We start from the raw sequence: 56,991 nt of genomic DNA on the forward strand, positions 1-56,991 counted from the left end.
TTAAAGTCTCAATTAGTGTTTTGATACCATCTTGGTCATCAGGCAATCTAACCAACGTTGCCTCCTGCACGGGTAGTTGATCTAAAATTTGCCCGAGTCGCCCACCTAGCGATTGCAGCACGCTACCAGCCCGTACCTGCTGTCTCAAATCGATTAAACGCTCCCGTACTTCATTAACTTCTTTTAATTCATCAGCCATCGGTTGCTCCTTTCTCACAAGCTTACAGTCACGATCATCTTACCGACCATTCGACTAAGAAGCAACTTTTATCCCGTGCGACTTAATCAACCAAAAACATCTTACCATTTCATTTTCGTCATCGTCGTAAATTAGTATCGGTCTGTTAATCCAACGATTGGAAAAATGCTTATTTTTAAACGGCCCAAAAATAAATACACAACAAATTCAAGACGAATGTTGTAAGCCTTTTTGACATCTCATTTTAATTCACGAGTTATACTAGAATCATCCTCTTTTAAGAAAGCGAGTTTAGTTATGCAACCTATTATTGGCATCGGCTCAAACCATCTAATCCGTACCAGCCAACATTTTGAAAACAACTACGTGGATTATACGCAAAAGAACTATGTTGCCTCCTTATCCAATGCGGGAGCGCTACCGTTAATTTTACCAATCGGTGCACCTGACCTCGCCAAAGACTATCTGAGTAGAATTGATGCACTAGTCTTAACTGGCGGCCAAGACGTGTCGCCTCAGCTTTACCACGAGGACCCAATTCCCCAAAACGGACTTAACGATTGGGATCGAGATGTTTTCGAGCAAGCACTTATTTTAGCAGCAATCGACGCCCATAAGCCAATCTTAGGGATTTGCCGTGGCATTCAAATCATCAACGCAACATTGGGTGGCACCAACTATCAAGATTTAACGACTCAACTTCCCAATGTGCTAGGCCACAACCAGTATCCTACCGCCTGGTCCACACCTACTCAACAGATTTCAACCGCCGCAGACAGCTTTATTGGCGGCGTCTGGGGTGCAACTGGCCTGGTCAACTCTTTCCACCATCAAGCAGTTAAAACAGTCGCTACTGGCCTCAGAATCACTGCTACCGCGGCTGATGGCGTTGTCGAAGCAGCCGAGGACCAGCAGCGACACATTATTGGCGTTCAATTCCACCCTGAGATGATGGCCGACTCAAACCCAAAAGCTGCGCATTTGTTTGAAAAATTTGTTGCTCAAATCTAGCCATGCGTCAATGCCTGACGCCACGTCATTAAAAGGACAAGTACCAACAAACGACCTTACCTACCGAAGTACAGTCTCGGTAGGTAAGGTCGTTTGTTGGTTGTTATAACGCTCATGAATGCCAGTCCTAAACAATTAGGAAACCAGGTATCGTTATTTTTGGCTCAAGGTTAATAGCCAGGCGTCGTCCCAATCACCGTTTAAGGCATCCGGACCATCTTTTAACGCTGGATTAACTGTCACCACTTTGCCACTTACTGGACTCGGCATATCCGAAACTGCTTTTTCAGCTTCCATGCTAGCAAATGTCTCACCGGCTTGAACCTGACTACCTGGTTTAGGTAAATCAATATAGGTAATGTTGCCTAACTCGTCTTGGGCATCTTTAGTGAGTCCGAGACGAACAACATCGCCATCAGGTTTAGTCCAAAAGTACTTTTCTGCTTCGTTCATCACTAGATCCTCCTCTAACCGTTACTTGAAACTGGCATTGTTACTAAACATATAGCTCGTGTAGTGGTATCGCATTGACATGATCAAACCAACACCGATCAAATTACCAATCAGCGCAGAACCGCCTTGACTAACAAAGGGCAACGGAATCCCGGTTAGTGGCAGCAAACCAATGTTCATACCAATATTTTCAAAGACATGAAATAAAATCATCATCACAACACCAGTCGCAATGTACGCATAGAACTCATTCTTAGTGTCAAATGTGACGCGAACCATCTGCCAAATCAAGTAAAAATACAACATTATTAGCAATAAGCCACCAATGAAACCAAAATTTTCACCAATTACGGAAAAAATCATATCTGATTCACGCACTGGAACATAGACGTGTGACACATTAAACCCGGTGCCAAACAATCCGCCTGAGCCGATCGCTTTCATACTTTGCCATAACTGATAGCCTTGATTCGACGTGTCGGCTGATGGATGTAACCACGTATCGACCCGCGCAAATTGGTAAGCTTGAAACCCAAGATGCCCCAAAAGCGTTCGTCCCCAAGTCGTGACCACGAGCGTCATCGCGGTGCCACCAATCACGGTCACGGTTGCAAACGCCGGTATCAGAATTCGCCAGGTCACACCCGAAACCAAGATGAGCCCTGCTAAAATCGCCGCAAAGACTAAGTTAGTCCCAAAGTCATTTTGCAATTTCATCAACACAAAAATGGGCAACGTCCAGGCAAACAGCTTACCAATCAGCAACCAGTCCCCCCGTGTTGTGTGGGTCGGGCGATCATTATTATGTGTTGTAATGACCCGCGCCATCATTAAGATATAAGCTGGTTTCATAACCTCTGAGGGCTGGAATGTTAGTGGACCAATGGCAAACCAACTGCGAGCACCGGTCTGGACGTAATAAGCCCGGCTGTAAAAAACAAGGACTGCCACTAATAGAAAAATGCCCACGCCATAAGCTAAAGGTGCTAATTTCCATAGTTGTTCAGAATCAAATTGCATTAAAATAACCACTGCAATCGTTCCGATGACATACCAGACAACTTGAGTAGCGACTTGTTTGACCACGCTCACTGTTTTAGCATCATGCGTCGCCGCCACATAGATTGAAGCGATTCCGATCAATGCCAACATGAGGACACAGAAAATAATTCCCCAATCAATCCGTGAATCTAAATTTTTGTTACTCCGACTGACGGAAGCACGTTCTTGTTGCACTTGGAGCCTCCCTAAAGCTAATTCGTATTCCTACAAAAGTGCTCAACCATGTAAGTTGTATTCAGCAAGAATCTCTTGAAGTGCGCCTTCTTGCGTCTTCGCGTTAAATCGCTGACCACCATTCATGGTTGCAACAAATTTTTTGCCGTCTGGCTTAATCTGACCAATGATTTGCTTATTCACGATTACTTGGGCAATAGTTTCGCCGGCAATCGTCGTTTCGTCAATTGAAACGGGTATTGTCTTATCTTTTTTTGTCATGATGTTCTCCATAAAAGACGGCTGCCACAATCGGATCCATATCACGGGGATGGGGATTGCGATGAACAGTGAAGTAGTCAGGAACCGGATCAAAGCCGCCCCGTACAAAGGGGTTGCATCTCAAAATCCGCGCAATTCCCATAACGAATCCAGCGACAGCGCCGTGTTTTTTAACCGCAGTCAACATATAGTTGGAACAGGACGGGTAATAGCGACAACTCGGCGGAAACAGTGGTGAAATGAACCGCTGATAGCCGACAATCAATTTAGTTAGTAACCATTTCATCAGCCATTCACCTTCTTATCGGATCACTTAAGCTTTTCTTCCACTCATTCGCTCCAATAATTGCCCGGCACCCTTGGCCACATTGTCCAAGGGCTGTTCTGAAATCATCACTGGTACTTGTAATTCCCGAGAAATCAACTGGTCAATCCCATGTAACAGTGAACCGCCACCAGTTAAAATAATGCCTCGGTCAATGATGTCAGCTGCTAATTCTGGTTGAATTCGTTCCAATACGCCATGCGCAGCGTCAATAATCTGCTGCAAAGTATCATGTAAAGCGGCTTCAACCTCATTCGCATTAATTTCCACAGAATGGGGCATGCCATTGACCGAATCACGTCCACGTACATCCATCGTTTCTGGATGTTCCATCTGAATAGCGGTCCCAATTTTTATTTTAATATTTTCGGCCGAATGTTCGCCAATCGTCAGACCATGTTCTCGCTTCACATAAGCAGCAATGTCGGCGTTCATGCGATCCCCGGCCATCCGCAATGAGGTACTAGCCACGATGTCTCCTAGTGACAAGACAGCAATGTCCGAGGTGCCTCCACCAATATCGATGACCATGTTTCCAGTTGCTTGATATACATCTAGCCCAGCACCGATGGCCGCTACTTTTGGCTCATATTCCAAGTAGACCTTTGCCCCGCCAGATTTTTCAGCAGCTTGAATAATCGCTTTACGCTCGATCTCGGTAATATTAGTCGGCGCACAAATCATAATATTTGGACGCGACATAAACCCTTTAACGTTTAGTTTATTAATGAAATACGACAACATCTCTTCAGTCACGTCAAAATCCGAGATAACGCCATCTTTCAACGGACGGATTGCTCGAATATTGCTGGGGGTCCGTCCCACCATTCGGTACGCCTCGGAACCAACGGCGAGTACACGTTCTGTTTTGGTATCGATCGCGACAACAGAAGGTTCGTCAAGCACGATTCCCTTTCCAACGACATAGATCAACACGTTGGCTGTGCCTAAATCGATTCCAATATCTTTGGCCATGTTGAGCTCCTTTCAATTACACAATTTCAATGCACAATTATAGCATAACCGCTTATCGACCGTCAGCCTTTGCCGAACCTTTAACAATGACTTAGACTTCTAAATTACGATTCGTCACTAAAAAAGGCTCCCACAACTGCACAACATTAAGTCGGGCAATTAAAGAACCTTTGCTTTGGATGCAATTAAATGTCAATTTAAGTTTGAAGAGACCCGATTTTGTCGCTTGGCAATGATTTGGCGAACATCCGCGTCGATATCAACTCGCTCAATCTCTGCGCCTAAAGCGGCCAACTTATCGTGAAAATCACAATAGCCTCGATCTAAATACTGTAAGTTAGTTACCGTTGTATAACCATTAGCTACCAGCCCAGCTAAAACGAGGGCCGCGGCTGCTCTTAGATCCGTTGCCGCCACTTCAGCACCATTGAATGCCGTTGGTCCTTGTAAAGCAACACTACGACCTTCGATCGTGAAGCGAGCATTCATCCGCCGTAACTCATCGAGATGGTTAAAACGATTCTCGAAAACCGTTTCTGTCAACGTACTTGTTCCGTTTGCCATCAGTTGCAGCACTGACATCTGCGGTTGCATATCTGTTGGAAAACCTGGATGTGGTGAAGTCTTGACCGTTACCGGCTTTAATCGATTTGTCCCGATCACGCGCACGCCATCGGCTTCGTCATGAACTTGAACACCCATTTCTAACAGCTTAGAAATCAATGGTTTATTATGCTCACTAATCGCATCTTTAATCAAAACATTGCCGCCTGTGACCGCAGCTGCAACCATAAATGTCCCCGCCTCAATGCGATCTTGAACAACACTATGTTCACAACCATGCAACGCGGTGACTCCTTCAACACGGATCGTCTCAGTCCCAGCGCCAAAGACGCGGGCCCCCATTTTATTCAATACATTCGCCAGATCGACAATTTCGGGTTCCCGTGCAACATTTTCAATTAACGTCGTCCCTTTAGCTAAGGTGGCCGCCATCATAATATTTTCGGTTGCCCCGACACTGGGAAAATCTAAGTAAATATTGGCCCCAACCAATTGGTCTGCACTCGCCTCAATGTAACCATCATGTTGTTCAATCGTGGCGCCTAGTGCTTCAAAGCCCTTGAGATGTAAGTCAATGGGCCGGCTACCAATTGCACAACCACCGGGCATCGCAACTCGCGCCCGTCCAACTCTGGCCAATAATGGTCCCATCACGACCATTGAAGCACGCATCTTCGACACATATTCAAACGGCGCTTCCGAACTCAGGTGTCGCGATGCATCAAATGTGACGGCCTTCTTGTCACGATTGAAAGCCACATCCACATTCAAGAAACTGAGAACCTTGTTCATTAAGAAGACATCTGATAACGCGGGCACATTTGTTAATGCCAATTTACCAGATGAAGCCAGAATCGATGCCGCCTGGATTGGCAAAACGGCATTTTTTGCGCCCTCAATCTCAACCGTTCCCTTCAGAGCCGGGCCACCATGAACAATAATCTTTTCCATAATATTTCGAGCCTCCAACACTTGGCACTCACTACTTGTCAATAGCAACTAAATTGTTTCAGGGTCTAAAACCAATAATTGACTGAAATAAGTCAATGAAAAAAGAGCTGCAAGCATATCCAATGACGATTGCCAATAACACAAGTAACATCTGTGCCTGGCGAGGATATTGCGGCATGATTTTGACAAGTGGTAGCGGTCGAAGTGCCCACAAGGCAAACCAAATGAAGGCCAATTGAAACACTATTTTTATCACTACCGAAACGCCATAAATCGCCATTTTGCACCTCTTTGCTTTATTCAATTCAGTCTATCATATTATCTATAATTACGTCGTAAATATCATCCAAAAAAAAGAAACTTACTAAATTAATAGTAAGCTTCTTGATCACACAACGCTTTTGACCGTGGCGTGACTAACGATTTTGAGTATGTGAGGCGACGTTGATTCGATTAATTGCACGACGCAATGCGACTTCTGCTCGACGCAGTTCATCAGCATCGTGTGCCTGTTGAGCATGTTCAATCGCTTGTTGAGCACGAGTCCGTGCACTTTGCGCTCGCCCAACATCAATATCAGCTTGTGTCTCAGCCGAATCAGCCACAATCGTCGCAACATTATCAGAGAATTCAACAAAACCACCATTAACAGCGATTTCATCTTCCGCGTTTTGATCATGTTTGACACGAACTTCATCAATTTCCAACGCTGCAATTAGTGGAACGTGGTTTGGCATAATGCCGATTTCACCGTTGGTCGTTTTCGCCACGAACATAGTCGCTTCATGGTTGTCGTAACTCGTTCCATCCGGGGTCACAATCGTAACCGTCAGTTGAGGTTCAGCCATTGGTTACGCCCCCTTAGTTACTACCCTGTAGTTGTTTTGCCTTGGCCACAGCTTGGTCAATCGTGCCGACCAATCGAAAGGCCTCTTCAGGTAGATCATCATATTGTCCATCCAGAATGGCCTTAAAGTCTTTAACCGTATCTTCAACTGAAACATACTGTCCATCAATTCCTGTAAATTGGGAAGCAACAGAGAACGGTTGACTTAGGAAATTCTGAATCCGACGAGCACGCGCGACGACTGTTTGCTCTTCATCAGACAATTCATCCATCCCTAAAATAGAGATAATGTCTTGTAACTCATGATACCGTTGGAGAATCTGCTGAACTTGCGTGGCAACTTCATAGTGGTCTTGTCCCACAATTTCTGGAGTCAACGCTGAAGAAGTTGATTCCAGCGGATCCACGGCCGGATAAATCCCTTGTTGCGTTAAGTAACGCTCCAAGTTAGTTGTCGCATCCAAATGGGCGAAAGTCGTTGCCGGCGCCGGATCAGTATAGTCATCGGCAGGCACATAAACCGCCTGAATGGAGGTAATTGAGCCCTTTTGCGTCGAAGTGATTCGCTCTTGCAACTGACCCATTTCTGTCGCCAAGGTTGGTTGATAACCAACGGCTGATGGAATTCGACCAAGTAAGGCAGAAACTTCCGAACCAGCTTGGGTAAACCGGAAAATATTGTCGATAAACAACAAAACGTCTTGGCCTTTGACATCACGGAAATATTCCGCAATTGTCAAACCGGTCAGGGCAACCCGCATCCGAGCACCCGGTGGTTCGTTCATCTGTCCATACACCATGGCGGTCTGCTTTAAAACACCAGACCCTTTCATTTCAAAGTACATATCGTTACCTTCACGGGTTCGTTCACCGACACCGGTAAACACTGAAATCCCGTTATGGCCTTGAGCAATGTTGTGAATCAGTTCTTGAATCAGAACGGTCTTCCCAACACCGGCCCCACCAAAGAGGCCGACCTTACCACCACGTACATAAGGGGCAAGTAAATCAATGACTTTAATTCCTGTTTCAAGAATTTCAGTACTTGTTGCGAGTTGGTCATAATCAGGTGCTTCCCGATGAATTGGGTTGCGTTGCGCATCCGGACCAAACTCTGCTCCGCCGTCGATTGGTTCTCCGAGGACGTTAAATACCCGGCCCAATGTATCTTCACCAACGGGCACTGAAATTGAGCCACCTGTGTCCTCAACTTCCATGCCACGTTGCAGGCCATCCGTTCCATCCATCGCAATTGTCCGCACGACACCGTCCCCTAGTTCCAAGGTGACTTCAACCGTGAGATCCTTTTGATTGGGACGTTTAACCAGTAACGCATTGTTAATGGCAGGTAATGAACCATCTAATGGAAATTCAACGTCAACAACGGGGCCGATAACTTGAACAACTTTACCAGAACTCATTCGCGTATCTTCCTTCCGTCTTAATAATTAACCTCGATTAAGCAATTTCTCAATCAGGTGCAAGCGTTTACTCTAACGCCGCCTGTCCACCGGTAATTTCAGTAATTTCAGTTGTAATGGCACTTTGACGCGCACGATTGTACTGAAGACTGAGACTGCCAATTAAGTCATGGGCGTTATCTGAAGCTGTCTGCATAGCTGTAGCACTAGAGGCATGTTCTGAAGTTTTTCCGTCTAAAATAGCACCATAGACCAAACTTTCAGCGTACTGCGGTAGAACAACCTGCAAAATTTCTTCAGCAGATGGTTCAAGTTCATACTCCGGCGTAATCGTAATTCCAGTCGCTACTGTCTTAGCGGAATTGCTTTCATCACCATCCGGTTTCGTTTCTGCCACGGTCTCACCGGTGATCGGTAACATCCGGGTTGACCGAAAGCGTGACGTTAATCGATTGACGAAATGACTATAGCAAACATATAGCTCATCAAAAACTTCGTTGTTGTACATCGCGACAACGGTCTTGACAATTTCACGCACCTCGATAAACGTTGGCACATCACTTACACCGCGGTACTCATACGCCACATTCATGCCACGTTTCTTGAAGAAATCAGCACCGGTACCGCCCACCGCTAGAACCACAAAATCATCTTGGTGTCCACCATGAGCTTGAATAAAGTCATTTGTGGACTTGATGATATTGCTGTTATAACTACCGACAAGCCCCCGATCAGAAGTCACCACCAGCAACCCGGTCTTTTTAACAGGCCGCTGGGTCAGTAAACCACTGACAGGAACATCATCATTGGCGTTAGCTTTCGAGCTAGTCGCATCAACCACCGATGTTTCTAGCAGGTGAGATGCAGCAAGGTGAGTGACCACACTTTCAACCTTAGCTGCATAAACTTGGTAACCACTTGTATGGCGCTGAATCTGGCTCAATTTTGACGTTGAAACCATCTGCATTGCCGTCGTGATCTGAGCCGTTTTTTGAGTTGAACTAATTCGGCGCTTGACTTCGTTTAATGCTGCGGGCATTTGCTCACCTTCCCTTCCGTCTATTTAGTGGCTTCTGTCGCCGCTTTAGTTGGTTGGAAAGAATCAACAAATGCGGAAATTGCCGCTTTCATATCGTCATCATCAGGCAAATTTCCAGTTGAACGAATTGTCTCTAATAAATCAGCATGTTTAGCATCAAAATTATCGAATAACTCGTTTTGGAAGCGAGCAATGTCATCAACCGCGATCTTATCAATATATCCGTGGGTTAATGCATAGAGAATTACCACTTGCTTTTCCACTGGTAGTGGTTCATGTAGTGGTTGCTTCAATACTTCAATTGTCCGCTGACCACGGTTCAAACGATCTTGAGTCGCTTGATCCAAGTCAGAACCAAATTGAGCAAACGAGGCTAACTCAGCATACGACGACAGGTCAAGCCGCAAAGTCCCCGAAACCTTCTTCATGGCCTTAACTTGGGCGTCCCCGCCGACCCGTGACACAGATGTCCCGGCATCAATGGCCGGACGCACACCTGAATAGAATGAATCAGAGTTTAAGAAAATCTGTCCATCAGTGATTGAAATAACGTTTGTTGGAATATAAGCGGACACATCACCCGCTTGCGTTTCAATGATTGGCAAAGCCGTCATCGAACCGCCGCCCATTTCGTCACTCAGTTTAGCGGCCCGTTCAAGCAACCGAGAATGAGTATAGAAAATATCCCCTGGATAAGCTTCACGACCTGGTGGACGACGAAGAATTAAGGAAAGTTCACGATAAGCAACGGCTTGCTTAGATAAATCATCATAGATGATTAAAACATGTTTGCCGTTATACATGAACTCTTCACCCATGGCAGCACCAGCATAAGGTGCCAAGTAAAGCATTGGTGCAGGTTCTGAAGGCCCTGCAGAAACAACAATTGTATAATCCATCGCGCCGAGTTGCCGTAGCGTCTCCACTTGCGCACGCACGGTCGACTCCTTTTGTCCAATCGCAACATAGACACAAATCATGTTTTGATCTTTTTGATTAACAATTGTATCAATCGCCAAGGATGTCTTCCCAGTCTTCCGGTCACCGATGATCAATTCACGTTGACCACGACCAATTGGAACTAGGGCATCAATGGCTTTAATACCAGTCTGTAATGGTTCGCTAACGGATTTACGTTGCATAACTCCAGGAGCCTTAAATTCAACTGGACGGGTGTGATCTGTTTTAATCTCACCTTTACCGTCAATCGCTTGACCCAAAGAATTAACGACTCGACCGATCAAAGCATCGCCAACAGGAACTTCCATAATCCGGCCTGTCCGTTTAACGGAAGAACCTTCTTGAATCCCATCGTAGGCACCCAAAACCACGATTCCAACATCGTCGGATTCGAGGTTTTGAACCATGCCATAAACGCCATTATCAAACTCGAGTAGTTCGCCAGCTAATGCATTATCCAGACCATGAGCACGTGCAACCCCGTCACCGACGTAGGTTACCGTTCCCGTCTCTTCAACGGTCAGCTCCTCTTGATAGTTCTCAAGCTGTTGTTTAATGAGAGCGCTGATTTCTTCAGCTTTAATGCTCATGCGGATTTCACCTCTTTATAAAAAATTTTAATGCGTCAACGATTGGCGCAGACGATCGAGTTGGGTCCGGATTGAGCCATCAATGACGGTATCATTCATATGAATAATCACCCCACCAATGATTTCCGGATCCACCACGACATCTAAGTGAACCGTTTTTGCGCCGATTCGTTTGGCCACGCTGTCAGCTAACCGTTGTTTTCGATCTTCATCAAGGTCGACAGCAGCTGTTGCACTAACGGTGACCGTTTGATTTTGTTCATCATAGAGTCGTTTGAACTCATCAATAATCGCGACCGTATCATTCAAGCGGCCGTAGTCATAAAGCATTTGCAAGAAATTATGAACGAGTGGACTCGCTGAATCTAGCAAAGGCTTTAAGAGGGCTTCTTTCTCCGGGTTCTTCAACCCAACACCAGTTAAAATGGTGCCGAGATTCGGGACGGCTTGAAAAACACCTTGGACTTCGATGAGCTCGTTATTAATCGACTCGACTTGATGTTGCTCATTAGCAGCATCAAACATTGCGCGACCATAGCGCCGTGCAACTTGCGATTTAGCGAGTTTGGTCATCTTTTCCCAACCCTTCGATATAAGAATCAATTAATGCTTTTTGATCATCGGCATTTAATTGCTTGTGAATGATTTTGGAAGCAATCTCAATAGATAAGTCCGCAACATCATTGCGCGCACTGACCAACGCGTCCTGACGCTGTTGTTCAATATCTGCTGTTGCAGATTCTCGCAACTGTTGCGCGTCTGTTTGCGCTTTAGAAATAATCTTGTCACGCTGCTGACCACCAGCATCCTTTGCATCAGCTAAAATGCTAGCAGCTTCTTGATGTGAATTAGCCAAAGCATCTTGTCGCTGTGCAGCCAGCTGTTCAGCATCAGACCGAGATTTCTCAGCTGAGTCAATATCATTTGCAATTTTGGTTGCCCGATCATTCATCATCTTCATGACCGGCTTCCAAGCAAAAATTTTAACTAACCACATGAGTAAAACAAACGCAACCATGTAGAACAGCATATCACCGTAATCGAAACCACGATCAGCCGCTAATATTAATGGTGAAAACATCTATTGGCACCTCCCTTGTCAGAATTTTGTTCGTTTTCAAAGAACCGAAACTACTTGTTCATGACCAAGAAGGCAATAACGATTGAAATAATTGGCATCGCTTCGATCAAACCAACCCCAATGAACATTGTCCCACGTAATTGACCGGACATTTCTGGCTGACGAGCCATTCCGTCCAAAGTCTTTGAAATAACCATCCCGTCACCGACACCGGCACCGATGGCAGCCGCAGCAGCGGCGATTCCAGCAGCAATTGCTCCCATAATATTGAATCCTCCTAGATTTTTTTATTCCTCAACAGTAACTTTGCGAGAAATATATACCGTGCTTAAGGTTACAAAAACATAGGCTTGGATTGCCCCGATAAAGACCGAGAATCCCTGCCAAGCCATCTCAAGTGGCAGCGCCACAATCATGGTTGGAATCCCATGTGAGAACGCCAAACCACCAAGTAACTTCAACAACGTTTCACCCGCGAAGATGTTCCCGTACAGCCGTAAGGCCAAAGTTAACAAGTTCGTAAACTCCTCGACGAGGTTAATTGGCAACAACGCAGCAAATGGCTTTAAGTATGAATTTGACACATACCCACCAAAACCGAATTTCACTACACCCAAGAAATGTGCTAACGCAAGTGTAACCATAGCCATTGTTAGCGTCATTACAGGATCAGCAGTTGGGCTGCGCACATAGTCTACACCATTCACGCCGACTTGGAGAAAAAGCCCAAGTTGATTGGCAAAGAAAACGTATAAGAATAATGTAAATGCAAACAGTCCTAACTGACCGCCATCACGTCCGGGTAATTGGCCACGAACAATCCCGTTCGTAAAGTCAATAACCCATTCCAAAACATTCTGACCGCCCGTTGGTTTTAATGTCAACCGTCGAGACAGAACAAAAATAAAGCCAAAAACAAGGACGAACGCGATCGTCACAGAAATGATGTTGGCGGTGTGAAAAGTCAGTCCCAAAAATTGGAAGGAATCCACTAAATATCACCTCTTTTCGTAACCCTAATTGTGTAACAATATTGTGAACCGGTCCAATTTTCGTCTATACAAAGCGCAAAAAAATCGGGCATTTGCTGTTCAAAATACAGAGTTATGATACCACCATTGAAAATCAATCGCAAAAGAATTTACAGTTCCTAAAAGTCACGTCATTCTTACAGCCACAAGTAATTAGACAAAACGGAAGCGGTTGCACTAAGCCACTGAAAATAATTTACATAAACCATTTCAAATTTTAATTGCACTTTTGTACCGGACGTCCACTGCCGATCAATTAAATATTTCCGACTCACCGTGAATTTATCAGCGGTTGAAAGTAACTAGATTGCTACCAATTTAGTTGCTGCTCCAATCATCAAATTTCGCTTGACCTCGCCTTAAAGTTCGTGTCGCTCAGTGATCGTTTATTCGTCTGAAGTTATCAAAAATCCTGTCAAATTTACAATTAAAAATTTTGGGCTACTTTCTACCTAACCAGTTCTTCACTATTTACGGGATCGCTGATTCATTTAGTGCTTTTAGAGAACAGAATGCCTTATAACTCTTCATTTATTGTCGTGGCGTCAATTTTTTTCACCAGCCCCCCATTTGATCGTCAATAAGCTACGTGGTCACCAGTGATGCTTTTCTGCTAAAAGTATCATTATCTGATCCTAGCCTCGCTAATTTAGGCACAGCGGATGACTTGTTATTTACTGAAGTCCTCCTTACATTAATAGCCATAAACAGGAAAGCGCTTTCTGGTTGCCCAAGTTATTCGAATTGGAGTTGATGAAATGAGTGTTGTAAAGCGGACGTTTAATAGTTTTATTGATTTCATTTCCGGTTCCTTCGCACCTTTTTTAGGTGTTCTGGCTGGAATTGGGATTCTTAAAGGTGTTTTAGCACTTTGTTTGAATGCGCATCTTTTAACTGCCTCATCGGGAACCTATGAAGTTTTATATGCCGCTAGTGATGGCCTCTTTTTCTTTCTTCCACTTGCCCTAGCTGTCACGGCTGCCAATAATCTACAAATCAATCCATACACTGCCCTAGCGATTGCCGGCGCACTTGTCTATCCAGACTTAGTGACGGCAATTCAAAAAGGAATTACTTTCGCAGGAATTCCGGTTCTGAAGGCAACGTACTCGACCTCCGTAATTCCAATTATCCTAATTGTTTTAATCATCCGTATAATCGAACCATGGCTATTTTCGAACTTACCTAAAACCGTCCGTGATATTTTGACACCACTAATTATTATCAGCGTAATGGTCCCATGTGCCATCATTGCGATTGGCCCATTAGGTACAATTATTGGCAGTTTCATTACTAAAGTGATCATGTCACTATATTCATATTCACCACTGTTAGCAGGCATCGTCCTAGGCGCCTTCTGGCAGATTCTCGTAATCTTTGGGCTTCACTGGGCATTTATTCCAGTGTTCATTTTAAATCTTTCAACAAAACACTTCGATCCATTATTGCCAATTCTGTTTGCATCAATTATTAGTCAGGTAGGTGCTGCAGCAGGTGCCTACTTCAAGTTTAGCAACGCTGAAAACAAATCAATTGCCCTGTCAGGAACAATTTCTGGACTTTTGGGAATCACAGAACCAATTGTTTACGGGATCACGCTTAAGTATAAGAAACCAATGCTCGTTGCTTGTATTGCCAGTGGCATCGGTGGCGGCCTTATTGCACTCATGAAAGTAACCTGCATTGCCTTTACCCTGCCCAGTATTCTAGCGTTAACGGTTTACCAGCATAATGTCATTTGGGTTGGCGTCGCAGGATTTTTAACCTTTTTCTTAGCCGCAATTGGAACTTATCTATTTGGGATTAATGACGAAACTTCCGTAGGTAACGAAATATGAAGAAAAAAATTTTAGCTGTTGATATTGGTGGCACAAATCTTAAATATGCACTTATTAGCTCAAACGGCACAATCACTAGAAAAGACGCCGTCACTACTGCCTCATATAGTTACCAATCCTTACTCAATCAAATCATACAAATCTATGGAACGTATCATGACACTGTATGCGGCATTGGCATCAGTGCACCCGGCAGAATTGATCCAGTGACGAATATCATTTACGGTGGTGGATCATTTCCGTTCTTAGATGGTAAACAGTTAGGTGCCGATTTGCCGGTTAGTGTGCCCGTGTCTATTGAAAATGATGGTAAGTCAGCGGCGGTGGCTGAACTTTGGTTAGGTGAACTGCAGCAAGTTAAGAATGGCGTGGTCCTTGTTCTTGGAACTGGCGTCGGCGGCGGGATTGTCCTTGACCATGAGTTATGGCGTGGATCTAATTCATCGGCCGGTGAGTTTAGTCTAATGATGCACGGCTACCCACAGTCAGATTTAAGTAATATGGCTGGCTTCACCACGTCCAGCGTGAAAATGATTGAAAATATTGCCAAACAAAAAGCATTGCCAAATATCCACGATGGTCGCGCTGTCTTTGATCTAATCAATTCAGGCGACCATGAGGCGCTAACTTTATTTGAAGACTTTATCGATAGAATTGTCGAGCTAATCAATAATATTCAGGCCGTTTTAGATGTCGATAAATTCGTCATCGGTGGCGGGATTTCCGAACAAGAAAGCTTGATTAATGCCATTCAGACACGTTACCAACAATCGCGAGCCGCGAACGTGTTATTTGGTAAGACCGTTCAAAACGTCATGGTTACTGCTGCAAAATTTCGTAACGATGCAAATTTACTTGGCGCAGCCTACACATTGTTACGCAAACTCAACGAGGAGGAATAGTTGTGAATCAAAATCATATGCAACAAGGCTTCCCTAACGATTTCATGTGGGGTGGTGCGACTTCAGCAAACCAAATTGAGGGAGCTTGGAATATCGACGGTAAAGGTCTTACCACGGCTGAGGTCCTTAAAATGACGCATGCACACAATCACATTAACATTGATGACATCTCCCTGACTGATATTCTCACAGCTCAGCAAGATTCAACCGATAAAAACTATCCCAAAAGACGAGGCATTGACTTTTACCATCGCTATGAAGCAGACCTCAAATTACTTCACGAATTGGGGATTAAGGCCCTCCGTATTTCAATTTCTTGGGCCAGAATTTACCCTAACGGCAATGATGAATTTCCCAATCAGGCGGGACTAAAATTTTATGATCATGTTTTTGCTAAAATGCTCGCCTATGATATTCAGCCAATCGTAACGCTGTCTCATTATGAGTCCCCACTAACCCTGACCCTGACAAAGCAAGCCTGGCTTGATCGCTCAACCATCGAGGACTTTTGCCGTTTTACCAAAACTGTCTTCAAACGGTACCACCAGCAAGTTAAATATTGGATCACGTTTAATGAAATTAATACGGGTAGTTTTGGATTTCATGAAACAGGTGTTATTGACTCAGATAAAGAGTTCCCAGAAAAACGGCAAATCCGCTACCAAGCGATCCATCATCAGCTACTAGCCAGTGCCTTAGCCACCAAGCAACTAAGAAAAATTGATCCGCAAGCTAAAATTGGTTGTATGCTGGCTAGAATGCAAGCTTATCCGGCAACGTCAAAACCAACTGATGTGCGGGCCACACAATTGGCAGATCAGCTAAATTTATTTTTCACGGATGTTCAAGTTCGTGGAGCGTATCCAGCCTTTATGTATCGCTATTTTAACGAACACCATATTCATATCGAAATGCATGAAGATGACGAACAAATTCTCAAACAAAATACGGTTGATTTTTTGAGCTTTAGCTATTATATGACGACCATCACCAGTGCTGATACCATTGACGATGAAACAGTGTCACTTGGCAATTTGTCTACGGGCAAACGTAACCCGTACTTACCATCCTCACAGTGGGGGTGGCAAATTGATCCGGTTGGCTTAAGGATTACCCTCAATGAATTGTGGGATCGTTACCAAATCCCTCTATTCATTGTTGAAAATGGGCTCGGTGCAGTCGATGAACTCACACCGGATAAAAAAATTCACGATCCCTATCGAATTGACTATTTACGTGAACACATCATCCAGATGAAAGAGGCAATTGAAGATGGTGTGGACCTAATGGGTTACTTGATGTGGGGGATTATTGATCTAATCTCATTTTCGACATCGGAAATGTCAAAAAGATATGGGGTAATTTACGTCGATCAAAATAATGATGGGAGTGGGACAAAAAAACGTTTTAAGAAAGAGTCGTTTACGTGGTACCAAAAGGTTATTAAAGCAAACGGTATCGACATTGATGAACAAGATCATCAGCCCTAAATCGTTGTTATCAAGCAGCGAAGGCTAATTATCCTCTCTATTTTGTTACGGATAGCCTAGCCGTAACAATTTAACCTCACGTAAAAACTACCCCCCGCTAAATCAAGCGAGGGGTAGTTCATTTAATCCTTGTTGATGGCTTATTGATCGACAAGTTAGGCGGTCAAATTATTTAGTCCCAAATAAACGATCGCCTGCGTCACCTAAACCTGGCACGATATAACCGTCTTCATTGAGGCTTTCATCCAAGGCAGCAGTGTAAATATCGACATCAGGATGAGCTGCTTGTAAAGCTTTTACACCTTCAGGTGCTGCCACCAAACACATAAATTTAAAATTATTGGCACCACGTTGTTTGAGCGCATCGATGGCCATAATCGCTGAACCACCAGTCGCCAGCATCGGATCAACCACAAAAATTTGCCGTTGATCGATGTCCGCGGGCATTTTTACGAAATACTCTACGGGCTGGAGTGTTTCCTCATCTCGATACATCCCGATATGTCCAACTTTGGCCGCCGGAATCAAGTTCAAAAAACCGTCAACCATCCCTAATCCAGCTCGCAAAATTGGCACGATTGCCAATTTTTTACCAGCTAGCTGTTTTTTGATCGTCGGACCGATCGGCGTTGTCACCTCAACATCTTCCAACGGCATGTCCCGTGACACTTCGTAGGCCATCAACGTTGAGATTTCGTTGACAACCTCTCGAAAAACCTTCGTACCTGTCTCTCGATTACGAATAATCGTTAGTTTATGCTGAATTAGTGGATGATCAAGAACCTGAAATGTGCCCATGCGGTGCCACGCTCCTTTTATTTTCTGCTCTCAATTTTAGTCGATTTTCACGGTAAACGCGAGCGTAAACAACAATTAATTCACATTAATTGGATGAGCCGCAGTCAAAGCCTGAACCCGTTGCGATACGAATTTAGCAACCGCTTCATCTGCAGGATGCTGAATCATTTGCAAAATAAGAGCCGCAACTTCCTCGCATTCATTTTCATTAAAACCGCGGGTTGTGATGGCTGGCGTCCCGATCCGTAAACCAGACGTCACCCGAGGGCCTTCGGGGTCATTAGGAATGGCCTCTTTATTCGTCGTGATTGCCACCGTGTCCAGCAGATCCTGAAGAGCTGCTCCAGTCAATGCTGTGTCCGTCAAATCTAGCGTCATTAAATGATTGTCAGTCCCGCCAGTCAGTAGCCGGACATGTTCATCAGCGTTGAAGACCGCCGCCATCGCCTGCGCATTCCGAATAACTTGCTCACCATAAGTCTTAAATTCTGGTTGTAAGGCTTCACCCAAAGCAGCAGCCTTACCGGCAATCACATGTTCCAGTGGACCACCTTGGGTGCCCGGAAAAACAGCCGAGTTAATCTTTTTGGCATACTGGGCTTTGGCAAGGATCATCCCACCCCGCGGACCACGCAATGTTTTATGTGTCGTGGTGGTCACAACATCAGCATATGGGACTGGACTCGGATGCAAGCCGACAGCGACAAGACCAGCAATGTGGGCCATATCTACCATCAATTTGGCCCCAACCGAATCCGCAATTTCACGAAACGCTTTGAAATCAATCGTACGACTGTACGCAGAGGCACCGGCCACAATCAACTGTGGCTGCACCTCTTGAGCTTGTTCGCGGATCGCATCGTAATTCAGTCGTTGTGTTTTGGGGTCAACATGATAAGGATAAAAGGTGTAAGTTTTACCACTAAAATTAACCTTCGATCCATGGGTCAAATGCCCCCCATCATCAAGTGCCATCCCCATAACGACGTCCCCAGGTTTTATTAGCGCGGTATAAGCTGCCATATTAGCTTGCGAACCAGAATGGGGTTGCACATTGGCATATTCCGCACCAAATAGCGTCTTGGCTCGGTCGATCGCGAGTTGTTCGACCACATCAATGTATTCGCAGCCACCGTAATAACGGTGTCCCGGGTAACCTTCAGCATATTTATTGGTTAGTACTGATCCCTGGGCCGCACGAACCGCATCTGAAGCAATATTTTCTGAAGCAATTAATTCAATCGTTTGTTGTTGCCGCTGGCCCTCATGTTCAATGGCCTGCCACAATTCTGGATCTGTTGTTTGATAACTCATGGGCAGTTCCTCCTCAAAACAATCATCGCAATCTACCGCCTCATTTTACCGCATTGAACTTTGCAGAGGCAATTTTATCTGAATATTCAACACTACATGGAACATAACTGCTGAAACAATACCAAGAGAGTTTAGAACATAACTTATAAAAGTAACAGGTGTTGAACTTCCTTTTTTGTTTACCACATCTCCATAGTAAAAACGTGCGACAAACACCTGAGAACTGAGTCTAGCGAAAAAGTGAGCACTTTGAAGCGAACCCCCATAGTTGGACAAAATCCAACTATGGGGGTTTTACTATGACCAAATATAATTATGAATTTAAAGCAAAAATTGTCGCAGAATACTTAGTGGGCGTTGGCAGCACGACGTTGAGATTATTCGTCAGCAGCGACTTTTTTTCGCACTGCTGCTTAAACGGATTTCGGTTCAAAGAAGACATTTCCCGCCGATTTTTTTAATCGATTCATATACGCGAGACCCAGATTTCTTGGCGTGAATCCCTCAGCCAAGATGTAATGAATGGCTGGCTCATCATCAAAGTGTCTCAACCCAGCAAATAGTAAATGGCTAGCCGACGTGACATCCTTCCCCAAGGAAAAAAATTCTGCGTTATCCGGCAAGGTCAGATCCTTTAGTCGCTCCGTCGTTGCCAACACCCCGACTTTGCTTGGTTGTTGTGTGGCCCACTTCAGTGCCGCAGACCAGTCTCCGCCATTTACGATTTCAACCTGAGCCGCCGGTGCATAATGCTTATACTTCATTCCTGGTGCCTTAGGCGTTTCTTTAGCGCCAACCTGATGAACCTCCGTTGCCACCGGTGTGTGAATCACCGCTTCGATCTGTGCGGCGGTCACTGCGCCAGGTCGCAAAACGGCTGGTTGTGACGTTGACATATCGAGCACCGTTGACTCCACGCCGACTTTAGTCGCACCATCGTCCAGAATTCCCGCAATCTTACCATGAAGGTCATGATAAACATGTTGAGCCGTTGTTGGGCTAGGTTTCCCGGAAGTGTTCGCTGACGGTCCAACAATCGGATCACCCAATGTCTTAATCAAAGCTAATGTAGCTTCATTTGCCGGAAAACGAAACGCTGCAGTTGTTAGACCACCAGTAACCGTTTTTGAAAGAACGTTAGGCTTCAGATTAAAAATCATGGTCAAGGAACCCGGCCAAAAGGTTGACATTAGTTGCTGGGCTGCCTCAGATAATGGTTCAACCAACCGTTTGACCGTCTCGACATCTGCCACGTGTACAATTAGGGGATTATCACTGGGCCGCCCCTTCGCCGCGTAGACCTTTTTAACAGCTGCTTCATTCAATGCATCGGCGCCTAAGCCATAAACGGTTTCTGTTGGAAAAGCCACCAACTCACCTTTAGCTAAAAGGGAAGCGGCTTGATCAATTTCAGCCGTCGAAAAAATTTGTGTTTCCATGCTAGTTATCCCTTCTTCTCAAATTAGCTTACTTTATCAAAGTCGAACCCGAATCATCCGATCATGTCCGGCCACATCTTGTTTCAAAATCACTTCTGCTTGTGGGATAGCAGCTTTCATTAAAGCTACCACGGCTGGACCCTGCGCAAAACCAATCTCAAAATAGGCTGCACCACTAGGCAACAAATGATCAGCCAATTGCGTCGCGATTCGTTCATAGATGGCTAAACCATCGTGAGCGGCGAACAATGCCTCGTGTGGTTCATAAGTCAGGACACTCCCATCCATTAATGATTGTTCACGTTGACTGATATATGGCGGATTACTAATGACCAGATCAAAAGATTGCTCATTCACCGGGGCAAAAAGATCCCCCACTCCCCAATTGAGCTGCGTCTTTAACGTCAGCGCATTGTGTTGTGCCACGGCGACCGCCGCCCTACTGATGTCGGTAGCCGTTAACTGCCACTGTGGCCGTTCCAATGCTAATGTGATCGCTAACGCACCACTTCCAGTGCCAATATCAAGAACCCGCTTCAAGGGAACATTTCCCCAGTCACTAAGCACCCAGTCAATTAATTCTTCTGTTTCCGAGCGAGGAATTAATACGGCCGGCGTAACCTGAAATTGCCGACCATAAAAGGTGGCCTTACCTACCACATATTGTTCAGGCTCACCAGCCAGGATTCGGTTAACCGCTTGTTGGTAAGCTGTCCACTGTGTCACTGTTAAAGTGTCACGCAACGATAGGAACAGTTTGGTGCGGGACCACCCAAAAAGATCTGACATAATCACTTCGGGCAACTGTCCAACATCCTCAATTGACTTATTCGCGCCAGCTTTAAAACACGAAAAAGCCCACTGCTGGGCTTCGATCACAGTTGGATTAGCCATGATTCAATGCTTCCATCTTTTCGGCTTGTTCATTCAATAATAAGGCATCAATAATTTCATCGAGTTCGCCATTCATCACCCGATCTAATTTATTCAGTGTCAAATTAATTCGATGATCCGTGACACGATTTTGTGGGAAATTATAGGTGCGAATTCGTTCCGAGCGATCACCGGTCCCCACAGCTGTCTTACGTTGTTCATCGTATTCGTTTTGTTCACGAGAAGCATAATAGTCATAAACCCGTTGTTTAAGGATCTCCATCGCTTTTGCCCGGTTTTGTTGCTGAGATCGCTGGTCCTGCATCGAAACAACTACCCCGGTCGGTAAGTGGGTCATTCGCACTGCCGAACTAGTTTTGTTAATGTGTTGACCACCAGCACCAGAAGAGCGAAACACATCTGTTCGAATATCTTTCGGATCCAAATCAATATCAACATCTTCATATTCGGGCATCACCCCGACTGTTGCCGTGCTCGTGTGCACCCGCCCGGCGGATTCGGTGACTGGAACTCGCTGCACACGATGAGCCCCATTTTCAAACTTCAACTTGGAATAGACTTTCTCACCTGTAATCATGAGGACAATTTCTTTGAAACCGCCCACCTCAGTCGCATTCTCGTCAATAACTTCGACATTCCAACCTTGTCGCTCAGCATAACGGGTATACATATTGAAAAGATCGGCAGCAAACAAACTCGCTTCATCACCACCTGCAGCACCGTGAATTTCCATAATAATGTTTTTATCATCATTGGGATCACTTGGTAACATTAAGACCGTAATCTCCTGTTCCAATTGGGCCTTTTCTTCGTCAAGATCTTTCAATTCATCTTTGGTCATGGCCTCCATCTCTGGATCCAACTTTTCGCGTAACAATTCGTTGTCATCATCAATTTCACTCATTACCTGACGATAACGCCGATATTTCGTCACTGTCTCCCGAATACTACCTTCCTCTTTCGACAATGCCATAAACCGATCTGAATCAGCAATGACTTCTGGATCACTCATTAATTCATTCAGTTCTTCATAGCGGTCGGCCACCGCCTGTAATTTATCAAACATTTCATCCATAATTATTCGGTCTCCTCAACATGAAACTGGGCTTGACTCATTGGCGGATTGAAATAATGCTCTCGACAAACCGGATAATAACTTTCATTACCGCCGATTTGAACCTGCTCACCCTCATAGACCGGCTGACCATCATGCACACGCAAGTTCATAATGGCCTTTTTTCGGCAGAACCAGCAAATTGTTTTCATTTCCTCAATCTTGTCAGCGTAAAGCAGTAGATACTTTGAACCTTCAAATAGTTCATTTCTAAAATCATTTTTCAAGCCAAATGTCATCACCGGGATATGCAATTGGTCAACGACTTTGGTTAACTCTAATATATGATGTTTTTCTAAAAACTGTGCTTCATCAACCAAGACACAGGCAGCAGATGGATCAATTCTAGTCACTGCTTCATAGATATCGGTGGTCGATTGAATTGCGTGAGCAGGTCGCTTAAGGCCAATTCGACTGGAAACAAAGCCAGCTCCATCCCGTGTATCCACAGCACTGGTCATAATAATGACTGACTTGCCTTGTTCTTCATAGTTATGTGCAACTTTTAAAATTTCAATCGTTTTGCCCGAATTCATCGCGCCAAAACGAAAAAACAACTGTGCCATGTCGATTTACTCCTGCCCTAAAATTTTGTCGCCTTTCATTATAGCGAATCACTGCTCTAATGAACAGGCTTGCGTCGCTTGACCAATAAACTCAAGGCGGCACCAATATTTCTTAATCACCGCTTAAGTCTGAGCTTTCTCAACCAGTTTATTTGACGAATGTGCTAAACTACAAAGGTTAATTACGGTGTTGAAGGAGTTCTTTTATGTCATTAAAAAGCGGCGTAGCCACAGCAGTTGGCAAATCATCTTATTGGTTCTTACACACATTTTTGCATGGTGGTTCCTCCCTGCCAGGCAAACTGGCAACACGCATTGATCCCGAATTATTGAAGACACTCGGTCAAAATTACGATGTTATTGTGGTCACTGGAACAAACGGTAAGACCTTGACGACAGCCTTGACAGTTCGCGTCCTACGCCAGAAATATCCGAATGTTTTAACTAATCCGACGGGTTCGAACATGGAACAAGGTATCGTCGGTACTTTTCTTCATGCCAAACGTCCGCATGGTCAACGTCCCTTAGCAGTTTTAGAAGTTGATGAAGCTAATGTCATTAAGGTCACTCAATATATCAAACCGATTGCCTTTGTGCTGACTAACATCTTCCGCGATCAAATGGATCGATATGGCGAAATTTATACGACTTATAAGAAAATTCTCGATGGGATTAAACTGGCACCAGATGCGACGATCATTGCTAACGGTGACACTCAGTTATTTAATTCTGTTTCACTGCCTAACCCTCAAATTTTCTACGGCTTTAATCATCTACCCAAAGGTGATATGACTGCTCCCGTGAATACGGATGGGATTTTGTGTCCTGTCTGTCAGCACATTTTACATTATCACTTCATGACATATGGTAATTTAGGCGATTATTTCTGCCCTCATTGTGGTTTTCACCGACCAGAGCTGACCGATGCTGTCACCAAGCTTGGCGCAATGACCCCAACTAGCTCAGCATTTGAAATCAATGAGCAACCTTATGAAATTGGTATTGGTGGTTTGTATAACATCTATAATGCACTCGCTGCTTTTGCAGTCGGACACTTTATGGGGGTGAGTGATGATCAGATACGGCAGGCTTTTACCAGTGACGAACGCGTCTTCGGTCGTCAAGAAGAAATTCATGTTGGCGATAAGGACGTGACGTTAATTTTGATTAAGAATCCAGTTGGTGTTAACCAAGTCATCGATATGATCTTAACGGAACCAGATCCTTTCTCATTCGTTGGCTTGCTAAACGCAAATTATGCGGATGGGATTGATACAAGCTGGATTTGGGATGGCGAATTTGAAAAACTAGGCGCCGCGGGTAGCGGTCAACAGCCAAAGATCAAAGCTTTCATGACCGGCGGTGAACGTTATAAGGACATTACCTTTCGTCTGAAAGTGGCCGGTGTGGATCACCCGATTATTGAACCAGATCTCAGCGAAGTGGTGGATAAAATCAAGGCATTACCAACTCAGAAAGTGTATGTGCTGGCGACCTATACCGCTGTCCTGCAACTACGCAAACAATTTGCCAGCGAAGGTTTGATTAAGGAAGGAATGGGTGCTTAATGGCAAAATACAGTTTAACCATCGCTCACTTATATGGCGATCTCATGAACACCTATGGCGACGTTGGCAATATTCTGGCCATGAACTATTATGCCAGCCAGATGGATACCGAAATTAAGACGAGACTGATCAGCCTCGGTGATGATTTTCGGGAAAAAGACTATGACATCGTCTTCTTTGGTGGTGGCCAGGACTTCGAGCAAACGATTGTGGCCAAAGACCTGCCCAGTAAAGCTGCGGCCATCACAGATTTTATCGAATCCGGTGGGCCAACCTTAGCCATCTGTGGTGGTTTCCAATTACTCGGCCAGTATTACATTGGCGCAGATGGCGAAAAAATCACGGGAACTAAATCGATGTCACACTATACAAAAAATCAACACGATCATCGTTTTATCGGCAACACGATTATTCAGGATGAACAAACCGGCGAAGTGTATCACGGCTTTGAAAACCATCAAGGGATGACTTTCTTAGGCGCAGATGAAGCTCCCCTCGGTGTTGTTTCAGAAGGTGCTGGTAATAACGGTATGGATGGTACAGAAGGTGTTCATTACAAGAACGTCTATGGCACCTATTTTCACGGGCCAATTTTGACCCGCAATGGTGACATTGCGAAACACTTGCTTGTGGAAGCGCTAAAACGAAAGTATCCCACAGAAGACTTTTCCGCATTTGATGCTATGGAAATTCCAGCGACCTTCTAACCATCGCAATGACTCAATAAATCGCGATAAAAACACGCTTATGACAGGCAAACGGCACGATCCACTTGAAATGAAATCAAGTGGATCGTGCCGTTTCGTTTAACAAAATACAGTTAACAACCTTTAGTTCATGGTCAGTGATCGCTTCAACCACGCCTCGTCATTGGGATCTTCTGAGCCACGTTGATGTTTGTCAATGCCAGCAATCGCCGTCATTTCTGCATCAGTGAGTTCAAAATCGAAGACATCAATATTTTCTGCAACACGGGCTTGGTGAATTGACTTTGGAATGACGATGATGCCGCGTTGGATATGCCAGCGGAGAACCACTTGTGCCACACTCTTGTGGTGCGCAGTCGCAATGTCATTTAAGACCGGATCCTGCAAAACGCCACCTTTTCCCTGTCCCAAAGGTCCCCAAGCTTCATGAGCAATGCCTAATTTAGCTAGGTACTCATGCAATTGGGTTTGTTGGAAATATGGATGGGTTTCAATTTGGTCAACGGCTGGCGTAATCTTGGCTGTCGTCAATAATTGATCCATTTGTGGTTGCTCAAAATTAGACACCCCAATGGCCTTAATTAACCCATCATTATATAAATCTTCCATTGCTCGCCATTTTTCATTATAACCGGCACTTGGCCAATGAATCAGATACAGATCTAGATAATCTGTTTGTAGTCGTTGTAAGCTCGCCTTAAATGCTGTGATCGTGTCATCGTAGGTTTGGACACTGTCCCATAATTTAGAGGTAATAAACAAGTCTGATCGTTTAACGTCACTAGCCGCCAAAGCTTCACCGACCCCAGCCTCGTTATGATAAATTGCAGCGGTGTCAAAATGACGATAACCATCAGCCAATGCATACTCAATCGAGTGACGTAAATCATTTTCATCTTCGACCAGGAAGACGCCTAAGCCCAATTGGGGAATTTGAACCCCATTATTCAACGTAACATTTTCCATATTAAACAAACCTCCTCAACTTTTGCGAAACAATATTTTTAATCATTCATGCTTGTTCATCTGGCTCACTGGCAATAATTTGCACATCACCCCGAATTTCCCACTGTTTAATATCAAAGGGAATAATAAAATGCATCCCCTTGACCAAGGTATAAGGGTCCTGTCCGGGAACAACCAGTTCGCCGCGACCATTTAACACAGACGCTAAGGTATAGGGTGCTGCCCCTCGCGTGAATCGCAATTCACCCCCACGACTACGCCATTCATAAACCGAAAAGTGTGGTGATGAAACAAACTTTTTAATCATCCCGGTACCAACATGTTTCGTCGTAATATCTAATTTAGGATCTACATGAGGAACGGTAGTAACTTCAATGCTTTGCTGCTTATGCAATTCACGTCGATGTCCTTGAGCATCTGTCCGATCCCAGTCGTACACTCGATATGTCGTATCAGAGCTCTGCTGAGTTTCTAAAACCATGACCCCAGCGCCTAGCCCATGAATCGTGCCACTTGGGACATAGAAGAAATCCCCAGCCTTAACCGGGACCGTCCGAAATAGCTGATCCCAATGGTCATGGTTGATCCAATCTGCCAATTGCGCCCGCGTTTGAGCATGATGACCGTAGTATAGTTTAGCGCCCGGCTGTGCGGCAATCACATACCAACACTCCGTTTTTCCTAATTCATGCTCATGGACTTCCGCGTAAGCATCGTCAGGATGAACTTGAACCGACAAATCTTCATGCGCATCTAAAATTTTTGTCAATAACGGGAAAACGTCGCCAGTTGCATTGCCAAACACTTCACGGTGAGTCGCCCACACGCGATCTAACGATTCACCACGAAACTCGCCATTAACAATGGTCGCCGGTCCATGGGGATGAGCAGAAATTGCCCAAGCTTCCCCTGTATGGTCCGTTGGAATATCATAGCCAAAACGATCGCGTAGGCCAGTTCCACCCCATATCTTTTCATGAAACACTGGGATCATAAACATTGGTTCTGTCATTACGTCGGCCCCTTTTTTATTGATAACGTTTCCAATTCGTCTTCAAGTGTAGCATAGCATGATCTAACTTGATTAACGATCTGCTACTTCATCTAAAAAGGTGCGATATAATCGCGGTCGCCAAGCAATGAATCGTTGATTCGTTGCCGTTGGGTGAACACGATTGGTCAATAGTACTAATCCTTGGCTTGTCACACGATCAAGGATCAAAATAGTTCCCGTATAACCTGTATGAAAGGCCACTAAGTGATCCGGAGTGCTTGCAGCCAACAGATTCCAGCCTAATGACCGACCAAGCCGACGATTGGGAGTTTGATCTGTTTGCAATAAATCACGGGTTTGACTGGATACTACGTCATCACGATTACTTAAGAACCACTGGGAAAAGGTCGTTACATCATCCAATGAGGCAAACAAACCGGCCGAACCACAATGTTCTTTTAGGATCGCGGCTTTAGGATCATGAACCTGTCCACGAAGTAGTCCATTAGACGTTAATTCTGTGGGGACGCTATCTTTCGGGTCAGGGTTAAACGTTGCTGTCGTCATTGATAACGGCGTCAAAACTTGTTGACGAATCACGGTCTGCACTGGCTGTTGGTAGACTACTTCTAACACCAAGCCGATGAAAATTAACCCGATATCAGTATAATGGTCACGCTGTTCGAACGAGGGCCCTACTGATAGTTTCAATAATGCCGTTAATAACTGATCCGCAGGCAACTGATTCCGATGTGGGATATACCCACTAATCGCCGCTGTATGCGTTAATAGATCGCGTAACGTCACCCGTTCATCCAACCACGTTGGCACAAAATGATGGAGCGATTCATCCACACTGAGTACCCCGTGTTCAACTAATTGCATGACGGCCGTTGTCGTACCGATCACCTTCGTCAAAGAGGCTAAATCGTATAACATCCCAGTATGCAAAGGTTCAGGTTCCGGCCACCAAGCAGCCTGACCAATCACCTTTTTCTTTACACAGTCATGATCAATCAACGCGTATGACGCTCCGGGAACAACGTGTTCGCTCACCAACTGCTCAATCATTTTTTCCGTGCGCATCCTATTCATCACGCTGTTAACCTCTCAACTAATCACATCAATTAAACCCACTTCTTAATTAACGTCAAGCTTAACACATGTCGTTTAAACATCGATGGACGCATTCTAAATCGTTTGCCCCAAAAATTGACTATTATACAGCTGGGCATAAAACCCCTTAGCTGCTAGCAGACTTTGATGTGTACCGGTCTCTACCACAGCTCCATGATTCATCACCACGATTTGATCAGCATTTTGAATTGTAGACAAACGATGGGCCACCACAAAACTCGTTCGATGTTGCAATAAAGTAGCCATCGCCGTTTGAATTTGCATCTCAGTACGACTATCAACGGAACTGGTTGCCTCATCTAAAATCAAAATTTCTGGATCCGCCAAAAAGGCACGGGCAATGGTTAATAATTGCTGTTGACCTTGTGAGATGTTGCTAGCATCCTGATTCAGAACCGTTTGATAGCCATCCGGCAATTGTTCAATGAATTGATCCGCTTGAGCCGCTACTGCCGCAGTTTTGACTTCTTTATCAGAGGCATGTTCACGACCATATCGAATGTTATCGGCAATCGTGCCAGCGAATAACCAGGTCTCTTGGAGTACCATGCCGAAATGCTGCCGAATTTGGTCACGCGTATGGTTCCGAACATCAGTACCATCCAAACGGATACTACCGCCATCGACCTCATAAAATCGTTCCAATAGATTAATAATCGTCGTTTTGCCGGCGCCGGTCGGTCCCACGATAGCGATCATTTTATTGCGTTGCACCGCCAAATCAAATTGCTTAATCAACGGTTGATCAACCCGATATGAGAAATCGACTGCTGCCAGTGTTATTTTATTCGTATCGTCACTGACCGTTGGATAGTTGGTTGTGGTGTCATCCATTTCTGGCTCATCTAAAACCTGAAAAATCCGTTCAGCTGATGCAATCGTTGCCTGAATGGTGTTTGTCATATTGGCAATTTGAGTGATCGGCTGGCTGAATTGATTTGTATATTGCAAAAAGGCTTGCACGTTACCTAATGTAATGCTGCCTTCTGCAACTTGAATACCACCGATGACCGCGACCATTACATAATCAAAATTTGAAATGAAGTTCATTAACGGAAAAATCAAGCTAGAAATAAACTGAGCTTTCCAAGCCGCTTTATAATAACGATCATTCTGTTGAGCAAAAGTCTTGATGGCCTCCGGTTCGTGATTGTAGGTTCGCACGACTGTATGCGCGGCAAAAGTCTCCTCGACTTGATCGTTCATCGTCCCCAAAGCCGTCTGCTGCGTCATGAAGAATTTCTGTGATCGGGGCGCAACCACTCGCACCACGACGAGACTCATCGGAACTGTAATTAATGCCACCAGCGTCAATACCCAACTGATTGACAGCATCAGTAACAATACCCCGATAAACGTCACGGCTGAGGTAACAATCTGAATAAAACTCATTTGAAGGGTTCCAGCAATATTATCCATGTCATTAACCGCACGTGACATAATGTCGCCATTATTGTGTGTATCATAATACTTGATTGGCACGCGGGATAGCTTCGCCTTGAATTCTCGTCGTAATTGATAAACCACCCGTTGAGAGATCCGTGTCATGACGATCTGCTGAACGATTGAGAAGATCCCGGACACGGCATATAAAATACCCGTCTCAGCTAAAATCTTAGCAATTGCGGCCATATTGATTGCAATGCCAGTCCCTGGATGCTGCCTTGCCTGCGTCACGCCTGCATAGATTAACGTTGTGGCGTTTCCTAGTAATTTAGGTCCGAAAATAGATGTAATCACGGAGATGAGCGCCAAGACAACCGAAATAATTAGGCCAACGCGCCATGGTTTTAGATAACTGAATAACCGTCTAGTTGTCGGCCAGAATTGTGCGGGGTGTTCTGTCGGTCGGGCAAATTGATTACCCCGTCCTGCTCCTGGATTACGCATTGGGCTCACCCCCTTCTCGAATTTGTGAATCAATAATTTCACGGTACGTCTGACTTCGCTGTTTTAATTGCTCATGGGTGCCCGCATCAAGCAGTCGACCATGATCAAGTAATAAAATCAGATCCGCATTAACCACCGTTGAAATCCGCTGCGCAACAATCACGGTAACCGCTTGTTGAACCTGATGATCTGCTCGTAATGCCTGGCGCAATTTTGCATCTGTTTCAAAATCTAAGGCACTAAAGGAATCGTCAAAAATATACACACTGGCTGGTTTTAAAATGGTCCGCGCAATAGCTAGTCGTTGTCGTTGACCGCCCGAATAATTACCCCCGTCTTGCTCGACCGGAGCATCTAGACCACCCTGAGCTTTAATAAAATCATCCGCTTGCGCTGTTGCTAAGGCAGCCCACAGCTGATCATCGGTTGCACCAGCAGCCCCGTAAGTCAGGTTACTACGGACAGTGCCACTAAATAGCACGGCCGTCTGTTGATTAAAGGCAACTTGGTTATGCAATGCGGTTAGCGTTAACTGACGAATATCCACCCCATTAACGAGGACTGCGCCATCACTAACCTCATATAATCTAGGGATTAAGTTGATTAATGAACTTTTCCCAGCGCCTGTGCCACCAAGAATTGCGATCGTTTGTCCGGCTTGAGCAGTAAATGAAATATCTGTTAAGGCTGGTCTACCAGCGTCAGGATAACTAAAAGAGACGTGATCAAACGTCAGACTCGCACTAGCCTTGTCCATGTTAGTCTCGCGACCGTCCTTAATATCTTGGGCGGTTCCCAATACCGCCTGAATTCGGATTGCCGAAGCTGAAGCCCGCGGGATAAAAACAAACATTCGTGACAACATCATAAAGGCCATCAGAATTTGTGTCGCATAGGTCATAAATGCAACCAAACTCCCAATTTGCATCTGATTAGCGCCGATAATTTGCGCCCCAAACCAGATGATTGCGATTTGAGAAGCGCTTAAAATCAACGTCATAATCGGAAACATCAAGCTAACCAATTCAAAGGCCCGCGTGCTGGTATTTGTTAAGTCCTGATTGGCGTCATTAAAACGAGTTCCCTCATATTTATCGCGGTTAAATGCCCGAATGACACGAACCCCAGTCAAGCCTTCTCGCAAAATTAAATTAATGCGATCAGTTTTGCCTTGAATACTACGAAATAAGCGCACTGAAGCATGCTGAATTAAATACACGACTAACGCCAGAATCGGCAAAACCACCAAAAATATTAACGTTAACTGCTTGTTTTTTAAGTAGGCCATGATTCCAGCTCCAACGAGGTTAATTGGTGCCATAATCATCATTCTTAGCATCGTTACAGTCACGTTTTGGACTTGGGTAACATCATTTGTCGTTCGCGTGATCAATGATGCATCACCATACCGATCAAAGTTTGCATTACTCATATAGGTCACGCGGTTAAACAAATCTCGCCGCAAATCACGCCCCATTCGCATCGATTGGGTGGCCGCAAAGTAAACATTACCGGCCGCCGCGGCGACCCCCACCAATGAAACAACCAGCATCACGATCCCGGTTTGCCAAATATAGGTTAAATTGTGTTTGGCAACCCCTAAGTCAATGATATTGGCAGTAATCGTCGGTAAAAATAAATTACAGGCGGCTTGAATAATTAAAAATAGTAGGGCACCGATAAACCCCCACCAGGCAACATACCGACCAGCCAGTTTAAACATTAGCTGCCACGCTCCTTTCGATAATCATTTGCTAACAGTATCTTGCTGACGGGCACCAGATTCAAGCAATCTACCACGCAACTTTCAATAACCGTTTAAACCTTAACTCAATCGGTCGTTACTACGTTTATTTCACAAAAAAAGTTCGTCCCAAAAAAATCAGGGCGAACTTTTCGCAAATTTTGATCGTTACGATCGTGCTTATTTATCCGTTAGCTGCGTGTTGACTCGCCGAATCAAAGCGTTTTTGAAGCCAGCCAAGGACCCCGTCAGAAATGATGGCCATCAATGCAGTTGGTAACGCACCTGCTAAAATGATTGCACCACCGTTCGTCGCATTGGTCCCGCGAATAATAATATCGCCAAGACCACCTGCCCCAACGAACGAGCCAATCGCGGTAATTCCAATTGCTAAGACCAGCGCGTTACGAATGCCAGCCATAATAACGGATAATGATAATGGAACTTCGATGTAGCGCAAGGTTTGCAGTCGCGTCATCCCCATCCCCTTACCTGCGTCGAGCACGTCTGGATTTACGTTTAGCATGCCGGTGTAGGTATTCTTAATAATTGGCAACAAGGCATATAAAAAGACCGTCACAATAACCGTGTTGACTCCCAAGCCAAGGCCTAACATCAGTACCGATAACATTGCCAGCGACGGGATCGTTTGAATGACATTCGCCACGCCGATCACCCAATCGCTCAGGCGCCGATAACGCGCGATAAAAATACCAATCGGGATGCCAACGATTGCTGCAAACAACACCCCGTAAATTGAAATCAAAAAGTGACGGTTGAACTGGCTAAGCACATAGAGGCCATTGTGTTGAAAATAATAGATTAATTGTTCCCATAAATTCAAATGGTTCATTGCCTTACCTCCCGTCAAAATAGTGATTTTGTTTTAAAAAGCGTTGAGCAACCGTCGCTGGTTCTTCCAAGTTGTTATCAACTTCATAATTCAGCCGTTGCATGGTTTTTAAATCAATTTTCCCGTTCAATTTAGCCACCACTTGCTTCAACTTAGGATATTTCTTTAAGGCTGCATCATTGACGACGGCGCTACAGTCATATGGTGGGAAGAAGTTGCGGTCATCCTTCAATACTCGTAACCCATAACTATTGATTCGTCCATCGGTAGAATATCCCAGCACGGCATCCATGCGTCCGTTAGCCAATGCACTGTAAACTAGCCCAATTTGCATGTTATAAACATTGCCAAACTTATACCCATAAACACGTTGAAAGTCCGCATAACCATCCCCGTGCCGATTCTCCCAGATCGGATCAATACCAACCTTCATTTTGCTAGCTATGGGTTGCAATTGACTCACGTTACTAACATGATGCTCCTTGGCAAACTTCTCCGTGACCATCCAAGCATATGTGTCAGCGAATCCATAACTTGGAAAATACGTCATATGATAATGCGTCTTAAAATAGCGATGCACGTATGCATCTGTTTGCGCAGGCGTCATTTTTCGATTGATCTTTTTACCCATAATGGATTCAAGATCCGTCCCTGTATATCGCGTCGAGGTTAAATCAGCGTCATTACGCTTCTGAGCATTAAATGTCACGTTCCCGGAACCTAGGTTTGCAATAATCGTTGATTTATAGGACGTATCATGTTCAATCAGGGCCTTTAACATCTCAGCCATGATTTGCGATTCTGTCGTCGACATCGCCGCAATGCGCACCGTCCCCGTTGACGAGTTGTTGAGTCCAGGAAAGCCACAACCGCTTAGCAATAGCAAGGCACTTAAACCAAGTAACACCAGCGAAAATAATTTCCGTTGCAATCGTTTCATGCCTGATCACCTCCGTCCTTAGTTAAGACGGTTGGCGTCACCCAAGCTTCAATCCGCCCCAACAGGAAATCAACAATCAAGGCCAACAAAATAACTGGGATTGAACCACCCAAAATTAAATCTGGACGATACAAATTCAATCCGTTAAAAATGAAATCCCCTAATCCACCAGCCCCAATGTATGAAGCTAATGTCGCCCAAGCAATCACATAAGTCCCTGACAACCGAATACCAGCCATGATCACAGGAGCCGCCAGCGGGAGTTCCACTAACCGGATTGATTCCAGCTGACTCATGCCCATACCTTTGGCTGCATCTAGCACACTAGGATCCAAGCCTTCCAAACCTAGGTAAGTGTTGCGCAAAATTGGCAAGAGTGAATAGATAAATAGTGCCACGATCGCTGGCTTAGAACCAATCCCAAAGATAGGAATCATCAAGGCCAACAAGGCCATCGCCGGAACCGTTTGTAACACACTAGCTAAACCAATAATTCCACCGGCTACTTTTTTAAATCGTGTTAAGAGGACACCCAATGGCACCGCAACTAACACGCCCAAGCCCAAAGAAATGCCAGAGATGTACAGGTGCTGCCAAATTTTGACCAACAGTTGTCCGCCAAAATTTTGAAAGAATGTCATCACTGTTGATCACCTGCCTTTTGTTCATCAGCATGATCGCTATCAAGTGCTTCATCCGTAAACAGTGCATCATAGACGATGTCCACGAGTGCCGCCCGCGTCACAATTCCGACTAAACGGCGATCATTGTCAACAACTGGCACGTTCTTATAACCATACTTCAAGATTCGTGACACGGTGTCTCGAATAACCGCATTTTCGTTCACATAAAAAATTTTGGTATTTGCCACAGATTCTATTGGTGCTTTAGGGTTATAACGTTCACTAAAGGATTCGATGTCAACAAACCCCGTCAAGCGACGGTTTTTATCTGTGACCAATAAAGTATCAACCCGACGATCATGCATCAGTTTTAACGCTTTTGACATCGGTTCAGCACCAGTCACCGCTACTGGCGTCTTTAACATAACTTGACCAACTGTCGTAATGCTAGGCTTAGCCTGAATTAAACGTTCACGCCCAATCAGTTCTTCCACAAAATCATTGGCCGGGTGCTTGAGAATTTCCTCTGGTGTCGCAACTTGAATCGTCTCGCCATGGGACATCACAACAATCCGGGTTGCTAATTTCAATGCTTCATCCATATCATGAGTCACAAAGACAAAGGTCTTACCCGATTCTTGTTGAAGGTTCTTAACTAAGTCTTGTAATAATTCTCGGGTCACTGGGTCAAGTGCACTGAATGCTTCATCCATCAGAATGATATCTTGATCAGCAGCTAGTGCTCGGGCAACCCCGATCCGTTGTTGCTGCCCACCAGATAGTTCCGCTGGATAACGATCCAAGAAATTTTCAGGTAGCTCAACCAAGTTGATCATTTCTTTAGCGCGTTGATTACGTTTATCTTCCGGCCACTTCAATAGACGCGGCACTAAAGTGATGTTGTCACGAATCGTCATATGTGGCAACAGGCCAATGTTTTGGATCACATAACCGATTCGCCGCCGTAATTGAACTGGGTTCATCTGGGCGATATCTTTACCATCAATCGTAATTTCACCAGATGTCTGCGTTAACATGCGATTAATCATCCGCATGGTAGTCGTTTTCCCTGATCCAGATGTGCCAATAAAACAAATGAATTCACCGCGTTCTACTTCCAAGTTAAAATCCGCCACGGCGACCTTATTGCCTGGATAGGTCTTATTCAGATGACTCATTTTTAAAAACATTTTTATTTCCCAACTCCTTGTCTAAATCACCATAATAATGCTATTTATAACAGTGACTGGCTATCCGCCAGTTTGATTCCGCTTTTGTTTACTCAATACCGTAACGTTTTTGCCCGGGTCATTGCAAATTAGCTGTTTTTAATCAAACAATTAATGATTTGAACACTTAAATTCGTAGAGAGGAGCCTTATGTCGCAAAAAGAACGGCAACAACACTTAGATGAATTAACCAGCCGCCTAGTGATCAGTTTTGTCCTCGCATTGGGATTGCTTGTGATGCGTCAATTCACCAATTCTTTAATTATTATTATCGCCTTCTGGGGATGCACCCTCTATGCCATCACGTTATTTACCCTTTGGGGGTGGCTGCAATGGCAACAATTATCAACAAAAAAATAACTAAATCCCTTATGAGCTAATCGATAACAGATCATCGCGGCAAAAATTCTCTTTCATTGTCACGATCAGTGAATCACCACTTTCATCCCCGTAGGTGCCGATTCATTCAGCCATTTTGCGTCTGCAACGGTGAGTCGCACACAACCATGTGAGGCCGGCCGCCCCAGCCGCTTTGCTTCCGATACATTGTAACTTCCGTCAGCTTTTGTCGGTACTGTATGAAACAGGTACACCCCATGATCAAGAAACGAGGTCCAATAATTCGCGCCTTCTTGCAATCGTTCGTTGTAAAAACTCGCACCTCGCTCGGCTTGAATTGCAAACGTTCCTCGTGGTGTGGTCGCGTTTTTTCCGCTTGAAATGATCATTGTGTATAACGTACGCTGACCATTTTTAATGTATAGTCGTTGTCGTTTTAACGAAACATCAAACCAGGCGTGTGGATAGCGCTGCAAATCCGGATATGGTTTTGCTTGTGAAGGTGCCTGCCAATCAAGCTTAGATCGCCCTTTGGCCATGGCTGACTGTAGGTTTATACCTAACACGATCAATACGATTACGCAAAGCAAACTGCCGTATTTAAATTTATGACGCATCTCTTATCCTCCTGTCCTATCTATCCAGCCTATCGAAAGCCTGTCAACAATGCAACCGGACTGCAGTACATCTGCTGGCAAGTCCGTTATAAGCATTTTTTATGATTTTTATTTATTAAAATGTTATAAACAAAGCATAGAAATATTGCCATTTCACTAATCGATAGGAGGCTATGACTATGCCCTTTAAACCAAAGCACATCTTAGTACCGACTGACGAATCCAGTAATGCCGAGGCTGCCTTAAATACGGCCGTAGCAATTGCGCAACAAAATGACGCTGACATCAGTTTACTTGAGGTTATTGCCCCAATGTATTCGGCACCTGAGTATCCGCTAGAAGATGTCTCAGCTCAATTACAACAACGCGCCGATGGTTATTTAAAACGCTTGGCAAAATCCATCGCTGACAAAACCGGTTTTACTAACATTAAGACCACCGTTATTCACGATGCCCCCAAACCAACTATCGCCAAATATTTTCCCGAACAGCATGACATTGATCTCATAGTAATCGGTGCAACAGGTACGAACGCCTTCGAACGTGCCATCTTAGGCTCTACCACGGGTTATGTCGTTCGTGAAGCCGTCGTCAATGTGCTAGTGGTTAAAGATGAAGCTAATTAAGCGCCAGCAAGTCCCAGTCACAAGCCGGGACTTTTTTCATGACCAAAACCCCTACAAGAGTGGCATTAACTTATCCGTTCACACGAAACCTTAGCTTTTTCTAGGAATTCCCGTTGACATCGTTGGTCAGTACCGTATAATAAGTAGAGTAAATTTGCCCCATGGTCAAATTGGTTAAGACGTCGCCCTCTCAAGGCGGAGTTCCGGGTTCGATCCCCGGTGGGGTGATTTAAAGTCACCCGGGCGCTTGCTTGGCAGATTTACGACTTTAAAATTTCATTGGGTATTAGCCAAATTGGTAAGGCAGCGGACTCTGAATCCGTAATGTACTGGTTCGAGCCCAGTATACCCAACTTTGAGGGTTTATAGTGTTTCATCTGATTGTCTCAAGGCTGTTATATCAGCATTTGAGGCATTTTTTTATTCCTTTTAGTTTGATTCAGTTAAAACCAAATGGCACCACGAAACAACTAAAAACATCATTTTTTATAGACCAAAGTCGTATTTGAATACTTTTGGCTTATTTTAATCATCAATAAACACCTTTATACCAGTGTATACAGAGTTTCACTGGCACCACAGACCAATTTTTGAGTGACTTTTGAAATTGGTCTACCTCACATAATGGCACCACATAATAAAAATACACCGGCGGGCGGCTGGGGTTAGGCCTTGTCACATTGTGGCACGCCTTTTTTGATGATTATCAAAGACTCCCAAGTTTAACTTAGCCACTTGTGGAACTGGCATGTTCTGTTATGATACTGGGGTTAAGGTTTTAGTCCGCAGGCTGTCCGTATGGGCGGCTTTTTTTATTTCTGGTTCTCATTTCTATGGAACCGCAAATGTGCTTTTTTAAAGGGTCTGAAAAGACCAAAGAAAAAGGGATGCACCACTCGGTACATCCCCGGCAATATCGTTTGTCTTTAATGGCAAACCTGATATAATAATGTCATTGGAAAGGCAAAGGGGTCTCGTCAAAGAATGCCCTTTGTCCGCCGGTCAAGTATGACTGTTAAGCTAGTTACTTTGTGTAACTAGCTTTTTTTATAATCTCGTATGCTTGAGCAAGCAACTTCACTGCTCTTGCGGAGATATAGAACGATACAGCAAACTGCACCATTCCCCCAACCATCCTTGAATAGTATTCCATGCTCTCACCCCTTGCGGTCATGGATTGGTGAGAATGAGAGCACTTAATACTTTTCCAGCTAGGCCGCCAGCAAGTAGCGAACTGACTGACGACTGTACTACTAGCAACCGGACCAATGACCTAATAAAAACAGCAAAACATTGTACAAACAGATAAATCTCGATGTGCTTCTAACCACAGCTTTAAGCATGTCCAACATTTTCCAATTACGAAAAATGATACTTCTTTTATCTTCGACACAAGAATCAGTATAATAATCAACATAACATTCGATTGTCGCTAATCAGAAAGGGGTTCATCCATGATAAATTCTCAGAAAAAAGCGCCCTATCTCAATGAATTTGATGCGACGATGCAACTCATTCAAGGTAAATGGAAAATTATGATTTTATTTGAACTAGCTGACCAAAAGCACTGTCGGTTTGCGGAACTACAGCATCATATTGAAAATGTATCCCACAAAACATTGACCGTTCAGCTTAAGGAATTGGTGGAAGATGGCTTAATCAGTCGTCATGACTTTCAAACCGCCCAACCTCACGTCGAGTATCAGCTCACCAATACCGGACAAACTTTAATTCCAGTCCTTGATGCCATTTGTGATTGGGGTAATCAACATATCGCACCAAGTCTACGCCAGCGTTCGCTATGTGATGAATCAATCTAAATAAAAAACGCCATCAACGTGGCGTTTACAGCAACAATAAGGCGACAGTCAACGGGAGCGACGTCGCAATTCGTTGCGGTGGTGATTATAAATTTGCCGAGCATTATCCGGTTGCCCATCTGACGCTTCCATAAACGTGGCTGAAATTTTCTGGTCATCGATAATCTTAGTCACTCGATCCATATCACCGGTGAACCACTCAATATTATCAGCATCGTAAGGCTCAGTACCCAAGCCATATTCATACATACGATGCGGATTGACTACAACCAAAAGCTGCCTAGTACCAGCGGCAGTAATTCGTTTAATGTGTCGTAGTAAACGTTGCGGTGTCATTCGATCACCTTCCCTAACTCAAGGGTACCACACTCCGAATTTAAATGCCGCCCACTGTGACTAGTAGTTCTTGTTACCCATGTATCCCACAATCTACATTGCGCTTATCGGGAGGATCATCCGATGACTTTTTACAGTTATCAATTTATTGTGTCAAATCAAAATCAAGGCCAGTATTTAAGAATTGCGATCATCTGTGCCCTAGTGGTCGTGACACTGCTATTAATGCTTCAATACTTACGCCATCGTTGGGATGTTAAGTTTAAAGATTTGGCTGTAATTGCCGGGACATTCTTAATGCTAACATTAGCTTATCAGTATAACGACTTCACCAATCTTCAAGCCTCCTCAAAGCAAAACGGACAAATCATTGCGACCGTTAAGCAGGTTGCTCATCAGCTCAATGTAAAACCGCAAACGCTTGCTGTAAACAATCCCTCACAAGCAAACACTGGCTTGCTCGTTAAATCAGCAAATCACTACTATAATGTTGTCTATAACGCGGATGGTTCAGAATTTGTTTTACAACGGGTCAGCCTCGTTAAAACACGGATTACTGTGAAGGGAGTGTAACTGACGCATGGCAAATTATCCCGACATCGTTTTAAAGTTAGTCGTCGGTTTTTTATTTATCACTTTGCTAATAAATTTTACTGGCAAAGGCAACCTGGCCCCAACCTCAGCGATGGATCAACTGCAAAATTATGTTCTTGGTGGTATTATCGGCGGAGTTATTTACAGTTCAACAATCACACTAGCCCAGTTTATCGTCGTGTTACTAATTTGGGCTTTGCTAATCTTGATTACCCGATATTTAAAAACTCACATTCATAGCATTGGGAAGTTTATTGACGGTCAACCCATTACGATCGTTCGAAATGGTCATCTGCTCGTTGAAAATTGTTTACGAGCTAATTTATCGGCTAAAGATGTCGACTTTAAGCTCCGAACGGTTGGTGCATATGACTTAAACCAAGTTAAACGCGCTATTCTCGAACAAAATGGCAGCATCACCGTCCTCACCCGCGGTGATGAAGATGTGCGATACCCCGTCATCGTTGATGGACAAGTCGATCCAGATGTTTTAGAACTGATGGGTAAAGACAATACTTGGTTGCAAACCGAGTTAAAACAACAGGCTGTCAGCAATGTTCGACAAGTCTATATGGCTAAATATCAGCACGGTCAACTAGATGTGATGCTTTATGATAATCAGGACCGCTAAATTAAATTGTCGTTATTCCCAGCTTAAATTACCGTCGAAATGAGAGGCAACAAATGACCACTACATTTTTCTTTCTGATTATTCTAATTGGCGTTGTCGCCGCGGTCATCGCTAACCGACACTTCTCGATTATTCCATTGCCGTTATGGTTCATTTTGATGGGACTCATTGTGTCGATTCTACCGATGTATCATAACTACATTTTTAACCCCAATCTATTTCTATTTTTCATTGTAACGCCACTGCTGTACAACGAATCCCAGTCCGCTTCGCGTTACTGGATCGGTCGAGGCGCCATTAATATCGCTTCCTTGTCCGTAGCTTTAGTCCTAGTGACGGTTGTGCTAGTTGGCGCGGCGCTTCACCTGTTTTTTCCACTTTTGCCATTCGCACTGGCTCTGGCACTATGTGCTGTAGTTACCCCAACAGATGCTTCCGCAGTTAGCGCCTTCGCCCAACCGAATCCTGAGTTTCAAATTCCTTTTACAATCTTGCAAAACGAATCTCTCTTTAACGATGCTTCTGGTTTCGTTGCCTTTGACCTATCATTATTGGCGTTTACAACCGGCACATTTTCCGCAAACGCGGCCGTTGGCAAGTTTATCCTTGAGTTCATTGGCGGTCTGCTTGTCGGCGTCTTAATCGGTTCCTTATTTCATTATCTTCGCCGCATCTTAATTCTCGGCGATGATGACAGTCCCTTTGTCATGCTATCACTTGAGTTAATTGTGCCATTCCTAGCCTATTTTGTTGCAGAACAATACGAATTATCCGGTATTCTAGCAGTGGTGGCCGCGGGCCTCGTTCAAGGTCGGGAAAATGACAGCTTACAGCTGATCTCAAGCCGAATGCAGTTAGTCCGTTCCAATGTGTGGGAAATCGTTGAGGAAGCATTGACCGGTTTAGTCTTTGTCCTCCTTGGCATCTCACTACCAACCATCGTTATTCAGATTGCAACCAAACACCCAGGGTTATTAGGTCTACTCATACTAATCGGTATCGTTTTATATGGCCTAAAATTTGTCCTACGTCTCCTATGGTCACGCTACCTTGTCTGGATGCATGTTTCCAGTAAACATCGTTGGCAGGACAGTTGGTTAATGGCCGTCAGTGGTGCTAGCGGGACGATCTCCTTATCGCTTGCTTTCCTGCTACCAGCCTTGGGAAATAAACAACTACCGATTGATCGAAACGCCCTCATCTTTATCGTCGCCGTTGTTATCATGATTAGTTTGACCGTTGCTGCTATAGCAGTGCCTAGAATGACAAAAGTGACGAAACCATCTGCGGAAAAACCGATTACACAATGGACCAAAGAAATGATTATGACTGCGATGAATACCGTCCGTGGCGATAAGGAGCATCCCGCTGAAGCTCAAATTGTTGTAGACGCATTGAGTCAACAATTGCATCAAAATAAAATTTCTCATCGGCGTGAACGTCGCCATATTTTTGACCTAGCCGATGCGGCGGAGCGAAAAGCAATCGCTGATATGCATGGCCGCGGAGAAATTACCGACGATGAATTCTACTATTACACTGAATTTCTTGATTTAAGTGTTTCTACTGTCGACACCAATCCGTGGCACAATCTTATGCTAAGAATTCGCTTTAGTATTCATACCGGTCGTCTGTACCAAGATGTTCAATCGGGACAAGATATGTTTTTTACGACGCCATTGATTGCAGAACAATTTTATTGGCAGCGTCAGTTCCAGGCACACGGTGAAGACATTCGACCAATTGAAGAAGTCGGTTTCAATGCTGTCGTCGATGCTTTAAAAGATTATCGTCATGCTCACGGTGGTACAACAACCGTTGAGTTACATGCTGTTCAACGAACTTATCGGGAACGTCATCGCCGCATGAACATGCCCGTTCCCGATCCTAAAATTGTTTATCAACTCTTTTTAACCGCTTTCCATGCCGAATATGAATTCTTCCAAGCAGCAATTAGCGCAGGAAAAATGAGCGTGGGGCTCGCCGAAGAGCTGCAGCAACACATCATTTTCGACGAAATGGCTTATCTACAAAACAACAATGCATTTATTAGTTGATTCCCAATCTGGCCCGAGCTTTTCTGCGGCACATTGATGGCTTCAATCAATTAAAAAACAGCGTCCCCTCAAATAGGAACGCTGTTTTTTCAATTTAGCGGTGTCCAAAGTTTTGCGCCATCTAGTTGAGGCAAGTCCAATTTTGAAAGGCTTAGTGGAATAGGCGAACAAAATAAGGAATCAGCCAGCTTAAATAACCACCAATCGCAAAAAGCAGCCACCAGTAATGACTTAAAAAGGTCCAACCATTCATGGATCGCAAATGATGAACACCTGGTTCCACAACTAGCTGTTGTCGCAGACGTTCATCACCATCAACTAATTCATCTAAAGAAACTTGTGCCAAATCACGTAACAGTAGCAGTTGTGAAAAATTCGGCAATTGGTCACCGTTTTCCCAATTACGAATATCTTCAGGCCGAGCATCCAACTTCATCGCTAGTTGTGCGCGATCCCACTGATGTGCTTGCCGTACGTGACTTACGACCTGACTAATTGTCATTCAAACCACCTGCTCTCTTGCTTCTAATTATGAGAAAGATAAGTATAGGTCTGATCTGCGTTACATTGGAACGTGAATTCATGGTCGCAAGCATCGTTGGACCGCCAACGGGAAACAAGATAATGAGATGATTGAGTATGCCGTAATTTATGACTGACTGTTTTAATCGTCTTGGTCATATCAGTATCTGCTTGAGTAGCAGCACCTCGTAAAATTTGGTGCAGATCGTGAATAAAAGTTGTCGCATTTGTAATCATTTGTCTAGCCTCGCTTTCGTTTTAACTACTTATATTGATAAGTTATTATTAATTGTTATCTTGATTAGATTAAATAATACTTACTGTCGACACGCAAAAAAAATGCCTAGCTCGTCGCTGACATTTTTCATCAATTTAGTCTTAAATTGTAACCTGTTAGTGCCTAATGCATGTATAAATACGTCACCTGTTGATCGTGGCAAGCAAACATAAACTCATGATTTAGCCCATCCTTAGCCCGCCATTTCGAAATTTCATAACGACCACTTTGGCTCCCCTTTAATCTTACCGTCACGGCCTTCAACGTTGCTTGATCGTTCTCAACATGACCACGCAGCGTTGCTTTTAAATCGTGCAAAAATTGTTCGCTATTGTTCATTGGTAAATCCTTTCCGTTAGCGACACGTCACTAATCCCTCTGTCACTTTACCACTTTGTCAGCCACGACCTCAAATCGGCGTCAGAAAAAAATAGCGTCAACTTTGGGTGATTTTAAATCTTTGACTACTGCTAAATTTAACTTTTTGGCAGTGTTGTTTCCGGACGAATTTGACTCCTAAACAAAAAGCCACCCAAAAATTGGACGACTTTTACGAGAAAAATGATAATAATCTGCCATATGGTAGCATTAATGGTAGCACTCAAGAGGAAAACAAGCGCTAATGCATACATGTTGTGGGCCAATTATAAGGTGATGAACCTTAGTCCTGAACGCGTTTCTGGATTTCCTTAGTCTGTTCTTCAAAGCCAGGCTTACCCAAAAGGGCGAACATGTTGACCTTGTAAGCTTCCACCCCTGGTTGGTTGAATGGGTTGATGCCATTCAGGTAGCCAGAAATACCCACGGCGATTTCAAAGAAGTAAATCAAGTAACCTAACGAGTATTCTGTCTGGTCGGGAATGTGAACAGCCATAACCGGTACATCACCATCAGTATGCGCTAGGGTAACAGCACGGAAAGCTTGGGTATTGACGTAATCCATCGTCTGCCCCTCGAGATAACCAAGTTGATCGAGGTCGTCGGCCTCCTTTGGAATATCGATGTCGTACTTTGGTTTGTCCACTTTAACGACAGTTTCCATTAAGTTACGACGGCCTTCTTGGATGTATTGACCAAGCGAATGTAGATCCGTGGAGAAGTTTGCACTAGATGGATAAATCCCCTTTTGGTCTTTCCCTTCAGACTCACCCATCAACTGCTTCCACCATTCCGCAAAAGAAGCCATAGTTGGTTCGTAGTTCTCTAATAATTCAGTCGTTTTACCCTTGCGATATAAAATATTCCGTAATGCAGCATACTGATAGGCATCATTCTTCGTCAAGTCAGTGTCAGTGTACTCGGCAGCAGCATCGGCAGCACCTTTCATCAACTGATCAATGTCAGCACCAGATGCAGCAATTGGCAATAAACCAACGGCACTTAAGACAGAGAACCGCCCACCGATACCGTCAGGAACCACGAATTCTTCATAGCCGGCAGCATCCGCTTCCGTCTTTAGCGCCCCTTTGGCACGGTCAGTCGTCGCATAAATACGCTTCTTAGCACCATCTTCGCCATATTTCGCAATCAAACGTTCCTTAAAAATTCGAAAGGCAATTGAAGGTTCCGTCGTGGTGCCTGACTTAGAAATGACGTTAACGGAAAAGTCACGATCCCCGATGACATGAATCAAGTCGTGGACGTATGAAGAAGAAATCGAGTTTCCGGCAAAGAGCACCAACGTTCCCTTGCGTTCACTAGCAGGTAACGCTGTATAAAAGGCTTCATTCAAAAAGTCAATTGCGGCGCGGGCGCCAAGATATGAGCCACCAATTCCGATAACGACCAGCACTTCTGAATCACTTTGAATTTGTTTAGCAGCTGCCTTAATCCGGCTAAATTCTTCTTTATCATAAGCCGTTGGCAAATCTAACCAATCACGGAAATCTGCGCCAGCCCCTGTTCCGTTCCGCAACTGTTCATCCGCAGCAGTTACCATTGCTTGCATTTCGCCCAGTTCATTCTCATGAACAAACTTTGTCAGATTAGAACTATCAAAGGAAATATATGCCATGCTTTGCCTACCTCTTTCTTAATTGTGATTTCATGTTTCAGTATACACTAAAACATTGACCCATGGGCAATGAAAGCCTGTTCCTAACATTGGTATATACCAATATTCATCCGCTACGTCATCTTCCTTTAGCCACTAAAAAAAGTGGTCTATTTTTAATTTGGTTAATAAATGGCCGATCATCACGGACTAAACTAAAACAAAAAATCGCCCCAGCAATTAGGCGACGATTTTTAATAAAGTAATAACGTTTTCGTGTGTTTGAGCTAATTGACCGGCTACATAATCCCGATCATGATCCCTCCACCAATGATTAAAGCTGAGCCAATGATGATATTCACCATTTCCCAGTGCGTCTTGCGTTCCCCAAGCAACCAGATCGAACCAAATGTGGAAATTATGATTCCCATTTGGGCCAATGAAAAGGCCACGGCCAAACCCACCTTGACGGTAGCTAAGAACATGAACAGATTCCCAGTCCCCCAGAACAGTCCGGTAATAATATTCTTCCATGTTGGCGCTTGCCACATCTGCCGACGCGCGCCGATCATTAAAACAAAGACAACAGCGCCTAACAGCATACCGATAGATTGAGGAAAAACAACGGCATGAGTGAAGTCCGTGGCATTGCCCACACCACCCCATTTTTCAAACGCTTTGATCACAATCGTGTAAGCGACATAACCAATGGTCGAAATCGTCATCGCTCGCGCACCCGCTGATGCGCTGCGGCCCTGACTCGTATCACCAGGTTTGTGCGGATCACGCCGGGAGGTCAGTGTTGCCCCAATGATCAGCGCAATGACGGCAATCGTACCCATCGTGTACTGTTTGCCAGTGACCCATTCTTGAAAAAGTAAAACCCCAGCCAACGCATTACCAGCCAACTGCAATCCAGTGGAAAGCGGAATCGCCTTAGAGACGCCCATCGCTTTCATTGACGTGAATTGTCCAGCTTGTCCGACGACCCATAACAGTCCGGAGAGCAACCCGGCAATCCACACTTTTGCATCTAAGGTTGGCTGAAAAATCAACAGTGATAAAACGCCAAAGAGCACGGCTCCCATGGTCATCCCTAAGGTTTGCTGTGCTGCCGATCCGCCTAGTTTACCAGAAACTAGTCCTATCGACCCCCAAGCAATCACTGGAACTAACGCGATTAAAATGCCCATTTGAAACTCCTTTAACTAATTCAACATATCATTATTTGACAACCGTCGCGGCAACATTGGCCACCCGAGCTGATTCACTCAAGTCGGTATCATCCGCGAATCGTAGCGCCAAAGAAGCAGCACCGATTACACCAGCATCATTGCCTAATTGAGCCAATTTTAATTGGGTCGATTGACGAACTGTCGTGAATGCTTCTTGTTGGAATGTCTTATTCACCAAATCCAACAAGAACTGACCAGCGGCAGAAACTCCGCCACCAATAATTACGGCACTGGGATTAAGTACGTTAGCCAAGTTTGCAACGGCTAAACCAAGGTATTGGCCCACCTTATTTGTGACTTCGTTTGCCAAAAAGTCCCCTTGTTTAGCGAGATCGAACACAATTTTAGAAGTAATTTCGTCCCCGTTATCCACCATTTTTTTGAGCGTTGAATTGCCAGAATATTCTTCCGCAAAATCATGGGCTAGGTGAACGACCCCAGTAGCGGAAGCATATGTCTCCAAGCATCCATGTTTTCCACAAGTACATAGGTAACCACCAGGTTGCACCGTCACATGACCAATTTCACCACCGGCGCCGTTAACCCCGTGCTGTAAGCGGCCGCCAGCAATGATACCGCCACCGACACCAGTTCCTAATGTAATGAAATCAACATCGGGTTCGTTATCTCCAGCACCTTTCCACCGTTCACCAAGTGCGGCCACGTTTGCGTCATTGTCCAATGCAAATGCCATATGAGTACCAGCCTCAATGTCGCGTTTTGCGTTCTGAAGCGTTTTCCAATTCAGATTATAGGCAGCCGTTACCGTCCCTGCATCCAAATCGACTGTCCCCGGTGTGCCCATGCCAATGCCCACAAAGTCGTCCGGGTTCATTTGATATAGATCTAAATGGTGATTAATTGATTGAATAATATCAGGAATGATGTGACTTCCTTCATCTAAAATATTAGTCGGTATACTCCACTTTTGTTGCACAACACCATCTAAGGTTAAGATTGCAAACTTGATCGTTGTACCACCCAAATCTACTCCGATTAACTTTTTTGCTGCCATTTTAATTTTCCTCCTCTTAGCCGGGTGAAGCCAAACGCCTCAATCATCAGACGTTGACTCCGGCGTAAAAAACTTTACGTTATATTCTCTAATAATGTAAGCGGTTTTACAAGCCTTTTTTGGACTTTCATTGAACTTTCATTCACACTAGGTTCCAAATCCACCAAGGATTCAGCATCCTGGTATAGTCCAATTTTAAGCGAGTTGTTTATGAAAACTTTTTTCACAAAAAAACGCCGCAAGCACACTGAGAAGTGTACCTACGACGACCAACATTAAATTCATCGTTGGTTAAAACTCGGGCAATGCCATCAACTCATCTTGATGGTGGTTTGCTTCATCCTTAGTCCACACGGCCACATGACCTTGCTCATTTGCTGACGCAATAATCCGTTCCTGACCATGTTGATCAATGTAGTAGAAGTCGTTTACCGCCATTTCATCGAACAATGCGGGTAGTTGGTACTCCTTCTCATCGACCAGTTTAACGCGAACTACTTCACGAACACCTGAAATCCGACTCGGATTGTTTGTTAACCGAACAGCTGCGATTTCTTTTTTCATCCCGCACCTCACCCAAAATTTTTTTAAAAAAAGACGATGTAAAAACTGTCAAACAATCCTACATCGTCGTGAGCCAATTTATGCCACTGGTTAAATTGCTAAATCTCTTTGAAGCTTTAGTTTAACATAAACCAATCCTGAATGCCCGCGCCAAGCGTGAAAATTCAAGCGTTGCAATGAGTCCTAATTGAACAATGATCAATTTGCTGGGTGCTGTAGTTTGGAATGTTTGAAACCATAGCCTAAATAGATGAGCAACCCAATTGCAAACCAACCCACCATTAACAACTTGGCAGCCTGATTTAGGCCTAGAAAAATGACCGCAGAAAATCCTGCTGAAATCGCCGGTAAAATTGGATAACCAGGCATTTTAAATTGAGCTGCCATTAAATCTCGTCCCTCTCGTGGCCGCAATGCATAAATGCCAAACGACACCATCATGAACGCAACCAGCGTGCCCGCTGAAACTAGATTCGCTAAAAAGGTAAACGGAAAAATAGAACCCAGCACGGCTGCAGCAATCGTCACCAACGTCAACGCCCGACTAGGCAACTGCTTCTGATTAAGATGGCCTAAATACTTCGGTAACAGCCCATCTCGACCAAAGGCATAGACTAAGCGGGAACTGGCCAGATGAATGCCAATTAATGACGCAAACATTCCCAAAATTGCTACTAATGACAAGAGCCCGGCCACTAGGTTATGTCCAGAACGCCGCAGCGCCCATGCCGCAGGTTCTGCATTACCAGCATAGCTAGTATATCGGTACATGCCCACTAAAACTAACGAGACAAGCATAAAAAGTACGGTGCCAATCACTAATGTGCCAATAATTCCGCGTGGCATTGTCCTTTGCGGATTCTTTGTTTCAGCCGTATTGGCCGCTATCGCATCGAAACCGACGTAGGCTAAAAAGATTTGGGCAGTGCCGGCCACAATACCGGTTAGGCCGCCAAAACTCGTTCCTGGTCGATGCTTCGGAATAAACGGCACATAGTTGGCAGTATGGATCGCCGTTGCGCCCACGATAATAAAAATGACGACAACCACTACTTTAAAAATGACCAGACCATTTTCAAGTCGAGAAATCTGATCAATCCCGTGTGACAAGAGCCAACCGACAAGTAAGATTGCCCCCAAAGCCAGCACGTCGATCATGGTTCCATGCTGTAAGTTAAAGCCCGCTGTCAGTGTTTTAGGTAAATGAACGTCCAAGCTGCCCAAAAAGCCTTGAACATAGGCCGACCATCCAGACGCAACAAACGCAATCGCAATGAAATATTCAGCTAGTAGCGCCCAACCGGTAAACCAGCCCCAAATTTCGCCAAACAAGACAGTGATCCAACTGTAGGCGGAGCCGGCAAATGGCAGTACCGAAGCAGTCTCGGCGTATGCTAATGCCGCTAACCCTGCACCAATGGCACCCAGCAGGAAAGAAAACACGACGGCCGGGCCGGCGTGATCGGCCGCAACAATTCCCGGCAACGTGAAGATTGCCGTGCCCACCACCATACCTAGACCCAGCCCTAACAGATCTTTAGTCGTCAACGACGGCACTAATCGGGCATCCTGATCAAAATAAAATTTAGGATCTTGCTTTCGAAAGAGCCGATGAAAAGCAGATTTTTTTCGCACAACGCGCCTCCCGGTTAATAATGTGTTTAACTTTATCATGAAAAGCTGTTTTGAAACACACCCATATCGGTTGAATGTGCGTTAGTCAATCGACTTCATCAAAAAAATCCTCTCAAACTTGGAGAGGATTTTATATAATAATCGATGATTTTAATGAAAATTGACAGCCATCTAGAAGTGGATATAGCCAGCCGCTTCACTAGCAGAGATGGTACGGGCGTGATAAGCCAACCCATTAAAGTTTCCTTCAATGATGTTAACTGTCCCGTTGCCGTTAACACCGGTAACGTACGCCACATGGTTGTAAGCAAAGTAGGCCACTGAACCAGCACTGGCTTGATTATTGACCGCAATACCCTTGGCACGAGCAGAATTACCCCAGTTTGCGCCGTCACCTAGATAACTAAACTGCCAAGCCGGAATGCCTTCAGCCTGCAGAATACCGGCAACAAATGAGGTACATTGTCCGGCTGGATAGCCATTGATTCCTTGACGGAAGCCAGCAATCCCCGCAGATGAAGCATCAGTTGCGACTGGTGTTGCCGCAGCCGGCGCAGGTGTTGTCGGTGCTGGCGCTGCTTGGCTAGCTAGCGTTTGTTGTGGTTGTTGCGTTTGAGTTGCCTGTGATGCAGCAGAAGGCGCAGCGGAAGCTGGTGTCACCGTCGTTGACTGTGGTGACTGTACTTGTGCACTCGTCACAGCCGGTGTCGATTGAGCAGCAACTGATTCAGTTGCTTGGCTGTTCTGTGATGCAGGTGCTTCACTTGAAATAACAGCTGACGCCTGACTTGCCAGTGTTGCTGAAGGCGCAGCGGAGGCCTGACTGACAGCTGGTGCCTGACTAGCAGGAGCTTGCGTATGTAGCACTTGACCGACAGACAAGAAGTTAGCATTAACTAAGCCGTTTGCTGCCACCAATTGCTCCATGGATAAACCGAGCTTTTCACTGACAGTCGATAACGTATCACCTGTAACGACCACATAATCTCCGTTAGCATCCAAGACAGGAGCAGCTTGTGATGCTGCTTGACTAGCTGGCGCCGCAGATTGTGGCTGCGGTTGAGGTGCTGCTGAGCCTTGGGCGTCTGGAATCGTAATTGTCTGTCCAATTTGAATCAACGCCGGATTCGCTAAATGTGATGCTTTAGCGATTGCGTCGACTGACGTGTGGTGCTTTTGGGCAAAAGCCCAAACAGTATCCCCTTTGACAGCTGTGACCGTCGAGGCATTAACAGCAGTTGTACCTGCTAATAAACCAACGGCAAGGGTTGAAGTTAATAGTGTCGCTTTTAAAGTCTTATTCATTTTGAATGTTCCACTCCTACTTTTAGCGTCCTGAGTAATAGCTACCATGGCTGGTGGTAGTCGAACCTGTACAATACAATTTAACTCTGACAAGTGGTGAATTACCATTACAACACAATTACATTCGCAAAAATCTATCTTTTTTTTTGAAAAACGTGATTAAGTTTCTGCTTCATTGCCGAAATCGTTAGTCGTGACAATGCCCATCTTTCATGTTAAAATTTCCTTTGTTCATGGGGATGTTCCGGATTCGACAGGTATAGGTCGAACTTGAACTGCGCTTCGTGGGTTGCGTCCACGTAAAAACGCTACCTAATTTTTATCTGCAAAAGATAACAATTCTTACGCTTTAGCTGCTTAATTGTAGCTTGACGTAGATCCGTCCGTTACGGCCCAGGTGGCGGGTTACGGGTCTCAAAAATTTGGGCTACGCTGCAAGCTCACGTCTGAAGTCAGCAGAAGAGATTAATCAGACTTAGCTAATCACGGTTGCCTGGCCAAACGGCGTTTTGATTAGCGAAGCTTAAATGGTTTGGCTATGAGCGTAGAGGTTCAAGTGGCGATATGCTTGGACGCGGGTTCGATTCCCGCCATCTCCATTATTTTTCCAAACACTCCGTTACGTGTCGTACCGGGGTGTTTTTTATTTAACAATTTATCGATCATGTCAACGGTTGGAGGAACAAATGGCGCATAAGATTGCGATTGTTTCAGATAGTCACGGTAATGCCACAGCTTTAGCGGCAGTATTAGACGATGCCCGTCAGCATCAGGCTGACGAAATTTGGTCCTTGGGCGACATTGGTTTTGGTGGACCTGGTACGGCACAATGCTACCAATTGTTAGCCTACGCTAATACGAGTCAATATCTCATGGGCAATTGGGAAACTGACTTCAATTTGGTGCTTCAAAAAAAGGCAATCGATTTGAACGATCCGAGCGACGTTTATTTTGTCATGCTTGTTCGTTATGATTACGCTCGTTTATCCAAACAACAACGAGAACAAATTCAAACACTGCCGATGACGAGCACCAAAACAATTAACGGTTTCAAAATCAATCTCTCTCACAATTTGCCTCAGGGAAACAGTGGTCATTTATTATTCCCAACCCAGCCACAGAGCAACTTCGATCAACTGATTCCCGATCCGAATATTGACATTGGTATTTATGCTCATATTCATATGCCTTTACTTCGCTATACATCTTCCGGTCAATTAATTCTTAACCCCGGCTCTGTTGGTCAACCCTGGTCTACCCGACAACATCTACTTGCTAATCGAGCTGCCAGCTACATCCTCTTAACCATTAATGAAAATGGCATTGACGAGGTCGACTTTCGGCGTGTTGCTTATGACCAACAAATTGAGCTCAACTTAGCTCAATCTTCTGACTTTCCTTATCCTGAGTTATATAAAAAATTGTTAGAAACCGGGATTGCATCGACCCACGATCTTCCTCTGCTAGCGGAGATTAATGCCGCTCGTCATTATCGTGAACTAGCCGAACAATTTTTGAATCAACTTCCCGGTTAATATGCTTAAACAAAAGTCTCTCGAACGAAACTGACAAGGCTAAATTCAGCAAAACAAAAAAGAGTTGTCGTTTTGACAGCTCCTTTTTTGTGGATTAGCCGGTAAACACGCCGACAATTAGCCAAAGATTAAGCACGATTAGAATTGCTGTGACAATCCAGGCAGTCCAATTTACCCATGGTCGATTTTTAAACTCGCCCATTAGCTCGCGATTACTCGTGAATAGAACTAGGGGAACCATGGCAAATGGCAGTGCGACACTCAGGAATACCTGAGAAAAGGTTAGTAAATTTTCAATCTTAGCTTCATTGCCCTTGTAAATAATGGCAAATATTAAAACCGGTGTGATTGACATTAAACGTGTTAGCAACCGTTGTGCCCATAATGGGATTCGTAAGTGAATGAATCCCTCCATGATAATCTGCCCGGCTAAAGTCCCAGTAATCGTTGAGCTTTGACCAGAAGCAAGCAGCGCAATGGCAAATAACATACTAAGTAGCGGACTGGCGATCGCACCAACGATTTTGGAATTGCTTAAGGCATTGTAGAGGTCAACAAAACGTCCTAGTTCGCTGTGGGTTCCAAAGAACAAGGCGGCCCCTAAAATCAACAGCAGACAGTTGACCACAAAAGCAATTGTTAACTGAATGTTTGAATCAGCCACTGTGAAACGGATCGCTTTCTTAACGCTGTCGCGATCATTACGATCCAAGGCACGGGTTTGTGAAATCGATGACCCTAGATACAGGTCATGGGGCATTACCGTCGCCCCCACAATTCCCAGTGCCAAATATAGCATTGGCTTGTGCGTCAGTAATTGACCTGGATGCGGGACAAATCCAGCAAAAATTTCTGGCACATCTGGCCGCGCCAAGATGACTTCATATAGGAAGACAAATAAGATCACCGCCACCAGTGTGGCAACAATTGCTTCGATTTTTCGGAAGCCCATTTTCATCAGGACTAACAGCAGCAATACATCAAAGGCGGTGATAATCAACCCGACAATCAACGGAAAACCAAACAACAGTTCCAGCGCGATCCCTGACCCAATAATTTCGGCCACATCTGTCGCCATGATTGCCAGTTCTGTGATCACCCATAGAAAGATCCCCATTCCTTTGGAAGTCCGTTCCCGGGTCATTTGAGCCAGATCTTTACCAGTCACAATTCCCAATCGAGCCGACATTGCTTGCAGCAGCATCGCAATCAAACTCGATAGTAAAATGACACTGATTAAGGCGTACTTATATTGCGCACCACCGGCGATTGATGTGATCCAGTTCCCAGGATCCATATAACCAACGGCAATTAACGCTCCGGGTCCGGTGTACGCCATTAGCGTTCTAAAATAACCAGCGTGTTGTGGGACCAAAATGGAACCATTAACCTCGTCTAGACTCTTGGCGTGATCCCCGGTTGTGTTAACGAAATGCTTCCGATCGTGATTGCTCGCTTCACTGGTTGTTTCGCCAGTATCGAATGCTAACTCACGTTTTTTATCCCTCTTTTTATCATGCTTTTTGCTCATCCTGATACCCTCTTTTCCGTTTTGATTCCTGATTCCTCAGGTCTAATCCTTCAAAGATGGTCGCTAGCGTCGCGTCATCAAAAAACAGATCAATCCAATACGATTAAATTTACCGGCTTTGGTTAGCTTTTTGTTAATTCGACGTAACATCGGATTGTCAGATGACAATCACTCCGTCTTTGGATATTTTTGGCAGGTTTTTGAGCCATGTATACTATGTGCCGAAGTCCCACAAATTACAAGCACATCATGCTCCTTGAAAGTGTTTACAAACAATTTTTTTGTTTTTTATGTCAAAAAATCGATTTAGCGGTGGCTAATTTTTTTCAAATTAACCCTCTAACATAAAAAGACGTCCATAGAATTGATGGACGTCTTAGCTAAAATAAGTCACATTAGTCAGGACAGTTGACGAACTTCGTGATCTGGATCGCGCCACCAGACATGGGCGATATCTTGATTAGTCGCATCTGTTAGTGCGATCGCAAACTCTGCGCGTTTCTGGCTCATCAACGCCTGTAGGTGGGCAGCATCAATGTTAGCCTGGGTTAACTCAAGTAATACGCCAGTTTCCAAATCAGTGATACTGAAACTAGCACTGATACTTGCACCATCTACTAAATCCAATGTTCCTTCATTGACCACAATGGTTACCATCAGCAATGACCTCCTAAATATTTAGTCTGCATTGGCAAACTTGATGCCAAATTCACGAATAAAGTCGATGACTTGTTTGGCCTGTTCCTCACCAAACTCACCAATCCAGGTGCTAAACCGCTTGGTCACGCGCGCCGTAATTTGTTGCTCAGCGGCTTGACCTTTCTGTGTTAAACTCAAGTTCATTTTGCGACGATCGTGTGGATCAGGTGATTGCAGAATCAAGTTCTTGTTGAGCAGTGACCTAATTTGCCGAGAAATGGCACTTCGGGTAACTTTACGATCTTCAGCAATTGTCATTAAAGTCAAATCTTGCTGACGAGAGACATCATGCAAAATTAGATACTGTTCGAATGAAATTTGAAATTCCGCCGCTGGCCGCGACACGAATTCATCAAGATATTTTAAAAAATGAATATAAACATCAATGGATTCTGCCAACAATTCTTCATTAGCCATTATTGTTCCCTCCCTGCTAGTCGCGCAGTCCCGCATCCGCGAGGTGCGACCACCCCCGATGCCAATCGCCCATTTTGAGGCATCCTTAATTAAATAAGTAACGCAGTGCATCTTGCTTATGGCTCTCGCCATTGATTTGGACTCCACAAACGCCCTTCCATCGCACCACGAAGACTCTCGATTTCCGTTTGCTGATCTTGAATCAAGGCAATTGCAGCATCGATGACAATTTGATTATCCGGTGTTTTTAGTTGTTGCAATTGATTCAAAACCCATGCTTGTTGATCTGCCATATAAACATTTCTCCTCGGTTAACGGTAAAGCCAGTATATCATAGCCACGGCGAGGCGGTGCATTTGAGTCCTCACACCTTATCGCTAAAACATCGGATGCCCGTTGGCACTATGATTAGGGAATGGTTGTTTTACCATCCAGTGTTCAACTAGCTTAGCTTCCCGCACACGAAAGACATCAACTTCGGCCATTTCAGTGGCTTCTGGTTGATCCCGTCTAATCACATGTAAGCACACTAAATCATCATTATCCGCCACGCTGACAATCGTCCGGTAAGCCTGTTTGAGGCTACCTTGGGGGCCAAACAACGGTCGATAATAATGCAACATCGCTTCGGCGCCATCGGCAATACTGGGGTTGTGTTGAATCAGATCGACGGCCACGTACTGATGAACCGCCGTAATATCATGACGGTTGAAAAAAGCGTTCCAAAAGGCAATCACGATCTGCCGGTTGGTAAATGGCTTCAGGTTCGGCGTGCCATTATCATTTAATAATTGTACTGTTCCTGTGACGGACCTGAGTTCCGCATCTGTCTGTGTTCCACCACTAACTTGACTCATCGACCCTGTATTAAAATTAAGCATCAGTGTCGTCCATTGGTCGGTATCAACCCACGTTAAACTATAAATACCATTGGTAATCGTTTGCAATTGTACAACTACATCATGTTGTTTTTGATCAGAATCGCCAAGCGTCGACCAACTTAAATGCCGATCATCAGTCAATTGTCCAAGCCACTGCCGCCGGTTCGCTTGCTTGATGAGCCACCGCCGGCCAATTAATTCATTAGTCATTAGCTAACCTCCCATCTAGTCAAAGCCTACGAATGAATCTGGCGACCGCCTCGCAGACCGGCAATGCCTAGACCGATCATAATAACAATGGTGGTTACGGCAATAATAGCTAGTTCTGGTTGAAATCCCATGAGATTTCCTCCTCACATTGATTGATTTGAAATCCTTTGCTGCACCTCTATTTTAACCGTTTACCTTAACT

General features: G+C 44.6%; 60 protein-coding genes, 2 tRNA genes and 1 other RNA gene (1 of these 63 running past the window's edge). 16 read left to right on the top strand and 47 right to left on the bottom strand.

Going from position 1 to position 56,991, the window contains the following annotated elements:
- Positions 1-199, bottom strand: the 5' end (the start) of a protein-coding gene (locus tag AC27FN_RS06235; protein ID WP_487167153.1) for a DUF2785 domain-containing protein. It extends 785 nt beyond the left edge of the window; only the first 199 of its 984 coding nucleotides appear in the window; its start codon is at positions 197-199; its stop codon lies beyond the left edge, outside the window.
- A gap of 297 nt (positions 200-496) precedes the next feature.
- Between AC27FN_RS06235 and AC27FN_RS06240 the strand changes: the two genes are divergently transcribed.
- A complete protein-coding gene (locus AC27FN_RS06240; protein WP_487167154.1) occupies positions 497-1,210 on the top strand; it encodes a gamma-glutamyl-gamma-aminobutyrate hydrolase family protein in 714 nt (237 codons plus the stop codon).
- Positions 1,211-1,363: 153 nt separating this feature from the next.
- Here the strand turns inward: AC27FN_RS06240 and AC27FN_RS06245 are convergent, their stop codons facing one another.
- The 15 genes from AC27FN_RS06245 to atpB all read right to left on the bottom strand — a co-directional run bounded on the left by AC27FN_RS06245 (position 1,364) and on the right by atpB (position 12,905).
- On the bottom strand, positions 1,364-1,663 hold the full coding sequence (locus tag AC27FN_RS06245) for a glycine cleavage system H family protein (RefSeq protein WP_407883683.1): 300 nt from the start codon (positions 1,661-1,663) through the stop codon (positions 1,364-1,366).
- A gap of 21 nt (positions 1,664-1,684) precedes the next feature.
- Positions 1,685-2,899, bottom strand: coding sequence for an FtsW/RodA/SpoVE family cell cycle protein (locus AC27FN_RS06250; RefSeq protein WP_487167155.1), 1,215 nt, complete (start codon positions 2,897-2,899; stop codon positions 1,685-1,687).
- 42 nt (positions 2,900-2,941) lie between these two features.
- Complete coding sequence (locus AC27FN_RS06255) at positions 2,942-3,160, bottom strand: DUF2969 domain-containing protein (protein ID WP_487167156.1); 219 nt, start codon at positions 3,158-3,160, stop codon at positions 2,942-2,944.
- Positions 3,144-3,446 (bottom strand): membrane protein insertion efficiency factor YidD, encoded by a 303-nt coding sequence (yidD, locus tag AC27FN_RS06260; RefSeq protein WP_487167157.1) that lies wholly within the window; start codon positions 3,444-3,446, stop codon positions 3,144-3,146. The genes AC27FN_RS06255 and yidD overlap by 17 nt, the downstream gene beginning before the upstream one ends.
- A gap of 27 nt (positions 3,447-3,473) precedes the next feature.
- The gene (gene mreB / locus AC27FN_RS06265) at positions 3,474-4,460 is read right to left on the bottom strand and encodes a rod shape-determining protein MreB (protein ID WP_487167158.1); all 987 of its coding nucleotides are present in this window, start codon (positions 4,458-4,460) and stop codon (positions 3,474-3,476) included.
- 192 nt (positions 4,461-4,652) lie between these two features.
- A complete protein-coding gene (murA, locus tag AC27FN_RS06270) occupies positions 4,653-5,975 on the bottom strand; it encodes a UDP-N-acetylglucosamine 1-carboxyvinyltransferase (protein WP_487167159.1) in 1,323 nt (440 codons plus the stop codon).
- A 58-nt stretch (positions 5,976-6,033) separates the two neighbouring features.
- Positions 6,034-6,255, bottom strand: coding sequence for a DUF1146 family protein (locus AC27FN_RS06275; RefSeq protein ID WP_487167160.1), 222 nt, complete (start codon positions 6,253-6,255; stop codon positions 6,034-6,036).
- A gap of 136 nt (positions 6,256-6,391) precedes the next feature.
- Positions 6,392-6,823 carry a F0F1 ATP synthase subunit epsilon gene (locus tag AC27FN_RS06280; RefSeq protein WP_487167161.1) on the bottom strand — a complete coding sequence of 144 codons (432 nt, stop codon included), beginning with the start codon at positions 6,821-6,823 and terminating at the stop codon, positions 6,392-6,394.
- A gap of 13 nt (positions 6,824-6,836) precedes the next feature.
- Complete coding sequence (atpD, locus tag AC27FN_RS06285; protein WP_487167162.1) at positions 6,837-8,243, bottom strand: F0F1 ATP synthase subunit beta; 1,407 nt, start codon at positions 8,241-8,243, stop codon at positions 6,837-6,839.
- 67 nt (positions 8,244-8,310) lie between these two features.
- The gene (locus tag AC27FN_RS06290) at positions 8,311-9,282 is read right to left on the bottom strand and encodes a F0F1 ATP synthase subunit gamma (RefSeq protein WP_487167163.1); all 972 of its coding nucleotides are present in this window, start codon (positions 9,280-9,282) and stop codon (positions 8,311-8,313) included.
- 20 nt (positions 9,283-9,302) lie between these two features.
- Positions 9,303-10,832: a F0F1 ATP synthase subunit alpha gene (atpA, locus tag AC27FN_RS06295; RefSeq protein ID WP_487167164.1), complete on the bottom strand. Its 1,530-nt coding sequence runs from the start codon at positions 10,830-10,832 to the stop codon at positions 9,303-9,305.
- A 27-nt stretch (positions 10,833-10,859) separates the two neighbouring features.
- Positions 10,860-11,405 carry an ATP synthase F1 subunit delta gene (gene atpH, locus AC27FN_RS06300; protein ID WP_487167165.1) on the bottom strand — a complete coding sequence of 182 codons (546 nt, stop codon included), beginning with the start codon at positions 11,403-11,405 and terminating at the stop codon, positions 10,860-10,862.
- On the bottom strand, positions 11,389-11,913 hold the full coding sequence (gene atpF / locus AC27FN_RS06305) for a F0F1 ATP synthase subunit B (RefSeq protein ID WP_487167166.1): 525 nt from the start codon (positions 11,911-11,913) through the stop codon (positions 11,389-11,391). The genes atpH and atpF overlap by 17 nt, the downstream gene beginning before the upstream one ends.
- A gap of 50 nt (positions 11,914-11,963) precedes the next feature.
- The gene (atpE, locus tag AC27FN_RS06310) at positions 11,964-12,176 is read right to left on the bottom strand and encodes a F0F1 ATP synthase subunit C (RefSeq protein WP_487167167.1); all 213 of its coding nucleotides are present in this window, start codon (positions 12,174-12,176) and stop codon (positions 11,964-11,966) included.
- 24 nt (positions 12,177-12,200) lie between these two features.
- Positions 12,201-12,905 (bottom strand): F0F1 ATP synthase subunit A, encoded by a 705-nt coding sequence (gene atpB, locus AC27FN_RS06315; RefSeq protein WP_487167168.1) that lies wholly within the window; start codon positions 12,903-12,905, stop codon positions 12,201-12,203.
- A gap of 797 nt (positions 12,906-13,702) precedes the next feature.
- On the opposite strand from atpB, the gene AC27FN_RS06320 reads away from it, so the two are divergent.
- Genes AC27FN_RS06320 through AC27FN_RS06330 form a run of 3 tightly spaced genes read left to right on the top strand, consistent with a single transcriptional unit; the run spans position 13,703 to position 17,174 of the window.
- A complete protein-coding gene (locus tag AC27FN_RS06320) occupies positions 13,703-14,782 on the top strand; it encodes a PTS transporter subunit EIIC (protein WP_487167169.1) in 1,080 nt (359 codons plus the stop codon).
- Complete coding sequence (locus AC27FN_RS06325) at positions 14,779-15,684, top strand: ROK family protein (protein WP_487167170.1); 906 nt, start codon at positions 14,779-14,781, stop codon at positions 15,682-15,684. Before AC27FN_RS06320 ends, AC27FN_RS06325 begins: the two co-directional genes overlap by 4 nt.
- A gap of 17 nt (positions 15,685-15,701) precedes the next feature.
- Positions 15,702-17,174 carry a glycoside hydrolase family 1 protein gene (locus AC27FN_RS06330; RefSeq protein ID WP_487167306.1) on the top strand — a complete coding sequence of 491 codons (1,473 nt, stop codon included), beginning with the start codon at positions 15,702-15,704 and terminating at the stop codon, positions 17,172-17,174.
- Between the two features lie 168 nt (positions 17,175-17,342).
- Here AC27FN_RS06330 and upp read toward each other — a convergent pair whose 3' ends face one another.
- The 6 genes from upp to AC27FN_RS06360 form a co-directional block, all read right to left on the bottom strand.
- The gene (gene upp, locus AC27FN_RS06335) at positions 17,343-17,972 is read right to left on the bottom strand and encodes a uracil phosphoribosyltransferase (protein ID WP_407883732.1); all 630 of its coding nucleotides are present in this window, start codon (positions 17,970-17,972) and stop codon (positions 17,343-17,345) included.
- A gap of 75 nt (positions 17,973-18,047) precedes the next feature.
- On the bottom strand, positions 18,048-19,286 hold the full coding sequence (glyA, locus tag AC27FN_RS06340) for a serine hydroxymethyltransferase (RefSeq protein WP_487167171.1): 1,239 nt from the start codon (positions 19,284-19,286) through the stop codon (positions 18,048-18,050).
- 413 nt (positions 19,287-19,699) lie between these two features.
- The gene (locus tag AC27FN_RS06345) at positions 19,700-20,725 is read right to left on the bottom strand and encodes an L-threonylcarbamoyladenylate synthase (RefSeq protein WP_487167172.1); all 1,026 of its coding nucleotides are present in this window, start codon (positions 20,723-20,725) and stop codon (positions 19,700-19,702) included.
- Positions 20,726-20,761: 36 nt separating this feature from the next.
- Entirely contained in the window at positions 20,762-21,619 is an 858-nt protein-coding gene (prmC, locus tag AC27FN_RS06350; protein WP_487167173.1) for a peptide chain release factor N(5)-glutamine methyltransferase, read from the bottom strand.
- Entirely contained in the window at positions 21,612-22,694 is a 1,083-nt protein-coding gene (gene prfA, locus AC27FN_RS06355) for a peptide chain release factor 1 (protein WP_487167174.1), read from the bottom strand. Before prfA ends, prmC begins: the two co-directional genes overlap by 8 nt.
- Positions 22,695-22,696: 2 nt before the next feature.
- Positions 22,697-23,299 (bottom strand): thymidine kinase, encoded by a 603-nt coding sequence (locus AC27FN_RS06360; RefSeq protein ID WP_487167175.1) that lies wholly within the window; start codon positions 23,297-23,299, stop codon positions 22,697-22,699.
- 206 nt (positions 23,300-23,505) lie between these two features.
- On the opposite strand from AC27FN_RS06360, the gene AC27FN_RS06365 reads away from it, so the two are divergent.
- Entirely contained in the window at positions 23,506-24,867 is a 1,362-nt protein-coding gene (locus tag AC27FN_RS06365) for a MurT ligase domain-containing protein (RefSeq protein WP_487167176.1), read from the top strand.
- The gene (locus AC27FN_RS06370) at positions 24,867-25,574 is read left to right on the top strand and encodes a type 1 glutamine amidotransferase (RefSeq protein WP_487167177.1); all 708 of its coding nucleotides are present in this window, start codon (positions 24,867-24,869) and stop codon (positions 25,572-25,574) included. Before AC27FN_RS06365 ends, AC27FN_RS06370 begins: the two co-directional genes overlap by 1 nt.
- A gap of 123 nt (positions 25,575-25,697) precedes the next feature.
- Here AC27FN_RS06370 and AC27FN_RS06375 read toward each other — a convergent pair whose 3' ends face one another.
- The 9 genes from AC27FN_RS06375 to AC27FN_RS06415 all read right to left on the bottom strand — a co-directional run bounded on the left by AC27FN_RS06375 (position 25,698) and on the right by AC27FN_RS06415 (position 35,911).
- Positions 25,698-26,540: an aldo/keto reductase gene (locus AC27FN_RS06375; RefSeq protein ID WP_487167178.1), complete on the bottom strand. Its 843-nt coding sequence runs from the start codon at positions 26,538-26,540 to the stop codon at positions 25,698-25,700.
- Positions 26,541-26,586: 46 nt separating this feature from the next.
- Complete coding sequence (locus AC27FN_RS06380) at positions 26,587-27,552, bottom strand: type I phosphomannose isomerase catalytic subunit (RefSeq protein ID WP_487167179.1); 966 nt, start codon at positions 27,550-27,552, stop codon at positions 26,587-26,589.
- A gap of 72 nt (positions 27,553-27,624) precedes the next feature.
- Positions 27,625-28,629, bottom strand: coding sequence for a serine hydrolase domain-containing protein (locus AC27FN_RS06385; protein WP_487167307.1), 1,005 nt, complete (start codon positions 28,627-28,629; stop codon positions 27,625-27,627).
- A gap of 96 nt (positions 28,630-28,725) precedes the next feature.
- On the bottom strand, positions 28,726-30,561 hold the full coding sequence (locus AC27FN_RS06390; RefSeq protein WP_487167180.1) for an ABC transporter ATP-binding protein: 1,836 nt from the start codon (positions 30,559-30,561) through the stop codon (positions 28,726-28,728).
- On the bottom strand, positions 30,554-32,284 hold the full coding sequence (locus AC27FN_RS06395; RefSeq protein ID WP_487167181.1) for an ABC transporter ATP-binding protein: 1,731 nt from the start codon (positions 32,282-32,284) through the stop codon (positions 30,554-30,556). The genes AC27FN_RS06390 and AC27FN_RS06395 overlap by 8 nt, the downstream gene beginning before the upstream one ends.
- Positions 32,285-32,489: 205 nt before the next feature.
- Positions 32,490-33,158, bottom strand: a complete 669-nt coding sequence (locus AC27FN_RS06400; protein ID WP_487167182.1) for an ABC transporter permease — start codon at positions 33,156-33,158, stop codon at positions 32,490-32,492.
- A 4-nt stretch (positions 33,159-33,162) separates the two neighbouring features.
- Complete coding sequence (locus AC27FN_RS06405; protein ID WP_487167183.1) at positions 33,163-34,098, bottom strand: osmoprotectant ABC transporter substrate-binding protein; 936 nt, start codon at positions 34,096-34,098, stop codon at positions 33,163-33,165.
- Positions 34,095-34,742, bottom strand: a complete 648-nt coding sequence (locus AC27FN_RS06410; RefSeq protein ID WP_487167184.1) for an ABC transporter permease — start codon at positions 34,740-34,742, stop codon at positions 34,095-34,097. Before AC27FN_RS06410 ends, AC27FN_RS06405 begins: the two co-directional genes overlap by 4 nt.
- On the bottom strand, positions 34,739-35,911 hold the full coding sequence (locus AC27FN_RS06415) for a betaine/proline/choline family ABC transporter ATP-binding protein (RefSeq protein WP_487167185.1): 1,173 nt from the start codon (positions 35,909-35,911) through the stop codon (positions 34,739-34,741). Before AC27FN_RS06415 ends, AC27FN_RS06410 begins: the two co-directional genes overlap by 4 nt.
- 189 nt (positions 35,912-36,100) lie before the next feature.
- On the opposite strand from AC27FN_RS06415, the gene AC27FN_RS06420 reads away from it, so the two are divergent.
- A complete protein-coding gene (locus AC27FN_RS06420; RefSeq protein ID WP_487167186.1) occupies positions 36,101-36,310 on the top strand; it encodes a hypothetical protein in 210 nt (69 codons plus the stop codon).
- Between the two features lie 65 nt (positions 36,311-36,375).
- Here AC27FN_RS06420 and AC27FN_RS06425 read toward each other — a convergent pair whose 3' ends face one another.
- Positions 36,376-36,906, bottom strand: coding sequence for a L,D-transpeptidase (locus AC27FN_RS06425; protein ID WP_487167187.1), 531 nt, complete (start codon positions 36,904-36,906; stop codon positions 36,376-36,378).
- Between the two features lie 179 nt (positions 36,907-37,085).
- Here AC27FN_RS06425 and AC27FN_RS06430 point away from each other — a divergent pair, with 179 nt between their 5' ends.
- The 4 genes from AC27FN_RS06430 (at position 37,086) to AC27FN_RS06445 (ending at position 39,352) form a co-directional block, all read left to right on the top strand.
- Positions 37,086-37,532, top strand: coding sequence for a universal stress protein (locus tag AC27FN_RS06430; protein WP_487167188.1), 447 nt, complete (start codon positions 37,086-37,088; stop codon positions 37,530-37,532).
- Between the two features lie 155 nt (positions 37,533-37,687).
- Positions 37,688-37,760: transfer RNA gene (locus AC27FN_RS06435), tRNA-Glu, on the top strand.
- Between the two features lie 52 nt (positions 37,761-37,812).
- Positions 37,813-37,885, top strand: a tRNA-Gln gene (locus tag AC27FN_RS06440).
- Between the two features lie 1,101 nt (positions 37,886-38,986).
- Positions 38,987-39,352 (top strand): winged helix-turn-helix transcriptional regulator, encoded by a 366-nt coding sequence (locus AC27FN_RS06445; RefSeq protein WP_487167189.1) that lies wholly within the window; start codon positions 38,987-38,989, stop codon positions 39,350-39,352.
- Positions 39,353-39,400: 48 nt separating this feature from the next.
- Here the strand turns inward: AC27FN_RS06445 and AC27FN_RS06450 are convergent, their stop codons facing one another.
- Positions 39,401-39,688 (bottom strand): hypothetical protein, encoded by a 288-nt coding sequence (locus AC27FN_RS06450; RefSeq protein ID WP_487167190.1) that lies wholly within the window; start codon positions 39,686-39,688, stop codon positions 39,401-39,403.
- 123 nt (positions 39,689-39,811) lie between these two features.
- Between AC27FN_RS06450 and AC27FN_RS06455 the strand changes: the two genes are divergently transcribed.
- From AC27FN_RS06455 to AC27FN_RS06465, 3 genes are read left to right on the top strand one after another with little or no spacing between them, the layout of a single operon-like run.
- Entirely contained in the window at positions 39,812-40,261 is a 450-nt protein-coding gene (locus AC27FN_RS06455) for a DUF3290 family protein (RefSeq protein WP_487167191.1), read from the top strand.
- A gap of 7 nt (positions 40,262-40,268) precedes the next feature.
- Positions 40,269-40,913: a DUF421 domain-containing protein gene (locus tag AC27FN_RS06460; protein WP_487167192.1), complete on the top strand. Its 645-nt coding sequence runs from the start codon at positions 40,269-40,271 to the stop codon at positions 40,911-40,913.
- 53 nt (positions 40,914-40,966) lie between these two features.
- A complete protein-coding gene (locus tag AC27FN_RS06465; RefSeq protein ID WP_487167193.1) occupies positions 40,967-42,970 on the top strand; it encodes a cation:proton antiporter in 2,004 nt (667 codons plus the stop codon).
- A 151-nt stretch (positions 42,971-43,121) separates the two neighbouring features.
- On the opposite strand, the gene AC27FN_RS06470 is transcribed toward AC27FN_RS06465, so the two are convergent.
- The 9 genes from AC27FN_RS06470 to AC27FN_RS06510 all read right to left on the bottom strand — a co-directional run bounded on the left by AC27FN_RS06470 (position 43,122) and on the right by AC27FN_RS06510 (position 51,516).
- Entirely contained in the window at positions 43,122-43,472 is a 351-nt protein-coding gene (locus tag AC27FN_RS06470) for a helix-turn-helix domain-containing protein (protein ID WP_487167194.1), read from the bottom strand.
- A 23-nt stretch (positions 43,473-43,495) separates the two neighbouring features.
- Positions 43,496-43,729, bottom strand: a complete 234-nt coding sequence (locus AC27FN_RS06475) for a hypothetical protein (RefSeq protein WP_487167195.1) — start codon at positions 43,727-43,729, stop codon at positions 43,496-43,498.
- A 163-nt stretch (positions 43,730-43,892) separates the two neighbouring features.
- Positions 43,893-44,108 (bottom strand): hypothetical protein, encoded by a 216-nt coding sequence (locus AC27FN_RS06480; RefSeq protein WP_487167196.1) that lies wholly within the window; start codon positions 44,106-44,108, stop codon positions 43,893-43,895.
- Between the two features lie 322 nt (positions 44,109-44,430).
- Entirely contained in the window at positions 44,431-45,783 is a 1,353-nt protein-coding gene (locus AC27FN_RS06485; protein ID WP_487167197.1) for a glucose-6-phosphate isomerase, read from the bottom strand.
- Between the two features lie 278 nt (positions 45,784-46,061).
- A complete protein-coding gene (locus tag AC27FN_RS06490; protein ID WP_487167198.1) occupies positions 46,062-46,955 on the bottom strand; it encodes a GRP family sugar transporter in 894 nt (297 codons plus the stop codon).
- 31 nt (positions 46,956-46,986) lie between these two features.
- Positions 46,987-48,012: an ROK family glucokinase gene (locus AC27FN_RS06495; protein WP_487167199.1), complete on the bottom strand. Its 1,026-nt coding sequence runs from the start codon at positions 48,010-48,012 to the stop codon at positions 46,987-46,989.
- A gap of 291 nt (positions 48,013-48,303) precedes the next feature.
- The gene (locus AC27FN_RS06500; protein ID WP_487167200.1) at positions 48,304-48,576 is read right to left on the bottom strand and encodes a hypothetical protein; all 273 of its coding nucleotides are present in this window, start codon (positions 48,574-48,576) and stop codon (positions 48,304-48,306) included.
- Between the two features lie 198 nt (positions 48,577-48,774).
- The gene (locus AC27FN_RS06505; protein WP_487167201.1) at positions 48,775-50,211 is read right to left on the bottom strand and encodes an APC family permease; all 1,437 of its coding nucleotides are present in this window, start codon (positions 50,209-50,211) and stop codon (positions 48,775-48,777) included.
- A 171-nt stretch (positions 50,212-50,382) separates the two neighbouring features.
- Complete coding sequence (locus AC27FN_RS06510) at positions 50,383-51,516, bottom strand: LysM peptidoglycan-binding domain-containing protein (protein WP_487167202.1); 1,134 nt, start codon at positions 51,514-51,516, stop codon at positions 50,383-50,385.
- 235 nt (positions 51,517-51,751) lie between these two features.
- On the opposite strand from AC27FN_RS06510, the gene ssrA reads away from it, so the two are divergent.
- Together ssrA and AC27FN_RS06520 are read left to right on the top strand one after the other, a co-directional pair.
- Positions 51,752-52,118, top strand: a transfer-messenger RNA (tmRNA) gene (gene ssrA, locus AC27FN_RS06515).
- An 84-nt stretch (positions 52,119-52,202) separates the two neighbouring features.
- Complete coding sequence (locus AC27FN_RS06520; RefSeq protein WP_487167203.1) at positions 52,203-53,051, top strand: metallophosphoesterase family protein; 849 nt, start codon at positions 52,203-52,205, stop codon at positions 53,049-53,051.
- Positions 53,052-53,145: 94 nt separating this feature from the next.
- On the opposite strand, the gene AC27FN_RS06525 is transcribed toward AC27FN_RS06520, so the two are convergent.
- The 5 genes from AC27FN_RS06525 to AC27FN_RS06545 form a co-directional block, all read right to left on the bottom strand.
- Positions 53,146-54,582: an Nramp family divalent metal transporter gene (locus AC27FN_RS06525; protein WP_487167204.1), complete on the bottom strand. Its 1,437-nt coding sequence runs from the start codon at positions 54,580-54,582 to the stop codon at positions 53,146-53,148.
- Between the two features lie 399 nt (positions 54,583-54,981).
- The gene (locus tag AC27FN_RS06530; RefSeq protein WP_487167205.1) at positions 54,982-55,239 is read right to left on the bottom strand and encodes a hypothetical protein; all 258 of its coding nucleotides are present in this window, start codon (positions 55,237-55,239) and stop codon (positions 54,982-54,984) included.
- Between the two features lie 21 nt (positions 55,240-55,260).
- The gene (locus AC27FN_RS06535; RefSeq protein ID WP_487167206.1) at positions 55,261-55,698 is read right to left on the bottom strand and encodes a MarR family winged helix-turn-helix transcriptional regulator; all 438 of its coding nucleotides are present in this window, start codon (positions 55,696-55,698) and stop codon (positions 55,261-55,263) included.
- A gap of 116 nt (positions 55,699-55,814) precedes the next feature.
- Positions 55,815-55,991 (bottom strand): hypothetical protein, encoded by a 177-nt coding sequence (locus AC27FN_RS06540; protein WP_487167207.1) that lies wholly within the window; start codon positions 55,989-55,991, stop codon positions 55,815-55,817.
- 84 nt (positions 55,992-56,075) lie between these two features.
- Positions 56,076-56,789 (bottom strand): nuclear transport factor 2 family protein, encoded by a 714-nt coding sequence (locus AC27FN_RS06545; RefSeq protein ID WP_487167208.1) that lies wholly within the window; start codon positions 56,787-56,789, stop codon positions 56,076-56,078.
- Between the last annotated feature and the right edge of the window lie 202 nt (positions 56,790-56,991).

It is taken from the genome of Furfurilactobacillus sp. W61-4 (assembly GCF_057545565.1).

Excerpts from the sequence above, each read along its gene's own strand:
- AC27FN_RS06275 (WP_487167160.1), bottom strand. The coding sequence starts at position 6,255 with ATGGCGATTTATGGCGTTTCGGTAGTGATAAAAATAGTGTTTCAATTG.
- AC27FN_RS06545 (WP_487167208.1), bottom strand. The coding sequence starts at position 56,789 with ATGACTAATGAATTAATTGGCCGGCGGTGGCTCATCAAGCAAGCGAAC.
- AC27FN_RS06320 (WP_487167169.1), top strand. The coding sequence starts at position 13,703 with ATGAGTGTTGTAAAGCGGACGTTTAATAGTTTTATTGATTTCATTTCC.
- AC27FN_RS06360 (WP_487167175.1), bottom strand. The coding sequence starts at position 23,299 with ATGGCACAGTTGTTTTTTCGTTTTGGCGCGATGAATTCGGGCAAAACG.
- AC27FN_RS06485 (WP_487167197.1), bottom strand. The coding sequence starts at position 45,783 with ATGGCATATATTTCCTTTGATAGTTCTAATCTGACAAAGTTTGTTCAT.
- AC27FN_RS06345 (WP_487167172.1), bottom strand. The coding sequence starts at position 20,725 with ATGGAAACACAAATTTTTTCGACGGCTGAAATTGATCAAGCCGCTTCC.
- AC27FN_RS06245 (WP_407883683.1), bottom strand. The coding sequence starts at position 1,663 with ATGAACGAAGCAGAAAAGTACTTTTGGACTAAACCTGATGGCGATGTT.
- prfA (WP_487167174.1), bottom strand. The coding sequence starts at position 22,694 with ATGGATGAAATGTTTGATAAATTACAGGCGGTGGCCGACCGCTATGAA.
- atpD (WP_487167162.1), bottom strand. The coding sequence starts at position 8,243 with ATGAGTTCTGGTAAAGTTGTTCAAGTTATCGGCCCCGTTGTTGACGTT.
- prmC (WP_487167173.1), bottom strand. The coding sequence starts at position 21,619 with ATGGCTAATCCAACTGTGATCGAAGCCCAGCAGTGGGCTTTTTCGTGT.
- atpA (WP_487167164.1), bottom strand. The coding sequence starts at position 10,832 with ATGAGCATTAAAGCTGAAGAAATCAGCGCTCTCATTAAACAACAGCTT.
- AC27FN_RS06460 (WP_487167192.1), top strand. The coding sequence starts at position 40,269 with ATGGCAAATTATCCCGACATCGTTTTAAAGTTAGTCGTCGGTTTTTTA.
- AC27FN_RS06470 (WP_487167194.1), bottom strand. The coding sequence starts at position 43,472 with ATGACAATTAGTCAGGTCGTAAGTCACGTACGGCAAGCACATCAGTGG.
- AC27FN_RS06430 (WP_487167188.1), top strand. The coding sequence starts at position 37,086 with ATGCCCTTTAAACCAAAGCACATCTTAGTACCGACTGACGAATCCAGT.
- murA (WP_487167159.1), bottom strand. The coding sequence starts at position 5,975 with ATGGAAAAGATTATTGTTCATGGTGGCCCGGCTCTGAAGGGAACGGTT.
- AC27FN_RS06525 (WP_487167204.1), bottom strand. The coding sequence starts at position 54,582 with ATGAGCAAAAAGCATGATAAAAAGAGGGATAAAAAACGTGAGTTAGCA.
- AC27FN_RS06540 (WP_487167207.1), bottom strand. The coding sequence starts at position 55,991 with ATGGCAGATCAACAAGCATGGGTTTTGAATCAATTGCAACAACTAAAA.
- AC27FN_RS06425 (WP_487167187.1), bottom strand. The coding sequence starts at position 36,906 with ATGCGTCATAAATTTAAATACGGCAGTTTGCTTTGCGTAATCGTATTG.
- AC27FN_RS06375 (WP_487167178.1), bottom strand. The coding sequence starts at position 26,540 with ATGGAAAATGTTACGTTGAATAATGGGGTTCAAATTCCCCAATTGGGC.
- AC27FN_RS06385 (WP_487167307.1), bottom strand. The coding sequence starts at position 28,629 with ATGAATAGGATGCGCACGGAAAAAATGATTGAGCAGTTGGTGAGCGAA.
- AC27FN_RS06255 (WP_487167156.1), bottom strand. The coding sequence starts at position 3,160 with ATGACAAAAAAAGATAAGACAATACCCGTTTCAATTGACGAAACGACG.
- AC27FN_RS06400 (WP_487167182.1), bottom strand. The coding sequence starts at position 33,158 with ATGAACCATTTGAATTTATGGGAACAATTAATCTATTATTTTCAACAC.
- AC27FN_RS06365 (WP_487167176.1), top strand. The coding sequence starts at position 23,506 with ATGTCATTAAAAAGCGGCGTAGCCACAGCAGTTGGCAAATCATCTTAT.
- AC27FN_RS06380 (WP_487167179.1), bottom strand. The coding sequence starts at position 27,552 with ATGACAGAACCAATGTTTATGATCCCAGTGTTTCATGAAAAGATATGG.
- AC27FN_RS06455 (WP_487167191.1), top strand. The coding sequence starts at position 39,812 with ATGACTTTTTACAGTTATCAATTTATTGTGTCAAATCAAAATCAAGGC.
- yidD (WP_487167157.1), bottom strand. The coding sequence starts at position 3,446 with ATGAAATGGTTACTAACTAAATTGATTGTCGGCTATCAGCGGTTCATT.
- AC27FN_RS06420 (WP_487167186.1), top strand. The coding sequence starts at position 36,101 with ATGTCGCAAAAAGAACGGCAACAACACTTAGATGAATTAACCAGCCGC.
- atpE (WP_487167167.1), bottom strand. The coding sequence starts at position 12,176 with ATGGGAGCAATTGCTGCTGGAATCGCCGCTGCTGCGGCTGCCATCGGT.
- AC27FN_RS06465 (WP_487167193.1), top strand. The coding sequence starts at position 40,967 with ATGACCACTACATTTTTCTTTCTGATTATTCTAATTGGCGTTGTCGCC.
- atpH (WP_487167165.1), bottom strand. The coding sequence starts at position 11,405 with ATGACCAAACTCGCTAAATCGCAAGTTGCACGGCGCTATGGTCGCGCA.
- mreB (WP_487167158.1), bottom strand. The coding sequence starts at position 4,460 with ATGGCCAAAGATATTGGAATCGATTTAGGCACAGCCAACGTGTTGATC.
- AC27FN_RS06370 (WP_487167177.1), top strand. The coding sequence starts at position 24,867 with ATGGCAAAATACAGTTTAACCATCGCTCACTTATATGGCGATCTCATG.
- AC27FN_RS06325 (WP_487167170.1), top strand. The coding sequence starts at position 14,779 with ATGAAGAAAAAAATTTTAGCTGTTGATATTGGTGGCACAAATCTTAAA.
- glyA (WP_487167171.1), bottom strand. The coding sequence starts at position 19,286 with ATGAGTTATCAAACAACAGATCCAGAATTGTGGCAGGCCATTGAACAT.
- AC27FN_RS06500 (WP_487167200.1), bottom strand. The coding sequence starts at position 48,576 with ATGAAAAAAGAAATCGCAGCTGTTCGGTTAACAAACAATCCGAGTCGG.
- AC27FN_RS06405 (WP_487167183.1), bottom strand. The coding sequence starts at position 34,098 with ATGAAACGATTGCAACGGAAATTATTTTCGCTGGTGTTACTTGGTTTA.
- AC27FN_RS06520 (WP_487167203.1), top strand. The coding sequence starts at position 52,203 with ATGGCGCATAAGATTGCGATTGTTTCAGATAGTCACGGTAATGCCACA.
- AC27FN_RS06395 (WP_487167181.1), bottom strand. The coding sequence starts at position 32,284 with ATGTTTAAACTGGCTGGTCGGTATGTTGCCTGGTGGGGGTTTATCGGT.
- AC27FN_RS06290 (WP_487167163.1), bottom strand. The coding sequence starts at position 9,282 with ATGCCCGCAGCATTAAACGAAGTCAAGCGCCGAATTAGTTCAACTCAA.
- AC27FN_RS06240 (WP_487167154.1), top strand. The coding sequence starts at position 497 with ATGCAACCTATTATTGGCATCGGCTCAAACCATCTAATCCGTACCAGC.
- AC27FN_RS06445 (WP_487167189.1), top strand. The coding sequence starts at position 38,987 with ATGATAAATTCTCAGAAAAAAGCGCCCTATCTCAATGAATTTGATGCG.
- AC27FN_RS06475 (WP_487167195.1), bottom strand. The coding sequence starts at position 43,729 with ATGATTACAAATGCGACAACTTTTATTCACGATCTGCACCAAATTTTA.
- atpF (WP_487167166.1), bottom strand. The coding sequence starts at position 11,913 with ATGTTTTCACCATTAATATTAGCGGCTGATCGTGGTTTCGATTACGGT.
- AC27FN_RS06330 (WP_487167306.1), top strand. The coding sequence starts at position 15,702 with ATGCAACAAGGCTTCCCTAACGATTTCATGTGGGGTGGTGCGACTTCA.
- AC27FN_RS06495 (WP_487167199.1), bottom strand. The coding sequence starts at position 48,012 with ATGGCAGCAAAAAAGTTAATCGGAGTAGATTTGGGTGGTACAACGATC.
- AC27FN_RS06480 (WP_487167196.1), bottom strand. The coding sequence starts at position 44,108 with ATGAACAATAGCGAACAATTTTTGCACGATTTAAAAGCAACGCTGCGT.
- AC27FN_RS06280 (WP_487167161.1), bottom strand. The coding sequence starts at position 6,823 with ATGGCTGAACCTCAACTGACGGTTACGATTGTGACCCCGGATGGAACG.
- AC27FN_RS06390 (WP_487167180.1), bottom strand. The coding sequence starts at position 30,561 with ATGCGTAATCCAGGAGCAGGACGGGGTAATCAATTTGCCCGACCGACA.
- AC27FN_RS06415 (WP_487167185.1), bottom strand. The coding sequence starts at position 35,911 with ATGTTTTTAAAAATGAGTCATCTGAATAAGACCTATCCAGGCAATAAG.
- AC27FN_RS06450 (WP_487167190.1), bottom strand. The coding sequence starts at position 39,688 with ATGACACCGCAACGTTTACTACGACACATTAAACGAATTACTGCCGCT.
- upp (WP_407883732.1), bottom strand. The coding sequence starts at position 17,972 with ATGGGCACATTTCAGGTTCTTGATCATCCACTAATTCAGCATAAACTA.
- AC27FN_RS06510 (WP_487167202.1), bottom strand. The coding sequence starts at position 51,516 with ATGAATAAGACTTTAAAAGCGACACTATTAACTTCAACCCTTGCCGTT.
- AC27FN_RS06490 (WP_487167198.1), bottom strand. The coding sequence starts at position 46,955 with ATGGGCATTTTAATCGCGTTAGTTCCAGTGATTGCTTGGGGGTCGATA.
- AC27FN_RS06530 (WP_487167205.1), bottom strand. The coding sequence starts at position 55,239 with ATGGTAACCATTGTGGTCAATGAAGGAACATTGGATTTAGTAGATGGT.
- AC27FN_RS06535 (WP_487167206.1), bottom strand. The coding sequence starts at position 55,698 with ATGGCTAATGAAGAATTGTTGGCAGAATCCATTGATGTTTATATTCAT.